Origin of the sequence: Rhodococcus sp. IEGM 27 (genome assembly GCF_033142305.1) — a bacterium.
Classification (GTDB): Bacteria; Actinomycetota; Actinomycetes; order Mycobacteriales; family Mycobacteriaceae; genus Rhodococcus_F; species Rhodococcus_F oxybenzonivorans.
The window spans coordinates 455425-501703 of sequence record NZ_JAWLSG010000006.1; the positions used below are offsets into that span (position 1 = coordinate 455425).

40 protein-coding genes and 2 pseudogenes (1 of these 42 cut by a window edge) are annotated in these 46279 nt (G+C 65.9%); 22 read left to right on the forward strand and 20 right to left on the reverse strand.

From position 1 onward, the window contains the following. Together R4P95_RS23020 and R4P95_RS23025 are read right to left on the reverse strand one after the other, a co-directional pair. A protein-coding gene (locus R4P95_RS23020; RefSeq protein ID WP_213575013.1) for a transketolase crosses the window boundary here: on the reverse strand, window positions 1-225 show its start. The gene continues 663 nt to the left of window position 1, outside the view; the window shows 225 of its 888 coding nt (coding positions 1-225); its start codon is at window positions 223-225; its stop codon lies beyond the left edge, outside the window. Further along, window positions 222-1622, reverse strand: a complete 1401-nt coding sequence (locus R4P95_RS23025; RefSeq protein ID WP_213575015.1) for an MFS transporter — start codon at window positions 1620-1622, stop codon at window positions 222-224. The genes R4P95_RS23020 and R4P95_RS23025 overlap by 4 nt, the downstream gene beginning before the upstream one ends. Before the next feature lie 241 nt (window positions 1623-1863). Between R4P95_RS23025 and R4P95_RS23030 the strand changes: the two genes are divergently transcribed. Continuing rightward, window positions 1864-2637, forward strand: coding sequence for an SDR family NAD(P)-dependent oxidoreductase (locus R4P95_RS23030; protein ID WP_213575017.1), 774 nt, complete (start codon window positions 1864-1866; stop codon window positions 2635-2637). Window positions 2638-2847: 210 nt separating this feature from the next. Here the strand turns inward: R4P95_RS23030 and R4P95_RS23035 are convergent, their stop codons facing one another. The 6 genes from R4P95_RS23035 to R4P95_RS23060 form a co-directional block, all read right to left on the reverse strand. Continuing rightward, on the reverse strand, window positions 2848-3228 hold the full coding sequence (locus tag R4P95_RS23035; RefSeq protein ID WP_213575019.1) for a nuclear transport factor 2 family protein: 381 nt from the start codon (window positions 3226-3228) through the stop codon (window positions 2848-2850). A gap of 97 nt (window positions 3229-3325) precedes the next feature. Further along, window positions 3326-3952: a malonic semialdehyde reductase gene (locus R4P95_RS23040; RefSeq protein WP_213575021.1), complete on the reverse strand. Its 627-nt coding sequence runs from the start codon at window positions 3950-3952 to the stop codon at window positions 3326-3328. Between the two features lie 124 nt (window positions 3953-4076). Then, complete coding sequence (locus tag R4P95_RS23045; RefSeq protein WP_317745392.1) at window positions 4077-5240, reverse strand: acyl-CoA dehydrogenase family protein; 1164 nt, start codon at window positions 5238-5240, stop codon at window positions 4077-4079. Between the two features lie 137 nt (window positions 5241-5377). Next, window positions 5378-6019: a 3,4-dihydroxy-2-butanone-4-phosphate synthase gene (locus R4P95_RS23050; protein ID WP_317745393.1), complete on the reverse strand. Its 642-nt coding sequence runs from the start codon at window positions 6017-6019 to the stop codon at window positions 5378-5380. 75 nt (window positions 6020-6094) lie between these two features. Next, window positions 6095-6592 carry a flavin reductase family protein gene (locus R4P95_RS23055; RefSeq protein WP_317745394.1) on the reverse strand — a complete coding sequence of 166 codons (498 nt, stop codon included), beginning with the start codon at window positions 6590-6592 and terminating at the stop codon, window positions 6095-6097. Between the two features lie 220 nt (window positions 6593-6812). Continuing rightward, window positions 6813-8099 carry a PucR family transcriptional regulator gene (locus R4P95_RS23060; RefSeq protein ID WP_213575029.1) on the reverse strand — a complete coding sequence of 429 codons (1287 nt, stop codon included), beginning with the start codon at window positions 8097-8099 and terminating at the stop codon, window positions 6813-6815. A 308-nt stretch (window positions 8100-8407) separates the two neighbouring features. Between R4P95_RS23060 and R4P95_RS23065 the strand changes: the two genes are divergently transcribed. The 4 genes from R4P95_RS23065 (at window position 8408) to R4P95_RS23080 (ending at window position 13777) form a co-directional block, all read left to right on the forward strand. Then, window positions 8408-8980, forward strand: coding sequence for a VOC family protein (locus R4P95_RS23065; protein WP_317745395.1), 573 nt, complete (start codon window positions 8408-8410; stop codon window positions 8978-8980). A gap of 58 nt (window positions 8981-9038) precedes the next feature. Beyond that, a complete protein-coding gene (locus R4P95_RS23070) occupies window positions 9039-9929 on the forward strand; it encodes a fumarylacetoacetate hydrolase family protein (RefSeq protein ID WP_213575033.1) in 891 nt (296 codons plus the stop codon). Further along, window positions 9922-11688 (forward strand): FAD-dependent monooxygenase, encoded by a 1767-nt coding sequence (locus R4P95_RS23075; RefSeq protein ID WP_317745396.1) that lies wholly within the window; start codon window positions 9922-9924, stop codon window positions 11686-11688. Before R4P95_RS23070 ends, R4P95_RS23075 begins: the two co-directional genes overlap by 8 nt. Before the next feature lie 88 nt (window positions 11689-11776). After that, window positions 11777-13777, forward strand: a complete 2001-nt coding sequence (locus R4P95_RS23080; protein ID WP_317745397.1) for an acetoacetate--CoA ligase — start codon at window positions 11777-11779, stop codon at window positions 13775-13777. A gap of 69 nt (window positions 13778-13846) precedes the next feature. Here the strand turns inward: R4P95_RS23080 and R4P95_RS23085 are convergent, their stop codons facing one another. After that, window positions 13847-14545: a GntR family transcriptional regulator gene (locus R4P95_RS23085; RefSeq protein WP_317745398.1), complete on the reverse strand. Its 699-nt coding sequence runs from the start codon at window positions 14543-14545 to the stop codon at window positions 13847-13849. Window positions 14546-14635: 90 nt separating this feature from the next. Beyond that, window positions 14636-15112, reverse strand: coding sequence for an Lrp/AsnC family transcriptional regulator (locus R4P95_RS23090; RefSeq protein WP_317745400.1), 477 nt, complete (start codon window positions 15110-15112; stop codon window positions 14636-14638). Between the two features lie 272 nt (window positions 15113-15384). Between R4P95_RS23090 and R4P95_RS23095 the strand changes: the two are divergent. From R4P95_RS23095 to R4P95_RS23105, 3 genes and pseudogenes are all read left to right on the forward strand, one after another. Then, a pseudogene (locus tag R4P95_RS23095) lies at window positions 15385-17737 on the forward strand (transketolase-like TK C-terminal-containing protein). Between the two features lie 43 nt (window positions 17738-17780). Beyond that, window positions 17781-18944 (forward strand): 2-oxo acid dehydrogenase subunit E2, encoded by a 1164-nt coding sequence (locus tag R4P95_RS23100; RefSeq protein ID WP_213575043.1) that lies wholly within the window; start codon window positions 17781-17783, stop codon window positions 18942-18944. A 29-nt stretch (window positions 18945-18973) separates the two neighbouring features. Beyond that, on the forward strand, window positions 18974-19228 hold the full coding sequence (locus R4P95_RS23105) for a DUF3263 domain-containing protein (protein WP_397517800.1): 255 nt from the start codon (window positions 18974-18976) through the stop codon (window positions 19226-19228). A 9-nt stretch (window positions 19229-19237) separates the two neighbouring features. Here R4P95_RS23105 and R4P95_RS23110 read toward each other — a convergent pair whose 3' ends face one another. Continuing rightward, a complete protein-coding gene (locus R4P95_RS23110; protein ID WP_213575046.1) occupies window positions 19238-19768 on the reverse strand; it encodes a YceI family protein in 531 nt (176 codons plus the stop codon). Window positions 19769-20259: 491 nt separating this feature from the next. Here R4P95_RS23110 and R4P95_RS23115 point away from each other — a divergent pair, with 491 nt between their 5' ends. Continuing rightward, window positions 20260-22122 carry an acetolactate synthase large subunit gene (locus R4P95_RS23115; RefSeq protein WP_317745401.1) on the forward strand — a complete coding sequence of 621 codons (1863 nt, stop codon included), beginning with the start codon at window positions 20260-20262 and terminating at the stop codon, window positions 22120-22122. Window positions 22123-22234: 112 nt separating this feature from the next. Here R4P95_RS23115 and R4P95_RS23120 read toward each other — a convergent pair whose 3' ends face one another. Next, a complete protein-coding gene (locus R4P95_RS23120; protein WP_213575050.1) occupies window positions 22235-22861 on the reverse strand; it encodes a TetR/AcrR family transcriptional regulator in 627 nt (208 codons plus the stop codon). A 118-nt stretch (window positions 22862-22979) separates the two neighbouring features. Here R4P95_RS23120 and R4P95_RS23125 point away from each other — a divergent pair, with 118 nt between their 5' ends. From R4P95_RS23125 to R4P95_RS23135, 3 genes are read left to right on the forward strand one after another with little or no spacing between them, the layout of a single operon-like run. Next, window positions 22980-24608, forward strand: coding sequence for an AMP-binding protein (locus R4P95_RS23125; RefSeq protein WP_213575052.1), 1629 nt, complete (start codon window positions 22980-22982; stop codon window positions 24606-24608). Further along, window positions 24605-25417: an enoyl-CoA hydratase/isomerase family protein gene (locus R4P95_RS23130; protein WP_317745402.1), complete on the forward strand. Its 813-nt coding sequence runs from the start codon at window positions 24605-24607 to the stop codon at window positions 25415-25417. The genes R4P95_RS23125 and R4P95_RS23130 overlap by 4 nt, the downstream gene beginning before the upstream one ends. Next, entirely contained in the window at window positions 25414-26172 is a 759-nt protein-coding gene (locus tag R4P95_RS23135) for an SDR family NAD(P)-dependent oxidoreductase (protein ID WP_213575055.1), read from the forward strand. Before R4P95_RS23130 ends, R4P95_RS23135 begins: the two co-directional genes overlap by 4 nt. A 135-nt stretch (window positions 26173-26307) precedes the next feature. On the opposite strand, the gene R4P95_RS23140 is transcribed toward R4P95_RS23135, so the two are convergent. Genes R4P95_RS23140 through gnd form a run of 4 tightly spaced genes read right to left on the reverse strand, consistent with a single transcriptional unit; the run spans window position 26308 to window position 30126 of the window. Then, complete coding sequence (locus R4P95_RS23140; protein WP_317745403.1) at window positions 26308-26589, reverse strand: WhiB family transcriptional regulator; 282 nt, start codon at window positions 26587-26589, stop codon at window positions 26308-26310. Further along, the gene (pgi, locus tag R4P95_RS23145; RefSeq protein WP_317745405.1) at window positions 26577-28232 is read right to left on the reverse strand and encodes a glucose-6-phosphate isomerase; all 1656 of its coding nucleotides are present in this window, start codon (window positions 28230-28232) and stop codon (window positions 26577-26579) included. The genes R4P95_RS23140 and pgi overlap by 13 nt, the downstream gene beginning before the upstream one ends. After that, window positions 28229-29233: a glucose-6-phosphate dehydrogenase (coenzyme-F420) gene (fgd, locus tag R4P95_RS23150; RefSeq protein WP_317745406.1), complete on the reverse strand. Its 1005-nt coding sequence runs from the start codon at window positions 29231-29233 to the stop codon at window positions 28229-28231. Before fgd ends, pgi begins: the two co-directional genes overlap by 4 nt. Next, window positions 29230-30126, reverse strand: a complete 897-nt coding sequence (gnd, locus tag R4P95_RS23155; RefSeq protein WP_317745407.1) for a phosphogluconate dehydrogenase (NAD(+)-dependent, decarboxylating) — start codon at window positions 30124-30126, stop codon at window positions 29230-29232. Before gnd ends, fgd begins: the two co-directional genes overlap by 4 nt. A gap of 189 nt (window positions 30127-30315) precedes the next feature. On the opposite strand from gnd, the gene R4P95_RS23160 reads away from it, so the two are divergent. After that, the gene (locus R4P95_RS23160) at window positions 30316-31083 is read left to right on the forward strand and encodes a DeoR/GlpR family DNA-binding transcription regulator (protein WP_213575063.1); all 768 of its coding nucleotides are present in this window, start codon (window positions 30316-30318) and stop codon (window positions 31081-31083) included. Between the two features lie 153 nt (window positions 31084-31236). Here R4P95_RS23160 and R4P95_RS23165 read toward each other — a convergent pair whose 3' ends face one another. Continuing rightward, window positions 31237-31905, reverse strand: coding sequence for a TetR/AcrR family transcriptional regulator (locus R4P95_RS23165; RefSeq protein WP_317745408.1), 669 nt, complete (start codon window positions 31903-31905; stop codon window positions 31237-31239). 124 nt (window positions 31906-32029) lie between these two features. Here R4P95_RS23165 and R4P95_RS23170 point away from each other — a divergent pair, with 124 nt between their 5' ends. From R4P95_RS23170 to R4P95_RS23185, 4 genes and pseudogenes are all read left to right on the forward strand, one after another. Beyond that, entirely contained in the window at window positions 32030-33163 is a 1134-nt protein-coding gene (locus tag R4P95_RS23170) for a VOC family protein (protein ID WP_317745409.1), read from the forward strand. Then, entirely contained in the window at window positions 33160-34101 is a 942-nt protein-coding gene (locus R4P95_RS23175; RefSeq protein WP_317745410.1) for a fumarylacetoacetate hydrolase family protein, read from the forward strand. Before R4P95_RS23170 ends, R4P95_RS23175 begins: the two co-directional genes overlap by 4 nt. After that, window positions 34098-34793 (forward strand): annotated as a pseudogene (locus tag R4P95_RS23180) (AMP-binding protein); the annotation flags it as partial. The gene R4P95_RS23175 and the pseudogene R4P95_RS23180, both read left to right, overlap by 4 nt. A 125-nt stretch (window positions 34794-34918) precedes the next feature. Beyond that, window positions 34919-36439 carry a bifunctional 3-(3-hydroxy-phenyl)propionate/3-hydroxycinnamic acid hydroxylase gene (locus R4P95_RS23185; RefSeq protein ID WP_317745411.1) on the forward strand — a complete coding sequence of 507 codons (1521 nt, stop codon included), beginning with the start codon at window positions 34919-34921 and terminating at the stop codon, window positions 36437-36439. Here R4P95_RS23185 and R4P95_RS23190 read toward each other — a convergent pair. Next, complete coding sequence (locus R4P95_RS23190; protein ID WP_317745412.1) at window positions 36403-38100, reverse strand: PHA/PHB synthase family protein; 1698 nt, start codon at window positions 38098-38100, stop codon at window positions 36403-36405. The genes R4P95_RS23185 and R4P95_RS23190 overlap by 37 nt on opposite strands. A gap of 609 nt (window positions 38101-38709) precedes the next feature. Here R4P95_RS23190 and R4P95_RS23195 point away from each other — a divergent pair. Continuing rightward, window positions 38710-40212 (forward strand): aldehyde dehydrogenase family protein, encoded by a 1503-nt coding sequence (locus R4P95_RS23195; RefSeq protein WP_109325652.1) that lies wholly within the window; start codon window positions 38710-38712, stop codon window positions 40210-40212. Between the two features lie 36 nt (window positions 40213-40248). Further along, window positions 40249-41463 carry a CoA transferase gene (locus tag R4P95_RS23200; protein ID WP_317745413.1) on the forward strand — a complete coding sequence of 405 codons (1215 nt, stop codon included), beginning with the start codon at window positions 40249-40251 and terminating at the stop codon, window positions 41461-41463. Between the two features lie 97 nt (window positions 41464-41560). On the opposite strand, the gene R4P95_RS23205 is transcribed toward R4P95_RS23200, so the two are convergent. Beyond that, entirely contained in the window at window positions 41561-42586 is a 1026-nt protein-coding gene (locus R4P95_RS23205; RefSeq protein ID WP_317745414.1) for a LysR family transcriptional regulator, read from the reverse strand. Then, window positions 42573-43115 carry a MarR family winged helix-turn-helix transcriptional regulator gene (locus tag R4P95_RS23210; RefSeq protein WP_317745416.1) on the reverse strand — a complete coding sequence of 181 codons (543 nt, stop codon included), beginning with the start codon at window positions 43113-43115 and terminating at the stop codon, window positions 42573-42575. The genes R4P95_RS23205 and R4P95_RS23210 overlap by 14 nt, the downstream gene beginning before the upstream one ends. Window positions 43116-43345: 230 nt before the next feature. Between R4P95_RS23210 and R4P95_RS23215 the strand changes: the two genes are divergently transcribed. The 3 genes from R4P95_RS23215 to mmsB form a co-directional block, all read left to right on the forward strand. Further along, window positions 43346-44509 (forward strand): isobutyryl-CoA dehydrogenase, encoded by a 1164-nt coding sequence (locus R4P95_RS23215; RefSeq protein ID WP_317745417.1) that lies wholly within the window; start codon window positions 43346-43348, stop codon window positions 44507-44509. Next, the gene (locus R4P95_RS23220) at window positions 44506-45624 is read left to right on the forward strand and encodes an enoyl-CoA hydratase/isomerase family protein (RefSeq protein WP_317745418.1); all 1119 of its coding nucleotides are present in this window, start codon (window positions 44506-44508) and stop codon (window positions 45622-45624) included. The genes R4P95_RS23215 and R4P95_RS23220 overlap by 4 nt, the downstream gene beginning before the upstream one ends. Beyond that, window positions 45621-46279 (forward strand): 3-hydroxyisobutyrate dehydrogenase (mmsB, locus tag R4P95_RS23225; RefSeq protein ID WP_317840480.1); only part of this gene is annotated, 659 nt, incomplete at its 3' end. The genes R4P95_RS23220 and mmsB, both read left to right, overlap by 4 nt.

The window sequence follows — 46279 nt, forward strand, 5'->3', positions numbered from 1 at the left end:
GCCTTCCCAGTGCGGGTCGTCGGCGCGGTAGCGGAGTTGATCGGCGTAGACGGTGGCGAAGATGTCGGCGGCCCCAAGCCCTTGCCCGACATACCCCTGGCCCTGCTCCTCACCCATGTCGATGATGTTGTGCCGCATCCTGTAGGCGAACTGCTCGATAGCGGCGATCCGCGATGCTTCACCGGTGGTGGCGTCGGCCGCGGCGGCGGCGGTTGTTGTGGTCACAGGAGTTCCTTTTCCTTGCGGATCGTGTTCGTCGTGCCGGTATTCGTGGTTGTGGTGGGTGCGCCGGCGCTTTTGGAATCGGCGCTCACCACCGCCTCGTCAGCGAGGCGTCGCTCGGTGGGTCCCCAGGTTTCCTTGGTGATCAGCGCTGCCCAGAGTCCGATCAGGGCGTACGTGCTGAACAGCAGCGCCGGCCCCCACCAGCCGAAGGAGACGAACAGCAACGTGGTGACGAAAGGCGTGAAGCCGGAGACCATCGCGGAGATCTGGTACGCGAGTGAGGCTCCCGACGATCGGCGGGCGGCGTCGAACAGTTCGGGGAACCAGGCACCCTGCGCCCCCGCCAGCGAGTTCTGGCAGACGGCGTAGGAGATCACGATGGTGGCGATGATGAGAATGAACACGCCCGTGTTGACCAGCAGGAACATCGGGACACCGAAGAGTGCCGCGAACGCGCAGGACCCGATGTAGAGGGGTCGGCGTCCGATGCGGTCGGTGAGTCGGGCCCACGCCATGGTGGCGAAGATGCCGATCGCGGACGCGATGCACAGGGCGACAAGTGTTTCGGATTTTCCGGCGAGACCCTCATTGTGCAGGTAGGAAATCATGTAGGTGATCGACACCGCGTAGCCCGCGGTCTCGGCAACACGGAGTGCGATGCCGCGCAGGATGTTGCGCCAGTCGTACTTGATGGAGTCGAGCACCGGCGACTTGACGATCTCGCCCTCGTTCTTCACGTCCTCGAAGACCGGCGACTCGGGAACCTTCGACCGAATGACCAACCCGACCATGACCAGGACAATGCTCGCGAGGAAGGGCACGCGCCACGCCCAGTCGCCGCCGAGGTGCACGCTGAACAGGAACACCAGATTCGCGAGTAGCAGCCCGACGGGGAAGCCGGCCTGCACGATGCCGGTGTATTTCCCCTTCGACTTCCATGGGGCGTGTTCGTAGCTCATCAAGATCGCACCGCCCCACTCGGCGCCGAAGGCGAGACCCTGGACGATACGAACCAGAACCAGCAGCACCGGCGCAATCAGCCCCACCTGCGAATAGGTCGGCAACAGTCCGATCGCGAAGGTGGCCAGACCCATCGCGATCAGCGAGGCCACCAGAACCGGTTTGCGGCCCAGCTTGTCTCCGAGGTGCCCGCCGAGTACCCCGCCGAGCGGGCGCGCAGCGAAACCGACACCCAGCGTCGCGAAGGCCGCGAGTGTGCCCGTGACCGGATCGGCACCGGGGAAGAAGGCCGTACCGAAGTACAACGCCGCGGCCGTGCCGAACCCGATGAAGTCGTAGGTCTCGATGACCGCCCCCACCGAGGAGCCGATTGCGACGCGCTTGGCGTCCTTCGTGCCGTGGACAGGACCTCGCATCCTGAGTGTTTCGGTACTCATGGGTGACTCCTCTTCGGGCTGCCGGTTTCTACGATTGCCGCCGATTTGTTGACTGTCAACATTGGCGTCTCAACAGTGTGATGCGAGCCACGTCCATATGTCAACCGTCACCCGATGACGGTTGACTGTTAACAGTTGATCTGACTACTGTGGTGGCAGTCACTTACCGCATCGTCGACCGGTTCCGCCTGTCCATCGCATCACCCGGGAACGGTCAGATTTCCAACAACGAGGAGCGATCATGTCGTCCATCCAGCGCACCGCCGTCGTCACCGGCGCCACTTCCGAGCGTGGCATCGGTCTCGCCACCGCCCGCCGCTACGCCGAAGGCGGCTGGGCGATCGTCGTTCTCGACCTCGACGGCGAGAAGTCCGCGAAGGTCGCCGCCGAGATCGGCAACGAGTTCGGTGTCCCGGCCTTCGGTCACGACATCGACGTCGCCGACGAGAACTCGGTCCAGCGGGCGCACGACGCCGTCGCCACCGAAGTTGCAGGCGGGAACCTCCCCGCCGTAGGTGCGCTCGCGAACATTGCGGGCATCACCTCACCGGTACCGTTCCTCGAGACCACCCTGGAACTGTGGAACAAGGTGATGGCGGTCAACGCCACCGGTACCTACCTCGTCACCCGCGCGTTCTTGCCGACCATGATCGACAACGGCTGGGGACGGGTCGTGAACATGTCGTCGGTCTCCGCCCAGCGCGGTGGCGGAGTTTTCGGTAAGGTGCCCTACTCCTCCGCGAAAGCCGCGATCCTCGGTTTCACCAAGTCCCTCGCACGCGAACTTGGCGACAGCGGAGTCACCGTCAACGCCGTCACCCCCGGCGCGGTCGACACCAGCATCCGCGTCGGCAGCACCGCCGAAACGGAAGCCGCACTGTGCCGCGACATTCCCCTCGGCCGGGTCGCCACCACCACCGAGGTCGCCGCGGTGATCACCTTCCTGTCCTCCGACGACGCCGCCTACCTCACCGGAACCACCGTCGACATCAATGGCGGCAGCCACCTGCACTGAGTTGGCGGGCGTGGCAACGGGGTATCGCTCGACGTCACACAGCAGATGGTCCGTGTTCTGCCGAACGATGCCCCCGTGCGGTGAACCCACTGCGGCCATTGGACCCAGATCGCTACCTGTCCGGTCTGTCCCGCAAGGGTCAAGCCGGCTCAACGCCCGGTGTCGCTTTCAGGATGCCGACCCACTAGGGGCCGGCAGGCACCGGACCCCCTATTTCGTGCTGCTCGAGACAACGGGGCTGGGGTCCATGAAGATCAGGTACTCGGTCACCTTGTTGTTCTCGACGCGGGTGCGCGTGACGGCCGGGAGCGTGAAGGATTCACCGTTCTGCAAGGTGTAGGTGACCTCCACCCGGAGCGCGGCGACGTTGCCTTCCGACCATTCTTCGATGATCTCGTGGCGCATCGACACCACAGAGGTCAGGTACTGCGCTACCCAGGCTTGGATCGCGCTCTTCCCGATGACGGGGGCGTTGTTTCCCATCCGGAATACGCAGTCGTCGGAGAAGAAGTCGAAGAACGCTGCGATGTCGGTGTCGGCGGCTTCGAGGAGTTTACGGGTGGTCTCGACCTCGGTCGTGGCTGTGGTCATCGAACTCTCTTTCTCTGGTGATGTGAAGGGATGGCCCCGCACTGTGTGGGGTCGATCTGGACTCGAGATGCCACGTTCGGAGAGCGGTCTATCGCCCTCAGGCCCAGTGCACGGTCTCTTCCGAATCGAGTCTGGGCAGACGCTCGATCCACGGATTCTCGCCGGGGTGCCCGATGTTGACGACCAGGATGGACCTCCAGGAGGTTCCGGACAAGAATTCGGTGTCTATTCCTGCCGGATCGAAGCCGGCCATCGGCCCGGCCGCCAAACCGGCGGCACGGATGGCGAGGATGAAGTACCCCGCCTGCAGGGCGGCGTTGAAGTTGCCGGTGCGCTCGCGCAGCGCGTCGTTGTCGGCGAAGTCGTCACGGATCTGTGGCCGGATGGGCAGCAGCCGGGGCAGGTGCTCGTGAAATTCGCTGTCTACCGCGAGAATTGCGGTGACGGGGGCTGACGCCGTCTTCTCACGGTTTCCCTCGTCGAGATGATCGAGCAGTCGGCGGCGCGCGGCGTCAGTGCGGATGAAGTACACGCGCATCGGCTGGGAGTTCGCTGCCGTAGGCGCCCAGCGGGTCATTTCCCAGATCCGTGCGAGTTCGTCGTCGCTGACCGGGGCCGGGGCGAAGTTGTTGACTGTTCGTGCGCCCGCGAACAGCAGGTCTCTGGCGGCGTCGTCGAGATGTTCGATCGTCGAATTGTTGTTCACCGGTGCTCTTTTCCTCATCCTTTGCAGGCGGTGGTGCGGGAACGCGGATCGGGTGCTGTGCGGTTGCTCGATTGCCCCTCCCGAGCCTCGACCGCGGTTCGAGCTGGCGACCGAGGATCGTGATGAGGTGGTAGCAATCCGGTCAGAGGAGCGGATCGGCGACAGGAAGGTCGAGGGTGAACCGACCAATGGTTTCCGAGGCCGTATCGATGTCGAGGAATGCGTGCACCGACAGCACGGACAGGTCACGGAAGAATCGCTGGATCGGTGCTGAGGTCCGGTACCCGTCCCCACCGATTCCGCGAACCATGTCGTGGAGGGCGTTGCGGGCCAGGTCCGCCAAATATGCTGCCTTGAGCTTCATTTCGGCACGATCGCGGGGGTCGGACTGCTCAGGTCGCTGCGCGGTGAGGCGCTCGAAGAAGGCGTCGAGGAGGGTTTCGGCGGCGTCCGCCGCGGCCAGCGCCCGGCCGAGGCGCATCTGGGCGGCCTGCTTGCCGGAGGCCTTCTCCTGGCTGATTGTTCCCTGCCGGTCCTTGGTGCGCTGGACGAACGCGTCCGCCGCACCGCGTAGCGCACCGACGACGACCGGGGTGACCTCGGCCATCGCGAACGGCAGGAAGGGCAGGTGGTACATGGGATTGGGGTGGATCAGCTGCCCGGGAGCGGCACCGGCGAGTGCGAGGGCGAACGGCCCGGTGCGGTACTCCGGGACGAACACGTCCTCGACGCTGATGTCATTGCTGCCGGTTCCGGACATGCCGGCGATGTACCAGGTGTCGAGGATCTTGACGTCCTCGCGGGGCACCAGGAACCACAACGGGGTCGGGGCGCTGCCCTCCTCGAACACCACACCGGCGAAGGTGAACCACTCCGCGTGCACCGAGCCGGAGTTCCATGCCGTCTGCCCGGAGATGCGGTAGCCGCCGTCGACCTTCTGCACCTGCCCGAGCGGGGCCGCGGTACCTGCGGTGAGGGTGTAGGGCTTGTCGGCGAACACCTCTCGTTGGGCCTGTTCGGTGAAGATGTTCACCCGCCAGGCTGCCCCGATGTAGAAGGAGGTGACCCACCCGGTCGACGGACAGACCGCGCTGATGGTGCGGACGATATCGGCGGCGACGTCGAGTCCGAGTTCGAGTCCGCCGTACTCCTTGGGGGTCAGCGTGGCCAGGATTCCCGAGTCGATGAGGTCGGTGATCGTCTCGTCGAGGGGAGCACGGTTCTCCTCGGTCTTCTGTGCGCGTTCGGCTAAGGCAGGTACCAGGGCGTGCACCCGGTCCATGAGTTCGGTGCGGGTGATGTCCATTGTTTCCTCCGATGTGTGGGGTGGTGTTTCTCAGCTACTGGGGCGATCGGCGTACCTTTGGCAATGCCGAAACCGCGCCTGAGGTGTGTCGATGCCGGCTTGGTCGGTGTGCGTGTCGCGCACGGCACGGCGGGACGTCAGCAAAAGGTGCCCTCGGGGTCCGGGCCGGCGACGAGAGTGAGCCCGTACCGGTCGGCAAGGATCTCGGCATCGTCTCGATCGCCGACGTCTGTCGGGTCGGCGATGCCGTCGAGGTCGGCGAACACCGCGCCCGAGTACTGAGTTGCCGCCGCGTCGGTGAGCACGAGGGCGACTGACGCGGTGGTCGCGCAGATCCGAAACTCTATGGGTGTCACGCGAACCGGGATCAGGTGCCCGGGCCTGGTGAGATCGCCTGGTTCCGTGGCCGGGTCGGCGAGGATGCGTGCCGTGCGCGCCCGGTCGGCGCCAGAGATCCCGGTGGTGATGCCGGCGGCGGCGTCGACGGTGACACATTGGCCGTGGCCGAGCGTGGAGCTGGCCCGAACCGTGGGGGTCGCTTCCGGCAGTACGAGACGGTCACAGGTCCGTTCGTGCAGCGCTACCTGCAGGAATCCTGTGGTGTGGCGGATCAGGAAGGCCATCTGCTCGGTGGTCGCGGCGCCGGCGCACCCGACGAGCACGACGCGGCGGTGATGGCTCAGGATGATCAGCTCGCCGGCGGCGAGGGCGCGACTACCGGCTGCGATTGCCGACCATGACCGATAGTGCGTGGTGCGGGGCGCTAACGAGGTCGTCATGGCATGCCTTCCTTTGCAGGTTATTTCGGTGGTGCTGTCGAAGTGCTCTGGCGGCGGCGTAATCGAGGCCGGTAGTTATGCGGATTCGAGCGCCGAGTGCGTGCCGAATACGCGGCGGTGATAGGTGAGCGGGTCGCTGTAGTTGTTCTCTGCCGCAACGACGTTGCCGAGCACGACCACATGGTCTCCGCCCTCGACGAACTGCTCGACGTGACAGGCGATCCAGCCGGCGGCGCCGGCGATTCGGGGAAGTTCGTGGTCGAGGTCCCACCGGACGCCATGGAACTTGCCTACTCCGCCCTTCCTCGCGAACTTCAGCGCGGTGCCGTGCTGGTCGCGGCCCAACACGTTCAAACCGAACTTCTTCGATGCCGTGATCAGTTCGAGCGTCTCCGATCCGCGGTCCAAGGAGACCAGGACCATTGGCGGTGTCATCGACAAGGAAGTGAAGGCGCTGACGGTGGTGCCGAAGGGTAGGCCACCGTCCATGGAGGTCACGACGGCGACCGGAGTGGCCACGTGTGCCATCACATTTTTGAACGCTTCCTGGACAGGACTCGAGGGGGTATGCATGGTAAATCTTCCTTCTGTCGACTGCGGCTCTCAGCGCAACGAACCGTGGAATACGAGCGGGACGGGACGGGTGCCGCTGGCCTTCGGGCTTTCACCACCCGCTGTGTTCTACACCACAAGTAGATCGCATAAGTTGCCCAGATCGCACTACTGCAGAGCCCAGCGTTGTCGCCGACTTTTGGTTTCTGGACCAGTCGGGTGGCGGGTTCGGCCTATCGACCTACGATCGCTCCCACTGAGCGATGGGGGTGTCTCGGAGCCACTCATAAATGCGGAGCGCGGCACGCAGGTCCGTGGTCGATTCACCGGGGGGCGTGCACAGGCTCAAGGCCTTCTGCACTCGATAGGTCACCGTGTTCTTGGAAATATGCTCTGCCGAAGCAACTTTGGCCAGACTGTGGTCCATGTCGAGATAGAGGCTCAAAGTCGACCGCAGGTCGGCCATCCGGGGGTCTTCACCGGCGAGCGGGCCGAGCAGGCGGGAGGCGAACTGCACCGCGGCTTCCGGGTCGGCGAGCAGGAGCACTTCCAGACCGATGTGCTCGTGAGCGGTGGTGGTGGGTGGATGGCCCGAACGGAGTCGAACCAGTCGCTCGACGGCCCGGGCCTCGAGGTGGCTTCGGCGGAATCCTTCCATCCCGGAGCCGAGTTGGCCGGCGACGACGAAGGTGTCACCGAAGTCGGGTAGGGAGGAGGTCAGGGCTCGGGTCGGATCCGGGGTGATCGCTCCCCACGCCCAGATCGCCTGGAGGCCGATGGGTATCACCAGTGTTGCTGTCGGCGTTCCCCAGTGCCGGAGCACCGGGTCGACGACGGCCCGCAGGTCGTGGCTCGAGTGCGGACCGCTCCACGCAATGATAGCCACGTGGTGCCCACCGAGTGGGTAGCCGAGGACCTGTTCGGCGTGGCCGAGTTCGATGGGGTCCGCAGCGATGATCTTGGTGGCGAGGTCGAGCCGGGCCGCCGACACCCCCGCTGCCCACGCGCTCTGCTCATCGAGGAAGGCCGCGGCGGCCACCCCGGTGAAGTCGTCGAGCACCTCGAAGAGGAGCAGGGAGATGCGACGAATCTCGGCGCCGCTCTCGGTCGGCACCACCAGCCGGGTGGCTCCGTCGAGAAGTGCGGCCGCCAAAACGGCATACCCGACGCGGATGGTCCGGAGCAGATCGTCGAGCTCCATACCCCGGCGGGCGAAGTCTCTGGCGATGTCCTCCACCTCGGCACTGGCCAGAGTGGGTTCCGACTCGCCGATTCCCGCGACTAGGGTCAGTGCCCGAAACGCGGTCGCCGTGGTGGCTCGCCGAATCGCGTCCAGGGGTGGCGCTCCGTCGCCCATTGCAGGGACTTTCCGAGAGATTTTTGCGGCAATGTCCTGGCCGACTTCGACGGCCCAGGTCACCGCGCCGTCGCCGAGGACGGCTCGAACGCGTTCGGCGTCCGGGCTGAGCCACTCGAGCTCCGATTGCGGGGCGCGTGTTCCCGCAAGTTGACCAGTCCAGTGCGGCACCCGACATCCTTTCTACCGCCTCAACGCTACAGCGAACACATCTCCCGAATTGGGCTGTGAACCAATTTCCCTCCAACTTCCTGTTGCCCAGCCACTAGCCATCCGCGACCGATTCTCGTGAAAATGGGAAGACCACAACGTGACGGGGACCACAGCAATGTGTCTCTGTGAGGGGTTCGCGGCAACGCGAGCTGTTGTCAAACATTGCCCGGTAGGAATCCACCATAGCTGTGGAACGGCATTTCGAATCCGGGTGTCACACATCCCTCGCGGTCACCCGACCGTGATTGGAATCGAAGGAGTCAACGATGACCGCCACCCCCAAGTTCGCGCACGTCGTCTTGCAGACGAGCCGGTTCGAGGAGATGCGCGACTGGTATTGCACCGTGCTGGATGCGCACGTGGTCTACGAAGGGCACGGACTGTGCTTCATCACCTTCGACGAGGAGCATCACCGGGTCGCGCTGCTCAGCGCCCCGGTTCAGCTCGAACCCCGCAATCCGGGTGCGGCGGGCATGCACCACACCGCATACACCTTCGACGCTCTCGAGGATCTTCTCGATCGGTACGACTCGTTGAAGGAGAAGGGCATCGAGCCGAAGGTGCCCATCCAGCACGGCGTCACGACGTCCCTGTACTACCAGGATCCGGACGGCAACTTCGTCGAGCTGCAGATCGACAACTTCACCACGCCCGACGAGGCGACGGCGTACATGAACGGCCCCGAGTACGGCAGCAACCCGGTCGGCGTGTCGTTCGTCCCGGAGCGGATGCGCGAAGCACTCGCCCAGGGCACTCCGGTTTCGGAGATCACCACCCACTCCTGGGCTCTGCAGACCAGCCCGGACCTGCCCGACCCGATGGCGGCACTGACCAGCTGAGCTGATCGCGCTCAGCCCGACCCAGCGGCACTCCACTCTCAACTAAGGACTTTTTCTCATGCGCGTGGCAAACCAAGCCGGCCGACTCCAGGTCGTGGCGGGCGGGATCGCCGTCGACGTCGAGACGGCCAGCGGGGGTCGTTTTTCCGCCGAACCCCAGCAGATTTTCGACCGGTGGGACGAGTTCACCTCATGGGCAACCACGGTGGACTTCACCGACGGAACACCGGTGGTCGAGTCCGAGCTGGGTGCTCCGGTTCCCCGGCCCGGCCAGATCTTCGCCATCGGCGTGAACTATGCCGATCACGTCGAGGAGTCCGGGCTGACGCTGCCCGACGCTCCGTTCGTGTTCACCAAGTTCCCCGCGTCGATCACCGGCCCCTATGACACCATCGAACACCCCGGCGGCTCAGTCGATTTCGAGGTCGAACTCGTGGTGGTCATCGGCAAGGAAGCCCGACACGTCCCCGTCTCCGAGGGCTGGAATTATGTTGCCGGGCTTACCCTCGGCCAGGACCTGTCCGAGCGGGACCTGCAGCTGTCCGGTCCCCCACCGCAGCAATTCGGCCTCGGCAAGTCGTTCGCCGGATTCGCCCCGATCGGACCGGTGCTGGTCACCCCCGACGAATTCGAGAACGCCGACGACATCGAGGTCAGCACGATCCTGTCGGGCGAGCTGATGCAGAACTCGCGCACCCGGCACCTGATCTTCCCGATCCCGGTCCTCGTGTCCTACCTGTCGTCGATTCTGCCGCTGCGCCCAGGCGACCTCATCTTCACCGGCACCCCGTCGGGTATCGGCTTCACCCGCGACCCGAAACGGCTCATCGGCGTCGACGACGAACTCGTCAGCCGGGCCGACACCATAGGCGAGATGCGCCACCACTTCACCGCCGCAACCCGTCCACACCCACTCACCACCGTTTCCAGGAGCACCAGCCATGTCTGACATCACCGTTCCCGTCCTCATCGTCGGCGGAGGCGGGTGTGGACTGACCACCTCGATCCTGCTGTCCGAGCACGGCATCGACCACCATCTCGTCGAGCGGCACACCAGCACCTCGCACCTGCCCAAGGCCCACTACCTCAACCAGCGCACCATGGAGGTGCTGCGCCAGGTCGGGGTCGCGGACTCGATCTACGAGGTCGGCACCCCACCGAAGAACATGGGCAAGACCCGGTGGGTCACCTCGCTCGGCGGCGACGGTGAACTGGACGGGCGCACCCTGTACACCCTCGAATCGTTCGGCGGTGGACGACTCGAGAGCGCCTACGCGGTCGACAGCCCGTGCCCGTCCACCAACTACCCGCAGATCCGGCTCGAACCCCTCTTGCGTGAGCACGCGGAGAAGCGGGCACCGGACTCGATTCACTTCGGCCGCGAACTCGTCTCGTTCGAGCAGGACGAGAACGGGGTCCACGCGGTCGTCTTGAACCGCGACACGCAGGAGACCTACACCGTCCACGCCCAGTACATGGTCGCCGCGGACGGCGGCAAAACCGTCGGCCCCGAACTCGGTGTCAAGATGGAGGGCCCCACCGGGATTCTCGACATGGTCAGCACCCACTTCACCGCCGACCTGTCGCAGTGGTGGGAGGACGACGTCCTGATCACCTGGCTGCTCAACCCCGAGGGCGCCGGGTCCTGGAACAGCGGTGCCATGGCCGCCATGGGCACTACGTGGGGCAAGCATTCCGAAGAATTCGTCCTGCACTTCACCTTCCGCCCCGACGATCCGGCCCGGTTCGACGAAGAAGCGATCGTTCCGCGGCTGCGCGAACTCCTCAAGCTGCCCGACCTCGAACTCGAGGTGCACAAGGTCAGCCACTGGATCCTCGAGGGCGTCCTCGCCGACAAGTACCAGGTCGGCCGGATCTTCCTCGCCGGTGATGCCGCCCACAGGCACCCGCCGACCACGGGTCTGGGCCTGAACACCGCCATCCAGGACGCCCACAACCTGGTCTGGAAGCTCGCCGCGGTGCTCGAGGGTGACGCCGCCCCTGCCCTGCTCGACACCTACGAGCCCGAACGCCGGCTCGTCGGCATGCGCAACGTCGACTGGGCCATGTTCACCTTCCTCAACCACATGGTCGTCGACGCCGGCCTCGGCCTGATCCCCGGTCAACCGCTCGAGGCCCAGATCCAGGTGTTCCGGGACTACTTCTCCGACACCCCGATGGGCGAAACCCGCCGCGCCCGTGCGGCCGAGGTGATCAACACCCAGCGCACCGAGTTCCAGGCCCACGACCTCGAAATCGGCTTCGCCTACCGCGACGGGGCCCTCGTCCCGGACGGCACCGAGGCACCGCCGCGCGACCCGATGGGGCACAACTACCACCCAACCACCCGCCCCGGGCACCGCCTCCCGCATGCGTGGCTCGAGCACGACGGCCGGCAGATCTCCACCCATGATCTCACCGGCAAGAACGCGCACTTCGTGCTCATCACCGCCGGCGACGGAGCCGCCTGGTCCGACGCCGCCCGGTTGGCCAAGGACAAGTTCGGGGTCCAGATCAAGGTCGCCCAGATTGGCGACGGTGCCGACTACACCGACCCCACCGGCCGCTGGGCCGAGCTCCGCCAGATCGACGACACCGGCGCGATCCTGGTCCGCCCGGACAACCACGTCGCCTGGCGCGCCGCCGGCGGCGCCGCCGACCCCGCCGACGAGCTCACCCGGGCCCTCGGCACCGTGCTTGCACGCTGACACCACCGCACGAAACCCTCCCGCCACGGGCAGTCCAGGGCAACGTCGTCTGCCCGTGGCGGGGGGAGCCGGAAAGGACGCACCAATAATGACCGCGCCAGGACGTGAAGTGTTGTGGACCCCGCCACCAGAGCGGGTCTTCGCCTCGAACATGAGCCGGTACCAACGATGGCTCGCGGCGGAGAAGAACGTCTCCACCACCGACTTCGACTCGCTGTGGTGTTGGTCGATCAGCGACCTCGGGAAGTTCTGGCTCTCGATCTGGGAGTACTTCGACGTGATCGCCTCGGCGCCGCCGCAGACGGCGCTCGCCGACCCCAAGATGCCCGGGGCGCGGTGGTTCCCCGGCACCCGGCTGAACTGGGCCGAAAACCTGCTTCGCCATACCGATCAGGCCGGGCCCGCAATCATCTCGGTCGACGAAACCGGGACCACCGGCGAACTCTCGCGGGCCGACCTGGTCGCACAGGTCGCCAACCTCGCCGCGCACTTCCGGAAGATCGGGGTGCGCCCTGGCGACCGGATCGCCGCGATGCTGCCGAACATCGCGCCCACCGTCGTCGCGGTGCTCGCCGCGGCCAGCGTCGGTGCGGTGTGGTCGTGTTGCGCACCGGATTTCGGTGCGAAAGGACTGGTCGACCGATTCGCGCAGATCGAGCCGACCGTGCTGATCGGGGTGGACGGCTACCAGTTCAACGGTAAACGCGTCGACCGCCGGGACGTCTTCGCCGCCCTGTTGGACCAGCTCCCGACCGTGCGGCACGCCATCATGGTCGACAATATCGGCCTGCCCTACGAGGGGGAGCACCGGCAGAGTATCGCCGACTACGCCGACCTCGTCGACGGGGACGCCCAACCCGAGTACGAGCAGGTGCCGTTCGATCACCCGCTGTGGATCCTGTACAGCTCCGGCACCACCGGCCTACCCAAGGGCATCGTGCACTCGCACGGCGGAATCCTCCTCGAAGCCCTCAAAGCCAACGCCCTGCACTACGACCTCGGCCCGGAAGATCGGGTATTCATCGCCGCCAGCACCGCCTGGGTGGTGTGGAACATGCTCGTCGACGCCATGGTCACCGGCGCGACAATCATCACCTACGACGGCAGCCCCACTTTCGGGCGGCCCGATCACCAATTCGAGATCTGCGCCCGGTACGGGGCCACCCGATTCGGCACCGGTGCCGCCTACCTGACGTTGTGTGAGAAGGCCGGCACCCAGCCCGGGACCGATTTCGACCTGTCGGGGTTGCGGTCGATCATGTCGACCGGTTCCCCGCTGCCGGACAGCACCTGGCGGTGGATCTACGACACGGTCAGCAGCGAAGTTCATCTGGGCTCGGACAGCGGCGGCACCGATGTGGCCACCGGCTTCATCGGAGCCAACCCGCTGAGCCCGGTGCGGACCGGCGAACTTCAGGGCCCCTATCTGGGGGTCGACGTGCAGGCATGGACCGAGACCGGTGAAGCGGTCGTCGGGGAGGTCGGGGAAATGGTAATCACCGCACCGATGCCGTCGATGCCGATCTACTTCTGGAACGACCCGGACGGGATCCGTTACCGCGACGCCTACTTCGAGGTATATCCCGGGGTCTGGCGGCACGGCGACTGGATCACCATCGAAGCCGACGGCGGCTGCGTAGTTCACGGTCGATCGGACTCGACGATCAACCGCGGCGGGGTCCGGATGGGATCGGCCGACATCTACCAGGCCGTCGAAGCGCTTCCCGAGATCGCCGAGGCCCTCGTGATCGGTGCCGAACTCCCCAACGGGGGCTACCACATGCCGCTGTTCGTGGTACTGCGCGACGGATACGACCTCGACGAGGCACTCGTGGAGAAAATTCGAACCACTATCCGCCGTGAGGCTTCACCTCGGCACGTCCCGGACGAAATCTTCGACGTGCCGGCGATTCCCACCACCCGCACAGGCAAGCGGCTCGAAATCCCCGTCAAGAAACTGATCCAGGGTGTCCCTGCGGAGACCGCGATCAACCGGGCCACCGTCACCGACACCGACGCCCTCGACTGGTACATCGACTACGCGGAGCGGTTTGCGCACCACCGCGCCGGAACCTCCACGCTCACCTGAGGGCTGGTCTCCGAGGCAGGTGCCTCGGCGGCCGCAGAACAGACGTGAACATGCCCGAGCCGGCAGTTTTCAGGGCGCGATCGGGTCGAGTGCGCGCAGCGCGATCTGTTCGTTGTCGTCGAGGTGCCGCCGTGTCGCTGCGGCGACCTTCCTCATATTGCGGGTGCGTACGACGGTGAGTATCTCCGAATGCGCATGTCCCCGCCGCTCGTGCTCGTCCGGATCCGCCTCACGGCCCGAGAATGCCAGCCGGACATACCGTTCGGCGGCGTGCCACAGGCCGTCGAGCACGCGCAGGTCCCATGCGGTGGCGGCGGGCCGGAGCAGCTCGTAGTGGAAGGAGTGGTGTGCCTGGTAGATGTCGTCGAGGTCGAGGCTCTCGTCGCCGAACACGGCCACGTAGCCGTCGAGGCGACGCAAGTCGGAATCGTCGAGCATTTTGCAGGCGCGCCCGGCGATTTCCGGTTCCAGCTGCCGTCGTAGCCGATAGATACCGTGCAGGTCGTCGTGCGAAAGCGGGGCGACCATCGCGCTTTTCCCGGGGCGGGTCACCACCAAACCCTGCGCTTCGAGCTCTTTGAGTGCTTCCCGGACCGGGATGAAACTCACCCCGAGCTGCCCGGAAATTTCCCGCAGCGAGAACGTCTGTCCCGGACGGAGTTCACCGGAGAGAATCGAGCGCCGGATTTCCTTGGCGACCTGTTCGGGAACGGAGGTCGGAGTCAGCGACCGCACCAGCGGTTGCGGGTTTCTCGTGCTCGTTGTCACGACCACCTCCGTCTCTTCAACATCGCGTCACCCTTCAATGGCATGTTATAACACCGGGTCCGCGCAGGTCCGGGCGTGGATCGACCGGTGTCAGTCGATGAGCTTTTCGACCAACGGCGCGATCCGGTAGTCGACCATCTCGCGCATGACCAAAGCGGTGGTGGTGCGTTTGACCCCCTTGATTCCGAGGATGTCCCCCGCCACCCGATACAAGTCGTCGGCGTCCCGGACGGCGACGTGGATGAGGAGATCCGCGACACCGCTGAGGCCGAGGACTTCGAGCACCTCGGGAATGCCGTCGAGCGCCGCCCCGACACGAGCCAGTTTGCGCTGGGTGACGTTGGTCAGGATGTACGCCTGCAGGGGGTAGCCGAGGATCGCCGGGTCGACGCGGCGCTCGAATGTGCGCAGCGCGTGCGAGTCGTCGAGCTTGCCCATCCGGGCCTGAACGGTGTTGCGTGAGAGTCCTATCCGGTCCGCCAGGGCGATAGTCGTGGCCCGCGGCGACTCGGCGAGCGCGAGCAGTAGCCGGGCATCGATCTGGTCCGCTTTGTGCGTGCTTGGCATTTTGCCAATTCCACCTTTCCTCGAGTGCCCCGCCGGTGTGCATTCTGCTCATTCTCGGCACCGACTATTGCGCAGGCGGCAAATACCTGATCCACTGTTATAACAGGTGGGCGGCGGTCAGACCAGACCAGCACCGCCGCATTTCCGAAACCGCATCCGACCGCACGCACCCGTCACCGGTCGAGCGGATTGCTCCTCGGCCACCCCGTCGGAGCTGTTCTTGTAGTTGCGCTCGTCCGCAGCGATTCGCACATGTGAGGAAAGAGAATCCGATGCACAACACCCTGCCCGTCGCCCCCGGGACCGCGACCCGCGTCGCAGAAGCCGGCGGTTCGGTGGACCTGGAGACACTCGAAGCGATCCAGCAGCGAGTGTTGTGGCTTTCCACCTCGATGATCCATCACGCCAACCGGATCCGGCCCAATCCCACCGGCCTGAAGGTCGGTGGTCACCAGGCGTCCTGTGCGTCGATGGTCTCGATCATGACCTCGCTGTGGTTCGAACAGCTCCAACCGGGTGACCGGGTGTCGGTCAAGCCGCATGCCTCCCCGGTGCTGCACGGCATCAACTACCTGCTCGGTGAACTCGACGAAAAATATCTGACCACCCTGCGCGAATTCGGCGGCCTGCAGTCCTATCCCAGCCGGTCCAAGGACCCCGACACCGTCGACTACTCGACCGGCTCGGTCGGTATCGGCGCCACCGCCCCGATCTGGGGGGGCCATGGCCCGCCGCTACGTGCAGACCACCACCGGCGGAGCAGGCACCGGGCGTCAGTACTCGCTGGTCGGAGACGCCGAACTCGACGAGGGCGCGGTGTGGGAAGCAATCCTCGATCCCGGCATCGCCGACCTGGGCGAGGTGGTGTGGATCGTCGATCTGAACCGGCAGTCCCTGGACCGGGTGATCCCGAACATCGCCGCGAACCGGTTGGAGAAGATGTTCGACGCCGCCGGGTGGCAGGTGATCACCGTCAAATTCGGCAAGCTGCTCGAAGAGTTGTTCACCCGCCCCGGTGGGCAGGCGCTGCGCACCCGGATCCTGGACATGCCCAACCCGGAGTACCAGCGGTTGCTGCGGTGCAGCGCCGACGAGGTTCGCACCCGACTGCCCGGCGACGGCCCCGGTAGCTCCGAGATCAGCGGCCTGATCGCCGGCCTCGACGACGCCACCCTGATTGCGGCGATCCGTAACCTCGGCGGTCACGACCTGTCCGCGCTGACGGCCGCGTACCGGCAGATCGACGACACCCGGCCCACGGTGATCATCGCCTACACCATCAAGGGCTACGGGCTGCCCACCCAGGGACACCCGCAGAACCACTCCTCGCTGCTGTCGGTCGAGGAATACGCCTCGCTCGCCGCCGATCTGGGCATGGACCCGGTCAATCCGTGGGGCCGGTTCGCCGCCGACTCCGCGGCGGGAAAGCGGTGCGCGAGCAACGCGGAGCGGCTGCGCCGGGACCCGGTCCCGAATGCGCCCGCGCTGACGATTCCCACCGACATCGGCCGCACCCCCAAGGGCACCGCCACCACCCAGGCCGCGCTCGGGCGGGTGCTGCTGGATCTGACCCGCGAAGCACCCGATGCCGCGAAACGGGTGGTCACCGTCAGCCCGGACGTGAGCTCGACGACCAACCTCGGCGGGTGGGTCAACAAGGTCGGCGTGTGGTCCGCGGCCGAGCGTCGCAACTGGTTCGACGACGACCGCGAGACCATCATGCACTGGAATGAGCGGCCCACCGGGCAGCACATGGAACTCGGCATCGCCGAAACCAACCTGGTCGGGCTGATGGGTGAACTCGGCGCCACCTGGAGCCGGTGGGGACAACCGCTGTTCCCCATCGGAGTGATGTACGACCCGTTCGTCGAACGCGCCCTCGAACCGTGGTCCTACGGCATCTACGCGGGCGGCCAGTCGATTCTGGTCGGTACCCCCTCCGGTGTCACGTTGGCCGCCGAAGGCGGTGCGCACCAGTCGATCAAAACCCCGTCGATCGGCCTCGAGCAGCCCGGGTGCATCAGCTACGAACCCGCGTTCGCGATCGACACCGAGTGGACCCTGCTGGCCAGCATCGGCCGGCTCGGCCGCCCCGACGGCACTTCCGCGTACCTGCGGCTGTCCACCCGCCCCGTCGATCAAACCCTGGCCGCGGTGCCCACCGACCCGGCGGCCCGCGAACGCCGCCGCCGGCAGGTGGTGGCCGGCGGGTATCCGCTGGTGCGCCGGGATGGTGCCCAGGTCACCATCGTCGCCATGGGCGCGATGATCACCGAAGCCCTCGCCGCCGCCGATCGCCTCGCCGAACAGGGCATCCCGGCCGACGTCGTCTGCGTCACCAGCCCCGGGTTGCTGTTCGAAGCGATCCAGGCACGGCAGGGTCGCGGGCCCGGTGACAGCTGGATCCTCGACCAGCTCTTCCCCGCCGATCGCGCGACCCCGATCGTCACCGTCCTCGACGGGCACCCGCACACCCTGGCATTCCTCGCCGGCATCAACCACGTGCGCAGCACCTGCCTCGGGGTCAGCAAGTTCGGGCAGGTCGGCTCCCTCGACGACGTCTACCGCTACCACGGCATCGACACCGACAGCATCGTCCGCGCCTCGCTCGACATCCTCCCCTGATCACCGAGACCCGCACGCCCACAGGCCAGGAGCACACCACACCATGACAACCGAACAACTCGAAGGCACCACGGTGCGGATGCCGGCGCTCGGGGAAAACGTCGACGAAGGCACCATCACCCGGTGGCTCAAACAACCCGGCGACCGCATCGAGGCCGAGGAACCACTGCTCGAGGTTGCCACCGACAAGGTCGACACCGAAATACCGTCCCCCGTCGGCGGAATTCTCCAGCGCATCCTCGCCGACGAGGATGACGTGGTGACAGTCGGCGCCGAGCTCGCTGTCATCACCGATTCGTCGGACGGTGCGGCCGCCGCACCGACAAACGCTTCGCCGGCTCCTCCTGTTCAGGCACCGCCTGCGGTTTCGGCACCCACCGCAGCTGCGGCGCCTCCGGTTTCGGCGCCGACCGTTCCCCCGACGCCGAAACCGGAACCCACCCCGGAACCCACGCTCGCACCCCCGGCGCAGCGGGAGCAGGCCGCTTCGGACGACTCCGTCACCGAGAAGCTGCCGCGGATTCGGCGCACCATCGCTCAGCGGATGGTCGAGTCGTTGCAGACCTCGGCCCAGCTCACCACCGTCCTCGAGGTCGACGTCACCGCGATCGCCCGGCTGCGGGCCGCCCACAAGGACGACTTCCTCGCTCGCACCGGACTAAAGCTCTCGTTCCTGCCGTTCTTCGCCAAAGCCGCGGTCGACGCGCTCACCGAGCACCGGGTCCTCAACGCCTCACTGAACGCCGACGTCACCGAGGTGACCTACTACGACCACTGCCACCTCGGTATGGCCGTCGACAGCGAAAAAGGGTTGATGGTGCCGGTCATCCGGGATGCGCAGAATCTCGGGATCGAGGGGCTCGCCCGGGCGATCGCGGACAAGGCCGAGAAGGTGCGCACCGGAAAGATCACCGCAGACGAATTATCCGGCGGCACGTTCACCCTCACCAACACCGGCAGCCGGGGTGCGCTCTTCGACACCCCGATCATCAACCAACCCCAGACCGGCATCCTCGGTGTCGGTGCAGTGGTCGAGCGGCTGATCCCGACAGGGCAGGACGGCGAGCTCCGCATCGACGTGCGGTCGATGGCCTACCTGTCCATCTCCTACGATCACCGCATCGTCGACGGCGCCGACGCCGCCCGATTCCTCACCACCGTCAAGAACCGGCTCGAAACCGGCTTCACAGCCGCCGATCTCGCCTGATCGGCACCGGCACACACGCCGAAGGAGCAATGATGACGCGAGACGATCAGGCCATGCTGGCGTTCGCCGCCAAATGGTCCCGATTCGGCGGAGGAGACGAATACATCCTCCCCGAGTTCGGCATCACCCCGCAGGTGTTCTACCAACGCCTTCTCACGATGGTGACGTCCACCCTGATCAACGACGTCGACTTCTCAACCCGGACATACTTGAGGGACTTCTGCTCCAGCAAACTCGCCCGCCCGGCTTCGGGCACTGCCGCGGTGACACGCGTGGCCGTGTAACCCGGTGGATTACTCGTTCCCGGTTGGCCGGGCGACGAGGGTGATCACCAGGTTCGCACGGCGTGACACCCCGGCCCACGGGCCCAGCATCGGATAGACGGTGCGATCCACCGTCGTCTCCGCAGTAATATGGAGTGTGTCGGCCACCTCGATCGCCCGAAGCTGCAACCGCACGGGAGCCGTGGTCCCCCGAACGGTCACCTCGCACGGAACGGACTGACTCGACAGGGCGGCACCATCGATCGCCACCCTAATCGTGGGGTGCTTATCCGTGTGGAGGTAGTGCGCGGACCGCAGGTGCCAATCACGGGGCCCCAATGCGGTATCGATGCGGTTGGCAGCAAGCAGACCGGTCCCGGTAATGCGGCCGCCGCTGACCGTGATCGAACCCTCCCGCACCGGGATACGGCCCCGCACCCACATCAACCCGAACGCTTTGGCCCGGAATGTCACCGCCGATCGCCCGGTATCGATGGCATACGTACCAGAGGGAATGGTTGTGGAGGCCGGGTCCGAGGACGCGGAATGGATGTCGGGCATAGGTGGACTCCTCGGAAAAGATGCTTTCGCCGAATGGCAGTTGAAATATTTGATAACAGTTGTCCTGAATGTGCAAGGTTTGATCGAAATCTTCGCTGCCCGGCCCGACGCCCACGCCGATCACGTTCGGAGGGCGGCCGTTTCGTCCGACAGCGTCGACGGTGGGCAGGATGACCACCGGATTCTGCTTCAGTATCAGCATCGGCGTGCAGATTGCTCACTCTCATGGGTGCTGGTTGCCGGATCTGCCGGTCGCTGCTTGACTGAGATCACGCAGGCACGAGAAAGACACGCCGTTTCTCGATCGCCTACCGGGAGAGCTCACGAGGCCGGAGACCCGGACAACGACACCGCCGCACGGTTTTCGACGCATCGTAAATGGCGGGTCCGACCCGTAACCGCAAACTGTGCGCACCATGTGCAGCACGGATCCGACTCGAGGACTTCTTGTGCACTCTTCTGTCTCCGCTCCGCAGCGAACCCTCCCGGCGATGTGCGACAGCGAGCCGCCCAGCCGGATTGCCGCAGCAGCCACTGCTCTCCCCGAACACCACCCGATCCGGGTGACCGGCGCCCAAGCGGTGGTGCGCTCACTCGAAGCGCTTGCCGTCGAGGTGGTCTTCGGTATCCCGGGTGGTGCGATCCTGCCGGTGTACGACCCGCTGATCGATTCCCAGCGGCTGCGTCACGTGCTGGTGCGACACGAGCAGGGCGCTGGACATGCGGCCACCGGCTACGCCCAAGCCACCGGCAAGGTCGGCGTGTGCATGGCAACGTCCGGCCCGGGCGCGACGAACCTGGTCACCCCGCTCGCCGACGCGCAGATGGACTCGGTGCCGATCGTGGCGATCACCGGGCAAGTCGGACGCGGCTTGATCGGCACCGATGCCTTCCAGGAAGCCGACATCTGCGGTATCACCATGCCGATCACCAAGCACAACTTCCTGGTCACCGACCCCAAAGACATCCCCCGCACCCTCGCGGAGGCGTTCCGCATCGCCGCCACCGGACGCCCCGGCGCGGTGCTCGTCGACATCCCCAAGGATGTCCTGCAGGCCACCACCACCTTTGCCTGGCCACCGGCGACCCACCTGCCCGGCTACCGGCCGGTCAGCAAACCACACGGCAAGCAGATCCGTGCGGCCGCCGACCTCATCGCCGCCGCGAAGGCGCCCGTCCTCTACGTCGGTGGGGGTGTGATCAAGGCCGAGGCGTCGGTCGAGCTGGCGCTGCTCGCGGAGCTGACCGGGATTCCCGTCGTGACGACGCTGATGGCCCGCGGAGCGTTTCCCGACAGCCACCGCCTGCACTACGGGATGCCCGGCATGCACGGCACCGTCGCCGCCGTCGCCGCGCTCCAGAAGAGCGACCTGCTGATCGCACTCGGTGCCCGGTTCGACGACCGCGTCACCGGCGAAGCGGACTCGTTCGCGCCCGGCGCCCAGGTCATCCACGCCGACATCGACCCCGCCGAGATCGGCAAGAACCGATTCGCCGACGTGCCGATCGTCGGTGACTGCAAGCAGACCATCACAGCACTGATCGACGCGATGCGTTCCCGCCGCAACCAAGGCCGACCAATCGACCTGACCGGCTGGCGCGACTACCTCGACGAGATTCGCCGGACCTACCCGGTCAGCTACGACCGCCCTCGCGACGGAGCCCTGTCACCGGAGTTCGTCATCGAAGCTCTCGGCAAGGCCGCCGGTCCCCATGCGATCTATTGCTCCGGCGTCGGCCAGCACCAGATGTGGGCCGCCCACTACATCAGCTACGAAAAGCCGCGCACCTGGCTGAATTCGGGCGGCCTCGGCACGATGGGTTATGCGGTGCCGGCGGCGCTGGGCGCGAAACTCGGTGCACCCGACCGTGAGGTGTGGGCGATCGACGGCGACGGCTGCTTCCAGATGACCAACCAGGAACTGGCCACCGCCGCGATCGAGGGCATCCCGATCAAGGTCGCCGTGATCAACAATGGAAACCTCGGCATGGTCAAACAACTGCAGGAAATTCACTACGGCGGCCGCTACTCGAACGTCGACCTGGCCACCCATTCGCGCCGCATCCCCGACTTCGTGCAGCTCTCCGAGGCACTCGGGTGTGTCGCACTGCGCTGCGAACGCGAGGAGGACGTCGACGCGGTGATCGCCCGAGCCCGGGCTATCAACGACCGCCCCGTCGTCATCGACTTCATCGTCGGTGACGACGCCCTTGTCTGGCCCATGATCGCCGCCGGCGCCAGCAACGACCAGATCATGGCCGCTCGAGGAATCCGGCCGCTGTTCGACGACACCGAAGAAGCCACCGAGACCGCCACCATCCACGGACTGCTCGAGGGGATCGACGGCCACTAGAAGCCGCGACCTACTTCCTAGCGTTACGCGAAACACGACCCACTCGGTTTCGGACGTGGCGCCGCATCCGGGCTGAAAATCCGGAGTTTGCGGATTCCGCCGGTGAACGCCCTCAGTCGGTGCGCAGCAAGCCGTGGAGCAGGAGGTCGCCGAGCTCTCCGAAGGCATCGGCGGCGGACAGTCCGGTGCGCTCGAGGAGCACACCGGACTGGACGGCGTCAATCGCCAATGCCACCAACTGGGCGGCGAATGCGGCGTCGGTGGCGCGGAAGTGCCCGGCTTCGACGCCCTCGTCGATCAATTCGTGCACCCTCTGCGCGGCCTGCGCGGTATTGCGACCGTAGATCTCCGCCGTCGGTGCGTACGAAACCATGTCTTCGTAAAACGCCCGCGAGTTGCGGCGCATCGCCGAGGCGACACCACCGAGATACGTCGTAATCCGCTTACGAGGATCGGACTCGTCGGCAACGGCGGCTTCGATCTCGTCCGCGGCGGCGCCGAAGAAGTGTTTCGTGGCGGCGATGACAAGTTGCTCTTTTGTCGACGCCACGCTGTAGAGGGTGGCCTTGGAGCACCGCAGACGCTGCGTCAGGTCGTCGACGGTGACCGACGTGAACCCCTCCGTCAGGAAGATCTCCTCGATCCGCGCGAGCAGTTCATCCCTGCGGGCGGTGTCGACGCGCCGACGCCGCGGGGTATTCATCGTCGCGCGGTTCGGCGTCGCTCCTGCACGGGCCATGCGGTCGAGTGTTCCACAATCCCGGGCCCCTCGAATCCACAGGGCTTCCCTTCCCGACACACGTTGGGTACATTGATAGGTACTCAATTACCCAATAGATTACCCGCTAGGAGTTGTCGTGGCTGCCGATATCGACGCGCGAGTACGCGAGATCCTGTCGTCCTACGCCGGTGACGGCACGAACGTGGCGTGGCTACTGTGCGATCGGCACCCACCCGAATCCCTGGCACTCACGGTCGTGAACGAGGATCTGTCCACCACACGACTGACCTATGCAGACCTCACCGAGTCGTCACGCCGGTTCGCGCAGGTGCTCACCGATCACGGGATCGGCCGGGGCGATCGCGTGGCGACCCTGATGGGCAAGAGCACCGACCTGGTCACCGTGCTTCTCGGCATCTGGCGGGTCGGGGCCGTCTACGTTCCACTGTTCACGGCGTTCGCCGAGGACGCCGTGACCTCGCGCTTGGCCAATTCGGAGACCAAGCTCGTCGTCGTCGACGCACAGTACCGGTCCAAGATCTCCTCCGACGGCGCATGGGACATTCTCGTCTCGGGTGACGGTGCGGACACGCTGACAGCACTGCTGGTGTCCACTCCTGCCGACGCCCGGCCGTCCGCTTCGGTCGGTGGAGACGGCCCCTTGGTGCACATGTTCACCTCGGGCACCACCGGCACCCCCAAAGGCGTCATCCATCCCGTCCGCTATATCGCCGGATGGCACAGCTACCTCGAATTCGCACTCGGCGTCCGCGGCGACAGCGTGTTCTGGTGCGCGGCGGACCCGGGTTGGGCGTACGGGCTCTACACCGCGATCATCGCACCGTTGGCCGCCGGCGTTCCGACAATCCTGACCCGCGGCGGTTTCTCCGCCGCCTCCACGTGGTCGGTGCTCTCTCAACTGGAGGTCACCGATTACGCGGCAGCGCCGACCGTGTACCGGGGCCTGCGCGCCGAAACACTGACTCGTCCGGACACACTCGCGTTGCGCCGCCTCTCGAGCGCGGGTGAACCGCTCACCCCCGAGGTCAACCTCTGGGCCGAGAAGGAACTCGGCCTGCTCGTCCACGACCACTACGGACAGACCGAACTCGGGATGCCCGCCGGTTTCCCGCATCACCCCGACGTCGCAGTGCCGGTGGTGTCCGGAGCGATGGGGGTCGCGCTGCCCGGGTGGACGCTGAAGTTGCTCGAGAACGACCGCGACGAGCCCGCACCCGCCGGCACGGTCGGGCGGCTCGCGGTGGTGGTCGCCGACAGCCCGCTGATGACGTTCACCGAGTACGCGGGTGGACGCGGCGACGCGGGCCGATTCACCACCGACAAGAACTACTTCCTCACCGGCGACACCGCCAGCATCGACGCCGACGGAATCCTGCACTTCTCCTCCCGCGACGACGACGTCATCATCATGGCCGGTTACCGAATCGGCCCCTTCGACGTCGAATCCGTACTGGCGCAGCACCCTGCAGTGCGTGAGTGCGCCGTGGTCGCCGCACCCGACGAGGTGCGCGGCGAAGTGATCGAGGCCTACGTCATCACTGCACCGGACCACGACCAGGACCCCGGCGACGCGCTCGCCCACGAACTGCAGCAGTGGGTGAAAACCAAGTACGCCGCCCACGCCTACCCGCGCCGGGTGCATTTCGTCGACACCCTCCCCAAGACCCCGAGCGGCAAGATCCAGCGCGCGCAGCTCCGCCAGCAGCGCCGCGCCGAACTGTCCCGACAGGAAGCACACTCATGACCGATGCCCGGACACCGCTGGTCGTGACCCAGCACGGTGCGACACGCATGTTCACCCTCAACCGCCCCGACCGACGAAACGCCTTGAACGACATCCTGGTCGAGGCACTGGGCGCCGCGCTGTCCGACGCCGAGGCCGACCGCGACACCCGAGCCGTCGTCCTGCGCGGCGCCGGCAAAAGTTTCTGCGCCGGTGCCGACCTCCAGTATTTTCTGGACCTGCACTCCCGTGGGCACGCCCCTACCGGGTTCCTTCGGGGCGTCTCAGCCCTCGCCACTCGACTCGAGGCCAGCCGGTTGCCTGTCGTCGCGGCGATCCACGGGCACGCCGTCGCCGGTGGACTCGAACTCGCGCTCGCCTGCGACGTCGTCATCTCCACCCCCACCGCCCTCATCGGTGACGGACACGTCCGCAACAACCTGCTTCCCGCCGGCGGTGCCAGCGTGCGCCTGCCCCGCAAGGTCGGCGACGCCATGGCCCGCTGGCTCGCCCTCACCGGCGCCCTGCTCCCGGCAACCGAACTGCAGCGCACCGGATGGCTACACGAGGTCGTCGACCACGAACACCTCCACACCGCAGCCCTGACCGCCGCCACCGAACTCGCCGAACACGCCGGCCCCGCCCAACACGCCTACAAATCGCTGCTCTCCGACCTCACCGGCCTCGACGAAAAAGACGGCCTCGCTCATGAACTCGACGCCTTCGACACCCACTGGCAGACCAGCGACGTCCCCACCGCCCTGAACGACTTCCTGCACGGCAGGACCACCAACCCCAACACCCACCCCGCCCCGACAGGAACACGATGAACCGCTACACCGATCAGGTCGTCCTCGTCACCGGCGCCGGCCAAGGACTCGGCGCCGCGATGGCCCACCGGTTCGCCGCCGAAGGCGCCACCGTCGCGATCGCCGAGATCAACGACACCGCCGGCCAGGCCTTGGCCGCCGAGCTGACCGACCGCTACGGCCGCCCCGCCACCAGCCACCCCGTCGACGTCGCCTCCGCCGAGCAGGTGCAGGACTGGGTCGACACGATCGCCGACACCCACGGACGCATCGACGCCCTGGTCAACAACGCCGGCATCATCCGCGACAACCGGATCGAGAAGATCACCGTCGAGGACTGGCACGCCGTCATCGACGTCTCCCTCACCGGGTCCTTTCTCTGCGCCCAGGCCGTCCTGCCGCACATGCGCGCCCGCACCTACGGACGGATCGTGTCCTTCAGCTCGATGAGCTGGCGCGGGAACTTCGGACAGGCCAACTATGTTGCCGCCAAGGCCGGCATCGTCGGCCTCACCCGCACCATCGCCCTCGAAGCCGCCCGCGACGGCATCACCGCCAACGCCATCGCCCCCGGACTCATCGAAACCCCGATGCTCGCCTCCATGAACGGACCCGCCCGCGACAAACTCGTCTCCAAAGTCCCCCAAAAGCGCACCGGCGACCCCACCGACATCGCCGAAGCCGCCGCCTACCTCTGCTCCCCCGCCGCCGGCTACGTCAGCGGCATCGTCCTCGACGTCGACGGCGGCCTCGGCATCGGATCCTCCATCCGGTAGCTCCGATCGAAAGCTCCCCAGCGCCTCGGCTGGGTGGGCGCCACCCTCAGTCCATCAGCCGGAATCCCGCCTCTATTCCCTCGCGCCACTGACTGAGTTCGACCTCATAATCACCGACGCCCGCACCCCGCGCAGTCAGCGAACTGACCTTCGCAGCTTCTTGCGCTCGTCCTCGGTGTAGCCACCCCAAATGCCATGGCGTTCGTAAGACCCGAGTGCATATTCGAGGCACCGGTCCCGCACGGGGCACCGCCGGCAGACCTGTTTGGCCGCACGTACTCGACGCGCACGGGGTTCGCCTCGTTCGTTGTCGGGGTGGAAGAACACCGCGGGGTCGGTGTCCCGGCAGGCCGCGGACAGCTGCCAGTCCCACTCCTCGGCGATGGGGACGGGCAGCCGCACCGTCAGGGCAGGCATCTGCGTTCCTTCCTCGCTCGCCGGTAGACGCGGATCAGACTGGCAGTGGAGCTGTCCCCGACCTCCGGTGCTCCGCCCTGGTCCCACAAGGCGGGACCCAGTTCCAGCGCCGACGTCTTACCGAGCTCGACTCCCCATTGGTCGAACGAGTCGATTCCCCAGACGACGCCTTGAACGAATACCTGGTGTTCATACAGGGCGATCAACTGTCCGAGAGTCGATGGGGTGAGCTTCGTGCCCAAAATTGTTGTCGAGGGCCTGTTTCCGGGCATCACCTTGTGTGCGACGAGCTCGGCGGGCGTCCCGTCTTCGGTGATCTCGGCGTCGGTCCTGCCGAACGCGAGGACTTTCGATTGTGCGAGGAGGTTCGCAGTCAGCACATCGTGCATGGAGCCGATGCCGTCGATTGTGGGTAGATCCTCCACCGGCTCCGTGAATCCCACGAAGTCGACGGGGATCAGATGTGTGCCCTGGTGCAGAAGCTGATGGAACGCATGTTGCCCGTTCGTGCCTGGTTCTCCCCAGAAAACCTCGCCGGTGAAGGTGCCGACCGGAGTACCGTCCGCCCGCACCGATTTGCCATTCGATTCCATGGTCAGTTGTTGCAAATACGCCGGAAACCTGGCCAGGTCGTTCGCGTACGGCAGCACGGCCCGCGAGTCGGCACCGAAGAAGCTCGAGTACCACACACCGAGCATGCCGAGGATGACGGGCGCATTCGATTCCAAAGGTGCAGTGCGGAAGTGCTCGTCGATCGCCCGCATCCCGCCGAGGAACTCGGTGAACCGCTCTCGTCCGATCGCGATCATGACCGAAAGCCCGACGGCGGACCCGACCGAGTACCGTCCGCCCACCCATTCCCAGAAGCCGAACATGTTGTCGGCGGTGATACCGAAAGCCGTGACCCGTGCAGTGTCGGTAGACACCGCGACGAAATGGCGGGGCACCGCATCCTCCCCCAGTGCGCCGGTGATCCAGCGCCGGGCAGCGGATGCGTTCGTCATCGTCTCCAGCGTGGAGAAGGTCTTGGAGACAACGACGAACAGTGTGGTGCGCGGGTCCAGGTCGGTCAGATTCGACAACAGATCCGTGGGATCGATATTGGAGACGAACCGTAGCTCGGGCCCGTCGACGTAGTGGCGCAAGGCGCGATAGGCCATGGCCGGACCGAGGTCGGATCCACCGATCCCGATGTTCACCACCGTACGAATGCGCTCGCCGGTGGCCCCGCGCCACACGCCGGACCGGACACGATCGGTGAACTCACCCATCCGCCCCAGCACCGCGTGCACGTCCTCGATCACGTTCTGTCCGTCGACGATCAGCTCGCGCTCGGGGCTCGCGCGCAGAGCAGTGTGCAGAACAGCCCGGTCCTCGGAGGTGTTGATGTGTTCGCCGGTGAACATCGCCTCACGGTGGCGTTCCACGCCGGCGGCCCGGGCGAGGTCGAGTAACAGGCCGACCGTCTCGCGCGTGACACGATGCTTGCTGTAATCGATGTAGAGATCACCGGCCATGACATTCAGGTCTTCGCCCCGACGAGGGTCGGCGTCGAACAGTTCCCGAAGGTGCGTGGCCGCGACTTCCCAGTGGTGATCGGACAATTTCTGCCACAGCGGCGTAGCGGTGACGTTGTGTGTCATGCGAGTCCTCGCAGCCGGGGGGCAAGGTCGCGCTCGAACAACTCCAGGAACCGCTTCTGGTCGTGTCCGGGCGCGTGGAACACCAGATGATTCAATCCGGCGTCGAGATACGGCTTGATCTGCGCCACCGCCTCATCCGGATCCGACGCCACGATCCACCGCTTCGCGACCTGCTCGATCGGCAACGCATCCGCCGCCTTCTCCATCTCGATCGGATCATCGATCGAATGCTTCTGCTCCGCCGTCAACGACAACGGCGCCCAGAACCGGGTGTTCTCCAGCGCCAACTCCGGATCGGTGTCATAGGAAATCTTGATCTCGATCATCTTGTCGATCTCCGCGACATCACGCTCCGCCTTCGCCGCCCCCTCCGCGACCGCCGGCAGCAACTTCTCCGTATACAACTCCATCCCCTTACCCGACGTACAAATGAACCCGTCCCCACTGCGGCCGGCATACCGGGCCACCACCGGACCACCCGCCGCGATATACACCGGAATCCCGTCCTCGGGCACGTCGTAAATCGACGCCCCCTTCGTGGAGAAATACTCGCCCTCGAAATCGACCCGATCCCCGAGCCACAGCTCCCGCATCAACCGCACCGACTCCCGCAACCGCGCGAACCGCTCCTTGAACTCCGGCCACTGCCCGGCAAAACCCGTCGCGATCTCATTGAGCGCCTCACCGGTACCCACCCCCAGCATCACCCGACCCGGATACAGACACCCCATCGTCGCGAACGCCTGCGCCACCACCGCCGGGTTGTACCGAAACGTCGGCGTCATCACCGACGTCCCCAACTGCAACCGCTCCGTCCGCTCCCCCACCGCCGTCATCCACGCAATCGAGAACGGCGCATGCCCACCCTCGTGCCGCCACGGCTGGAAATGATCCGACACCGTCGCCGAATCCATCCCGTGCGCCTCCGCCAGCACACCCAGCTCCACCAACTCCCGCGGACCGAACTGCTCCGCCGACGCCTTGTATCCCAGCTTTATCACGACTGCACCGCCTCCATGCTCCGAACCTGATGTCCACCGAATTGTTGCCGCAGAGCCGAAACCGCCTTCATAGCAGGTGAATCCGGCTGGCGGGAGGAGAAACGCGCGAACAGGGCGGCCGAGATGGCCGGGACCGGGACGGCGTGGGAGATGGCCTCTTCGACCGTCCAGCGCCCCTCGCCGGAATCTTCCGTGTATCCGGATATCGAGCTCAATCCCGGGTCCTGCCGAAGCGCAGCGACGAGAAGGTCGAGTAGCCAGGAGCGCACCACGGTGCCCTGCCGCCACGCACCCATCACAGCGTCGGGGGCAGTGATTCGGGGTTCGGCGGCCAGGAGTTCGTATCCCTCGGCGTACGCCTGCATCAATCCATACTCGATACCGTTGTGCACCATCTTGGCGTAATGGCCGGCGCCGACCGGCCCCGCATGCACGAAACTGTCCTCCCGCTTCCCTTCGGGCCTGAGTGCATCGAAGATCGGCATGGCGCGTGCAACATCGGCGTCGTCCCCGCCCACCATCAGCCCGTAGCCCTCGTCCAGGCCCCATACTCCGCCCGATACGCCGCAGTCCAGATAACCGATTCCGCGCTCACCGAGCACAGCGGAGTGGAACTCACCGTCCGAGAAGCGCGAGTTTCCGCCCTCGATCACGAGATCTCCGGGCCCGAGCAGCTCGCTCAGCTCGGCGATCACGGAGCGGGTCGGCTCACCGGCCGGAACCATCACCCACACCACTCTGGGGCCACTGAGGCGAGTGACCAATTCGGCCACCGAGTCGACGTCACGCACGGTGGGATCGAAATCGAAGCCGACGACCTCGTGCCCCGCGGCGCGAACACGCTCGCGCATGTTTCCGCCCATCCGCCCTAGACCTATCAAACCCAACTGCATCGGGAACTCCTTGACGTTTACTCGACCGCCGACCCCAAGCCGCAGACCCACGGATGCACGATATCGCGCACGATTTGCTTGCAATCATGCCGTTTGCGCGTTCGGACTGTCAATAACCGCGCATAAGGAGGTAGGATCCGGGTAGACCTGATCCGTGTGTGCATCGAGCCGAGTTTCAAGGAGTGTTTCTTGTCCGCAACCACACGACGTGGCGAAATACTCCAACGCCTTCACGTCGACGGCTATGTAGAGGCGAAGGTTCTCTCACGCGAGCTCGGTGTGGACGCGTCGACGATTCGGCGTGACCTCGACACGTTGGTTCGTTCCGGTCAAGCCGAACGAACTCACGGCGGGGCGCGGCCCGTCACAGGCGCATCCTCCGAAATCCCCTACGCGGTAAAGAAAACCGAGCGGCGACCCGAGAAGATCGCGATCGCACGTCGCGCAGCGCAGCATGTGGCCGATGGCGACACGATCATCCTCGACAGCGGGTCGACCACCTACCAGGTTGCTCTGGAGCTTCGTCACAAAGCTGATCTGACGATCATCACCAACGACCTTCGCATCGGCAAGTACGTAGCCACCATCCCCGCCGTCCGCCTGCTGGTCACCGGGGGCGAGCTACTCGGATCCGTCTTTACCCTTGTGGGCGAACGCGCCGTCGACTTCCTCTCCGACTACTCGGCCGACTGGGCCTTCCTCGGAGCAGACGCCATCGACCCGACTGCAGGTATCACCAATACCAACACGCTCGAAGTACCGCTCAAACGAGCGATCATCTCGGCCGCGGCGCGCACCATCGTCCTCGCGGACAGTTCGAAGTTCGGACACCGTGCTCTCGCCAAAGTCGCAGCGATAGACGAAGTCGAAACGATTCTCACCGACTCCGGACTTCCGAGTGATCAGGCCGAACAGTACGGCGGTAAAGTCGCCCGAGCGATGATGGCCGACGACTGAGGGTTGCGGGTCCTGGCGCTGACGGCATAGTCACCGCTGCGGAAACTTGGTCCGGTATCCCTGATCCGCAAGCCATCGGCGTGCACGTCCGCGGCGGCGTTCGTCCGAGAGCAGCTGGTATCGCTGGAACCAAAGAACGGTGTGCGGCTGATGTCAGGCTGCGGATCCGCCTGCGACGCTGTCGAGGTCGGGGAGCGGACGGCGGCTGACTCCGCGAGCGTCGTCCGGGGTCAACCCGAAGGTGCGCAGCAGGTCTTCGGCGAGTGCGTCGGTGGCCTCGGCGGCGTCACGGTCCGGGCGAGCGTGCAGTATCTGGCCGAGCCCGATGAGCGCTCCGGCGGTCAGTACCAGCGCCAGTTCCGGGTCACGGACGGTGAAGCGTCCGGTCGCGGTGGCTGCCTCGATGTCGCGAAGGGCACGGGGGGCGAGTCCGCGGTCGGCGGTGATCAGGTCGGGTGCGTTGTTGAGCAGCACGCGGCTGAGGTCGGGCTCCTTGCGAAAGAGGCGGCCGGTGAGCCGAAAAGCCTGCGCGAACGTCTCGGCGGGGTCCTCGAGGTCGCCGGTGAGGTGATCGAGGAGTTGGCCGTGCGCTTCCAGTGCGGCGTCCACCGCTGCCCGGTAGAGCTGTTCCTTGCTGTCGAAGTGGTTGTAGAACGAGCCCATTCCGACGTCGGCGGCCTGAGTGATTTCGAGTACGGGAGCACTGAGATTTCCCTCGGCGATGAAGGATTGCGCCGCACGAATGAGAGCCGCCCGCGTGCGTGCTTTTCGTCGTTCCAGTCGACTCGCTGGTGCGTCGTCGGTGGTCAAGGGCCGTGTCACCGCCTCTGTTGTGTGTAGACCCGCCCACGATAACACCGACGCTCAGAAATGATGATTTCGTCAGGAGCCTTGACCGACGAACCACTCATGAGTGACGATATCGTCATTCACTTGAGGAGAGCTCATGAATAAACACTTCGACGCTCACGCCGATCTGCACAGCGAACAGGGCGCACGGCGCGGTGAACACCCCGGCCGGGCGCCGAACCCGACCGTCAAGGTGCACGATCTCGCGTGGCTGGAATTCACGAAACCCGACCTCGACCGGGCCGAAATGTTCGCTCACGCCTTCGGATTCACCACCGCCTCACGGACCCGAGATGAACTGCAGCTACGGGGAACCGACGCCGGAACGCCGTGCGTGATCATCAAGAAGGGCCCCCGTTCCCGATTCCTGGGAGCGGCGTACCTCGCCGCCGATGACGCGGACGTGCTGCATCTGGCCGAGGCCACCAGCCGTCGTGTCGACCGACTGCCCGAGAGCCTGGGCGGCATCGTCGTCGAGTTGTCCGACCCGAATGGGAGTTCGGTGCGCGTGGTCTCCGGCGTGCGCCGGTTACCCGCACTGCCCGCGCAGACTCCGGTCACCCTCAACGTCGGACGCACGGCGGAACGGACTAACGCGACGCAGCGCCCACCACGGGAGCCGGCGTCGGTGCAGCGGTTGGGTCACGTGGTGCTACAGAGCACCACATACCTCGAGACACTGAATTGGTATCTGCAGCACCTGGGAATGATCGTGAGCGATTTCCAGTACTACCCCGGCCAACGGCAGCGGGGGCCGGTGATGAGTTTCATCCGCTGCGACCGTGGCAGCACCCCCGCCGACCATCACACCTTGGCTCTCACCCTCGGCCCGTCCAATCGCTACGTGCACTCGGCGTACCAGGTCTGCGACCTCGACACCTTGGCCGCAGGCGGCGAATACCTGCGGGAGCGGGGTTACCGCCGCTCGTGGGGGATCGGCCGTCACATCCAGGGCAGCCAGATTTTCGATTACTGGCGCGACCCGGACGGTTTCCTGGTCGAGCATTTCAGTGACGGTGACATGTTCGACGCTGCCCTCGAACCTGGCTGGGCGCCGATGAGCGCCTCCGGTCTGGCGCAGTGGGGCCCGCCGGCGACCAGTGATTTTCTCGGTACTGCCCCTGGCCGGGAGTCCCTGCGCGAATTGCGCGCGACGATCTCTTCGCTTCGCGGAGACAACGAGTTCGACCTCCAACGCCTTCGTGGCCTGTTGAAAGTAGCTTCTACATGAGCATTTCCGTCCTCCGCACCCACGACGGCTGGTGGGTGCAGACCCCACGCGGCGCCGCCCCGGTCGACTCCGCTGCCACCACGACGGCCGCACTTCTCGCCGATCGGGCGGCGATCGAGGCCGCTGCCACGGCCACGCACACGATCCCGATTGACACCTTGGAGCTACTCTCCCCGGTCACAGCCCCGTGCCGAGTGGTGGCGCAGATGACGAATTACGTCTCGCACGTGAAGGATTCGGGGATGAACCCGAATACCGTCCCGCTGACGTTCTTCCGAAAGGCGTCCGGTTCGATCAGTGGCCCGTTCGCGGACGTGCTCAAACCCGACCATGTCCGGTTTCTCGACTACGAGGTCGAGGCGGGACTGGTGTTCGGCCGACCCGTTCCGGTGGGTACCTCGATCGACGAGCACAACATTGCAGACTTCGTCGCCGGTCTCGTCATCACGAACGACGTGTCCGCCAGGGACGTGCAGCTCCCGAAAACGCAGTTCTACGAGGCGAAGTCGTATCCCACCTTCACCCCGGTGGGCCCGGTTTTGGTGCTTCTGGAGGAGGGCGACTTCAAGCGATTCGAAGATCTGCGACTGCAACTGCGCGTCAACGGCGAGGTCCGGCAGAACATGACGGTCGGACGGGACATGATCTACCGGCCTGTACAGGCGCTGCAGGCCCTGACCAAGTTCCAGCGACTCGATGCCGGAGACCTGCTGCTCACCGGTACTCCCGGGGGCACCGCTCTGAAGGCGCCGTCCAAGCCGGTCGAGATCATCGGCTCGCTGCTGCCGCCTGCGGTCAAGTGGAAGTCCTTCTTCAAGGCGCAGGCGAAGAACCCCCACTACCTGCAGGACGGCGATGTCATGGAGCTGTCGATCGCCACGGACGACAATGTCCTGGACCTGGGGATCCAGCGGACCGTGGTCAGGTTCGCCCGGTGACCGCTACCGCACTATGGCCGACGTACGACCATCCCGACGATCTCCCCGCAATAGAAGCCGTCCCGCTCGACTCCCGAGGACTACCCACGTCCACCTACCACCTGCTGGTCCGCGCGGCCGACCTGTGGCCCGACCGCACCGCGCTGACCGTCCTCCCCGACGCGGCGCGCTGGCGTGAACCGGTGCGGCGCACCTACTCACAATTGATCGCCGACGTGCACAGAGCCGCTACTGCCCTACACGCGGCCGGTATTCGTCGGAACGACGCCGTGGCGTTGATGTCGCCGCACCGCGACGAGCTGGTTACTGCCACCCTCACCGCGCAGGTCGCCGGTATCGCTGCCCCGATCAACCCGAGCCTGTCCGGTGAGCACATTGCCGAACTGCTGCGTCGTTCCGGTGCGCGGATCTTTGCGGCTCTGCCGCTGCTCCACGTCAACGCGCTGATCGTCACGCTGCTCGCACCGATGCTGCGGGGGCAGAACGTGGTGTGGGCCGGGCCGCTCGGCTACCGCGACGCCGCCCTGTACGGCGAGCTCTGGCGGATCATCGAGCACTACCGACTCGCCGCGATGAGCGCGGTCCCCACCGTCTACGCCGTGCGCGCGAAATGCCCGGTCGACGCCGACATCTCCAGCCTGCGCGCCTTCCTCGTCGGGGCATCCATGCTGCCCGCCGCTGCTCCGAATTCGGTCACCGTGCTCGACGCGATTGTCGAGGACGGTTCGGTCGTCGTCACCGTCGCCGCGGCCGCTGGTGCCGCCGGCCGACCCGCGCTCGATCGCTACCCACTGATCTGGCGACTGGAGACAACGGCATGATCGAGGAGCGGTACCCGGTCGTCATCGTCGGCGCCGGACCCACGGGAATCACCGCCGCCACCCTGCTGGGGGAGTACGGCGTCGACGTCCTGGTGCTGGACCGGTGGAATGGCGTCTATCCACAGCCGCGGGCGGTACACCTCGACGATGAGGTCTACCGCATCGTCGCCCGGGTCGGGCTGGCCGAGGAGTTTGCCCGCATCTCCCGCCCGGCGCAGGGTTTACGGCTCGTCGACCGCGAGACGAGAACGCTGGCCGAGTTTCGTCGCGACCCGGCATGCAGCGTGCACGGCTTCCCGCAGGCCAACATGTTCGACCAACCGGAATTCGAACAGCTGCTGCGTACCGGGCTGGCCCGGTACGACACCGTGCGCTTGCGCGAAAACAGTGCCATCACCGCGGTCGTGCACGAACGTGACTCTGCGCGAGTGACATTCACCGACCGTCTCACCGGCGAACGTCACTTCGTTCGAGCCGGGTACGTCCTCGGCTGCGACGGCGCGAACAGCGTGGTCCGGTCGTCGATCGGCTCGCGCATGCAGGATCTCGGATTCGAGCAGCGCTGGCTTGTCGTCGACATCGCCACCGACGCCGACCTGCACCAGTGGGAAGGTGTTCATCAGGTGTGCGATCCGGTCCGCGCCGCGACGTACATGCGGATCGGTGGCAACCGCTACCGGTGGGAGTTCCGGCTCCGGCCCGGGGAAAGCGCAGCGGACTTCCAGGACCTGGGCCCACTGCGGCCCCTGATCGCTCCCTGGACCCGGCCAGTCCCTGACACCGACCTCGAACTGGTCCGGGTCACCGACTACACCTTCAAGGCGCAGGTCGCCGACCGGTGGCGTGACCGCCGCGTCTTCCTGCTCGGCGACGCAGCGCACCTGACGCCCCCGTTCGTCGGACAGGGGATGGGGGCCGGACTTCGCGACGCCGCGAACTTGGCCTGGAAGCTTACCGGCGTCCTCGACGGCACCCTTCCTGACAGCTGCCTGAACACCTACGAGCAGGAACGGAAGCCTCACGCCCACCACATGATCCGACTCGCGACTACGATCGGCTGGGCAATGACCGAGGGCGGTCGCGTCGGTAACGTGGTGCGACGGCGCCTCGCTCCCTTGGCCGGACGGATACCGGGAGTAGATGCGAAGATCACCGACAGCACCACCCCAGCGCTGCGCCGCTCCGAATTCGTCCACCGGACCGGGCCCACGCGTGGACTGGCCGGAACCCTGTGCCCGAACCCAGTTCTCGACGGTAAGGGCCGTCGACTCGACGACAGCACGCCCGCACAGTTCCTGCTCGTCACCACGATCGAGCCGTCCGCCGGCCAGCGTTACGAGATCGAACGTCGCGGCGCCGTCGTCGTGCCCGCCCCGCCCGGCTCCGACCTGGGTCGCTGGCTCGCCGACGGGCACGCGACCGCGGCGATCGTGCGACCCGACCGCACCGTCATGCAGACCGGGCGATCTCTGGCCGCCCTTTACACGGGAATACCGGCTTTCAGGTCGCGCACGTAGAGACCGGGTGCGTCGCCGAGGACGGTGTGCTCGTCGCTGCCCAGGCGTGTACTCGCGGCGATGCGCTCGCCGGCCCGTTCCGAGACCCAATCGGCCCAGGATTCCCACCAGCTGCCGGTCTTCTTCGTCGCCGCGTCGAGCCATGCCTCGGGATCGGGTCCTGGCTCTCCGTCTTCCCAGTAGTGGGACTTCGGGTTGCCGGGCGGGTTGACGAGGCTGGCGATGTGCCCGGAGAAGCTGAGCACGAATTTGGTGTCGCCCGACAACAGTTGGGTTGTGCGGTAACAGTTTTTCCAGGACGTGAGGTGGTCGGCAATCGCGCCGGAGACGAAGGTGGGGACGGTGATCCTGCCGAGGTCGACGGGCGTGCCGAGCGCCGTCATCGCTCCCGGCGTCGCAAGGGTGTTGTTCTCGAAGATGTCGAGGAACTGGACGTGCAGCGCCCCGGGCAGGTTGGTGCCGTCGGCGTTCCAGGCGAGGATGTCGAAGGCCGGTGGCGTCCGTCCCATGAGGTAGTTGTTGACCACGTAGTTGAAGACGAGGTCGTTCGGGCGCATCCACGTGAAGGCGCTGCCCATGTCGCGTGCCGAGATGATGCCGTTCCGCCGGGATCGGCCCTTCACCAGCTGCAGCAGTCTCGGTCCCGAGAATGCCGCGAGCCCCGCCGGGTCTGCGAAGTCGAGCATTGTCACGGCGTACGACATGCTGTGCACGCGGGTGTCCCCTGTGGCGGCAAGGTGGTTGAGCAGGGCGGTGGTGATGAGGCCGCCGGCGCAGAAACCGATCACGTTGACGTCATCGCTGCCGGTAATCTCCCGGACCTCGTCGATCGCGTCCGACACCCGCTGCGCATACGTGTCGAGGTCCCAGTCACCCTGTTCTGCCTGCGGATTACGCCACGCCAGCATGAACGTCTGCAGTCCGCGGGACACGGCGTGCTCGACGAAGCTGCGACCGGGGCGCAGGTCGAGGAAGTAGTAGCGGCCGATCGGCGGCGGCACCACGAGCACGGGGCGCTCGTACACGGTCTCCGTGGTCGGCGTGTACTGCAGCACCTCGGCGACCTCGTCGCGGGCGACGACGGCACCCGGCGTCACGGCGAGATCGACGCCCAGCGTGAAGGCGTCGGGATCGACCATCCGCGGCATCCCACCGTTGTGGCGCAGGTCGGACACATAGTTGCGGGCGCCACGAACCAGGCTCATCCCACCGGTGTCGAACGCCTCTTTCACGGCCGCCGGGTTGGTGAGCAAGTAGTTCGTCGGTGCGAGCGCGCTGGTGAGGACGGTCGATACGAACGCCGCTTCCCGCGCGTGGCGGTCATCGACCCGTCGACCCAAGTCGTCGACGACACTTTCGACCGCGTCGACGGAAGCAAGGTAGGTCTGTTGCACACGGCGGTAGATCGGATTGTTCGTCCAGGCCTGATCCGTGAACCGCCGATCGCCCGCGGCCGGCCCTACATCCGAGCGGCCCACGGTGATCTTCGTCAGCTCGCGCCCGAGGCGGAGCGACTCCTCGATGACCACTCGGCCCTGCCCGACGACTCCCGTCACTGCGTTCAGCGCGTTCCGTGCGCCGATCCCGCCCGCACGGTCCTCCCCCTCGGGGGTGGCGTCGGGTATCACGAGTGCGATCTTCGGCTCCGCTGTCTTGGTCAACGGTTCTCCTTCGTCTGTACCTGGACACCAGCACCCCGTGGCGGGGATAAGTCCCAGTGTGGACCGCAGCATAAACACCTTTAATGGTTACTCGCGCGTAATCCAGAATTTCGAGCAAGATCATTTTCGACACAGTTGGTACTTGTGTCGAATTCACGTACTCGAGGCGAGCTGGTGACCGAAAAATGTTCGGCGGCGGGCCTTTTCGCGTCGTAATTCATTAATATATGAAACCGCCAGGTACGGGTAAGTATTCGGCGGCGGGTGTTACTGCGCGCTCGGCAAAAATGCATTCCGGAAGAAACGCCCCATCACCGATAGAAACCGAGGTGCGGTTTCCGGCACCCGTTCCGATGCTTGCGACGCTCAGCCCGCTCTCGGACACCGGACGGGGCACCTGCGGATGTGTGGGGGGCCGCGCGCAGTGGTGGCGCATTTTTGCGCACCCGGGTAGCGGATCTGGTGATTGACCGGCGCGGACTCGCACCGCATCGTGGATGTATCACCCAGCGCCATCGGAGTTTCGACGGCGATTCATTGACTTACGTCCTGCCCGACGCATGAGCCGTGCCCATGCTGCCCGAGCACGATACAGCTAGGAGACGCCCTATGACTTCCACCCAGACCTCCCTCGCGGACCTTCAGATTCCCGAAGCCCGCGACTACCCGATGTTCGTCGACGGGGCGTGGGTGGAAGCTCTCGACGGTCAGTGGAGTGAGGTAACCACTCCTATTCTGCGGAAGCACGTGATCGGCCGTGTCCCGACCTCGAGCGCCGAGGACGTCGACAAGGCCGTCCGTGCTGCCCACAAGGCCTTCCCGCGTTGGAAGTCTCAGCACTTCACCGCCCGCGCCCGGATTCTGTCGAAGATCGCCGACGCCATCGACGCCCGGGCCGAGGAGCTCGCGCGGCTGACCGCCCTCGACACCGGAAACGCGCTGCGCACCCAGGCCCGTCCCGAAGTGCAGACCCTCGCGAATCTGTTCCGCTACTTCGCCGGTGTCGCCGGCGAGATCAAGGGCACGGTTCTGCCCGCCGGGGATGACCAGCTTCAGTACTCCCGCCAGGAGCCGCTCGGCGTCATCGGTTGCATCCTGCCCTGGAACTCCCCGTTGATGATCGCCGGATTCAAGATCCCCGCTGCCCTCGTCGCGGGCAACACCGTCGTGGTCAAGGCCGCCGAAGCAGCCCCGCTGAGCGTGCTGCTCCTCGCCGAGATCTGCGCCGAGCATCTGCCGGCCGGTGTCCTCAACGTCATCACCGGAAAGGGCTCGGTGGCCGGCGAGGCGCTGGTCCAGCACCCGGACGTCGACAAGGTTTCCTTCACCGGCTCCACCGAGGTCGGGCGACGCGTCGCCCGTGAAGCCGGTGGCCGCCTCGCACACGTCTCCCTCGAACTGGGCGGTAAGAATCCGTCGATCGTCTTCCCCGACGTCGATATCAACGACGACTTCATCAACCAGCTGCTGCTCTCGACCCGCGTACACAGGCAGGGCCAGAGCTGCACCGCCGGCTCCCGACTGTTCCTGCACCAGGACATCTACGACAACGTCCTCGACCGGCTCGTCACCACCCTGGCCGGGCTGAAGGTCGGCAACCCGTTGGACGAGGCCACGGACATGGGCGCCATCATCAACGAGGCCCAGTTCGCGTCGGTCTGCGGTTTCCTCGACGACGGCCTCAGCTCGAACAAGGTCTCGACGGTCCTCGACGGCTCCCCCGACAAGGTCGGCAAATCCGAGGGCTACTACATGGGCCCGACCGTGTTCTCCGGAGCCGACAACTCCTGGCGCCTGTCCCGGGAGGAGATCTTCGGTCCCGCCCTCGTCGCCATCCCGTGGACCGATCACGCCGACGTCGTCGCGATGGCCAACGACTCGCACTACGGGCTCGCCGCCTACGTCTGGACACACAATCTCGATTTGGCGCTGTCCACTGCCCACGCGCTGGAAACCGGGTGGGTGCAGGTCAACCAGGGTGGCGGCCAGATGGTGGGCCAGTCCTACGGCGGCTACAAGCAGAGTGGCCTGGGCCGCGAAGTGTCGCTCGAAGGCATGATCGCCGGTTTCACCCAGACCAAGCAGGTCAACGTGCGCCTGCGCACACTCTGACCCCTCGCTTCCTTACTCTGGACTGAACGGAATTCCATGACTGTCGGACCACTGAACGACATCCTCGTGCTCGACCTTTCCCGTGCGCTTGCCGGCCCGATCGCCGCCATGATGCTCGGCGATCTCGGGGCCCGGGTGATCAAGGTCGAAGCCCCCGGCACCGGCGACGACTCCCGCACCTGGGGACCGCCGTTCGTCGGGCCGCAAGACGACCCGCAGTCGTCGTACTTCATGTCGGCGAACCGGAACAAGGAATCGATCGTCCTCGACCTCAAGAGCGAGGACGGGCGCGAGGCGCTGCGCAGGCTGATCCGGCGAGCGGACGTGCTGATCGAGAACCTCCGGCCCGGAGCGTTCGACCGCCTCGGCTTTCCGACCGACGTGCTCGAGGAGCTCAATCCACGGCTGATCACCTTGTCGATCACCGGATTCGGCCACGACGGCCCGGAAGGATCCCGCGCCGGCTACGACCAGATCGCCCAGGGCGAGGCCGGCCTGATGTCCGTGACCGGTACCCCGGACGGCGAGCCCACCCGAATCGGGGTGCCGATCGCGGACGTGCTCGCCGGCGTGCACGGAACCGCGGGGGTGTCAGCGGCGCTGGCATCCCGGGAAAAGACCGGCAAGGGCATGGTGGTGCGCACGTCGCTGCTGGCCGCGGCGGTCAGTGCCCACACCTTCCAGGGCACCAAGTGGACGGTCGGCGGACAGGTCGCCCAACGGTCCGGCAACCACCACCCCCAGATCGCACCGTACGGCAGCTTCCGGTGCGGCGACGGATACGTGCAGATCGCGGTCGGCAGCGAGGCGATCTGGGCAAAATTCGCCCCCGTCGCCGGGCTGTCGGCGGATGACCCCCGGTTCACCGTCAACCGGGACCGGGTCGCCAACCGCGACACGCTCATCGCCGCTATCGAAGCGGACTTCACCAACCGCACCAGGGCCGAAGTTCTCGCCGCCCTCGAAACAGCCGGTGTGCCTGCGGGATCGATCCGCACCATCGACGAGGTCTACGAATGGGAACAAACCCGTAGTCAGGGACTCCTCCTCGAGGTCGACCACCCAGTGGTCGGGCCGGTGCAATTGCCGGGTCCCTCGCTGCGCATGGAAACCGCGGACGGACAGTCATTGGTCCGTACTCAGCACGCTCCCCCTCCGGTTCTCGGTCAGCACACCGAGCAGATCCTCGACTGGATCGGCAGTGGCAATCTGGTCGACCAGTTCGACTCAGAGATCACCACGCGGGCGTAACAAATGCGGTAGTCGGTGGGCGGCGTTGCAGGAGACAGTGTCCTGCAACGTCGTCCATACGGCGCCCGCCATGGCGCCGATCACGAGGGGGCGCGCGTCACTGCGAGGTGTCGGGGCCTGCGGGCTTTGGGTGTCGCGGTTCCGGGAGCAATTCGTTTCGGCGGCTGAGGATCTCTTCTTGGAGTACGCGTCGAACTGCTTGCACGGCCGGATTTGTCAGGCTTGCCCTGCGCGCCGCAATGGAGAAGGAGAGGCGGACATCGACCAGGTCGGCCATCACCCGGCGAAGGTCCGGATGCTGGTCGGCCATGAAAGCGGGAAGCAATCCGATGCCGCCGCCGGCGCGCGTTGCCGAAACGTGCGCAAAGATGTTGGTGGACATGAATTTAGCGGTCACTCCGGGCAGGTGCCGCTCGAGGTCGAGGTCTCCCACTTGCAAGAGGGAGTCGACGAAGAAGATCAGCGGATGGGCTGTCAACTCGTCCATGGTGGCGGGTTCACCGTGATCACGTAGATATTGTTCGCTGGCGTACAGGCCTAGCGAGTATTGGCAGATACGTTCCGAGACAAGTCGACTGCTGATCGGGGTTCCGACAGCGACGGCAATATCGAATCCCGCCGGTTGCAGATTCAGTTGCCTTGTTGCGGTGATGAGTTCCACAACGAGATTGGGGTGGTTCATGCGAAGTTTAGCCAGGGCCGGCGCGACGAACATCGGTCCGAACCCGTCCGGTGCGGTGACGCGAATGGTTCCGCGGAGCGTATTTTCACTGATACCGGCGACCACATCCGCGGTCTCCTGGACTGCTTCCTCGATGAGCCGGGCCTTTTCGGCGACGGACCGCCCGACGTCGGTCAATTCCCAGCCGTCCGCGCTGCGCTGCAGCAGACGAACTCCCAGAGCCTTCTCCAGTGCATTCACGCGCCGCGAGACAGTGGTGTGGTCGACACCCAGGTCCTTTGCCGCCGATCGACGGCGCCCGCTCCGTGCGACCGCGAGCAGATACCGAAGGTCATCGGATCGAATACCTCTCGCATCGATCGTGACCGGCGGGGCGGCCTCGGCATTGCCCGTCTCGGATGCCTGCTCGTACCGACCGTCGTGGGCGTCAGCGCTGGTCATCGTGGCCGTTCCCCCGAACGCACTCGGCAGTGCGAGCCGACGGCGCGGTGCCTTGCCGCGCCTGTGTATCCGAAGTTGCGACAAGCAGCGTGTGTAGGTCGATGCTCAGACGACGCAGCACTTCAGGATCCACGGCGGAGACATCGTCGACGACCCGTGCGGCCGACACCGCCGCAGCCCGCCCACGATCGGTGATGGTCACGAGAGTCTCGCGTCGGTCGACGGGATTGGTCGAACGGGTGACCAACCCGGTGCGCTCCAAGCCGTCGATCAGGGACGTGATCGTGGTGGGATGCCGGTCCAGGGTCCGGCACAGAAGCGCCGTGGACATGACTCCGTTCGGTGCCGCTTCGACCAAGGACAGGACCTCGTACCGAGGAAAGGACAGCTTGAACGGGCTGAGGGTGGCATCAAGCTTGCGAACGATCAGTTTCTGCGTCTGCAGGACCGCCGCGATCAGTGCCGTCCCCGAAAATTCCGCTGCGTCAGAACAGGATCGCTCTGTTGCTGCCGGTTCCGTAGCGGTCACGAAAGGTCTCCTTTTTTCACCGATGCTCGAGTCGACGAACTGCACGCCTGTGGCCGGCAATCGACCCAGATGAGACCAATTGCCCTGGCACTCCGACCTCCGGGACGACTTCTCATCCCACACCCGGAGGATCCGGCTTTTCGCCGCCCTTGCCGGACGAGGACTAGCAATGTTCGTGGATGTCCAACTATAGTACTTCCAACTTCTCCGATCTGAAAGGGTCGAATCGTATGTTTACCTTGACCGATGACGAGCGGGCGATCAGTGAGACGGCCCGTGACTTCGCGGCCGAGCATCTGGCGCCGTATGCCGTGGAGTGGGATCAGACCAAGCATTTCCCGGTGGATGTGCTGCGGAAGGCGGCGTCGTTGGGGATGGGCGGGATCTACATCCGGGAGGATGTGGGTGGCTCGGAGCTGACCCGGGTCGACGCCGCCCGGATCTTCGAGCAGCTCGCGAGGGGGTGCCCGTCGATCGCCGCCTACATCTCGATTCACAACATGGTCACGTGGATGATCGACCGGTTCGGCACCGAGGAGCAGCGCCGCGCGTTCGTGCCGGGGTTGTGTGCGATGGATCAGTTGGGTAGTTACTGCCTGACCGAGCCGGGTGCCGGTTCGGATGCGGCGGCGTTGAGCACCCGGGCGGTCCGCGACGGCGACGACTACGTCCTGAACGGGGTCAAGCAGTTCATCTCCGGGGCCGGCACGTCCGACGTCTACGTCGTGATGGCCCGCACCGGGGAGGGCGGGCCGAAGGGGATTTCCGCGTTCATCGTTCCGAAGGAGTCGGCGGGGCTCTCGTTCGGGCCGAACGAGGTGAAGATGGGCTGGAACGCCCAACCGACCCGGCAGGTGATCTTCGAGGACGTGCGGGTGCCGGCGGCGAACCTCCTGGGCAGCGAGGGCGGTGGGTTCCGGATCGCGATGGCCGGTTTGAACGGGGGCCGGCTCAATATCGCGGCGTGCTCGGTCGGCGGCGCGCAGGCCGCGCTGGAGAAGGCGGTCGCGTATCTCGCGGACCGGAAGGCGTTCGGTGCGCCGCTGCTCGACTCGCAGGCGTTGCAGTTCCAGCTCGCCGACATGCGCACCGAACTCGAGGCGGCCCGCACCCTGTTGTGGCGGGCCGCGGCCGCGTTGGAGGAGGGGGCACCGGAGGTGGTGGAGTTGTGTGCGATGGCGAAGCGGTTCGCCACCGACACCGGTTTCGAGGTCGCCAACAAGGCGCTGCAACTGCACGGCGGTTACGGGTATCTGGCCGAGTACGGCATCGAGAAGATCGTCCGGGATCTGCGGGTGCACCAGATCCTCGAGGGCAGCAACGAGATCATGCGGGTCGTCATCGCCCGCAGCGTCGTCGCGGGCGCCGGACACGGAAAACAAGGAGCGGCATGAGCGAGACAACCACCACGACCCCCGAGGTCCTGATCAGCACCAGCGATGGTGTGGGCCGGCTTGTGCTGAATCGGCCGAAGGCGATCAACGCCCTCAACCACTCGATGGTGCGGCAGATCGCGGCGGCGTTGGCCGCGTGGTCCGACGATGATCGGGTGCGGGCGGTGGTGATCACCGGGGCCGGTGAGCGGGGGTTGTGCGCGGGTGGCGACATCGTGTCGATCTACCACGACGCCCAAGAGGGCGGTACCGGGTCGCGGGAGTTCTGGCGGGATGAGTACATCCTGAACGCGGCCATCGCGAACTACCCCAAGCCGTATGTGGCGATCATGGACGGGATCGTGATGGGCGGCGGCGTCGGGGTGTCCGCGCACGGCAGCGTCCGGGTCGTCACCGAGCGGTCGATGATCGGGATGCCCGAGACCGGGATCGGGTTCGTCCCCGACGTCGGCGGCACCTACCTACTCGCCCGCACCCCCGGGGAGTTGGGCACCCACATCGCGTTGACCACCGCCCGGCTCAGTGCCGGCGATGCGATCGCGTGCGGATTCGCCGACCACTACATCCCCTCGGCGAAGATCGACAGCTTTATCGAGGCACTCACACAGACCTCGATCGACGACGCCCTCGCCCGGTTCACCGAACCCGCCCCTGTGTCCGAACTGTTGGCGCAGCAGGGGTGGATCGACGCCGCCTACTCGGCCGGCAGTGTTCCCGAGATCGTTGCCCGCCTCCGCGGCAGTGGGGTGCCGGAGGCTCAGAAGGCGGCCGAGCAGATCCTGTCGAAGTCGCCGACCGCGTGCGCGGTCACCCTGCAATCGTTGCGCCGGGCCCGGGCGGCGGGCAGCCTCGAGGAAGTCCTGAACGAGGAATTCCGGGTGTCCGTCGCCTGCCTGAGCTCCCCTGATCTGGTCGAGGGCATCCGGGCGCAGGTGGTGGACAAGGACCGCAACCCGCAGTGGTCGCCCGCCACCCTCGCCGAGGTGACCGACGAGCAGGTCGACGCGTTCTTCGCCCCGCTCGGGGACCTCGAACTCGGCCTCACCCCACCCACCGCAGCCGTCCCGGCAGCGGCTTCGACCAGCGACACGCGTCCAGGAGGGACTGCATCATGAGCACGATCGGATTTCTGGGACTCGGCCACATGGGTGGTCCGATGGCGGCCAACCTCGTCAAGGCCGGGCACACGGTGGTCGGCTTCGACCTCGCCCCCGCCGCCCTCGAGCAGGCCACCAAAGACGGTGTCACCGTCGCCGAGTCGGCCGTCGACGCCGTCCGCGAGGCGGAGGTGGTGATCACGATGCTGCCGAACGGCAAACTCGTCCTCGGCCTGTACAAGGAAATTTTGCCGGCCGCGAAGCCGGGCACCCTGTTCATCGACTCGTCCACGATCGACGTCGCGGACGCCCGGGCGGCGCACGAGGAGGCCGTCACCGCCGGGCACCGTTCGGTCGACGCACCCGTCTCCGGCGGGGTCATGGGCGCGGCCGCGGGCACCCTCGCGTTCATGGTCGGCGGCAGCGACGAGGACTTCGAGGCCGCGAAGCCGCTACTCGAGGTGATGGGCAAGAAGGTCGTCCACTGCGGGAACCCGGGCAACGGGCAGGCCGCGAAGATCTGCAACAACATGATTTTGGGGGTGTCGATGATCGCGGTCAGCGAGGCGTTCGTCCTCGGCGAGAAGCTGGGGCTGAGTCACCAGGCCCTGTTCGACGTCGCGTCCAACGCGTCGGGGCAGTGCTGGGCGCTGACCACCAACTGCCCAGTGCC

Bases quoted from the DNA above. Each gene is read 5' to 3' on its own strand.
- R4P95_RS23025 (WP_213575015.1), bottom strand. From the start codon at position 1,622: ATGAGTACCGAAACACTCAGGATGCGAGGTCCTGTCCACGGCACGAAG.
- R4P95_RS23030 (WP_213575017.1), top strand. From the start codon at position 1,864: ATGTCGTCCATCCAGCGCACCGCCGTCGTCACCGGCGCCACTTCCGAG.
- R4P95_RS23035 (WP_213575019.1), bottom strand. From the start codon at position 3,228: ATGACCACAGCCACGACCGAGGTCGAGACCACCCGTAAACTCCTCGAA.
- R4P95_RS23040 (WP_213575021.1), bottom strand. From the start codon at position 3,952: ATGAGGAAAAGAGCACCGGTGAACAACAATTCGACGATCGAACATCTC.
- R4P95_RS23045 (WP_317745392.1), bottom strand. From the start codon at position 5,240: ATGGACATCACCCGCACCGAACTCATGGACCGGGTGCACGCCCTGGTA.
- R4P95_RS23050 (WP_317745393.1), bottom strand. From the start codon at position 6,019: ATGACGACCTCGTTAGCGCCCCGCACCACGCACTATCGGTCATGGTCG.
- R4P95_RS23055 (WP_317745394.1), bottom strand. From the start codon at position 6,592: ATGCATACCCCCTCGAGTCCTGTCCAGGAAGCGTTCAAAAATGTGATG.
- R4P95_RS23065 (WP_317745395.1), top strand. From the start codon at position 8,408: ATGACCGCCACCCCCAAGTTCGCGCACGTCGTCTTGCAGACGAGCCGG.
- R4P95_RS23070 (WP_213575033.1), top strand. From the start codon at position 9,039: ATGCGCGTGGCAAACCAAGCCGGCCGACTCCAGGTCGTGGCGGGCGGG.
- R4P95_RS23075 (WP_317745396.1), top strand. From the start codon at position 9,922: ATGTCTGACATCACCGTTCCCGTCCTCATCGTCGGCGGAGGCGGGTGT.
- R4P95_RS23080 (WP_317745397.1), top strand. From the start codon at position 11,777: ATGACCGCGCCAGGACGTGAAGTGTTGTGGACCCCGCCACCAGAGCGG.
- R4P95_RS23090 (WP_317745400.1), bottom strand. From the start codon at position 15,112: ATGCCAAGCACGCACAAAGCGGACCAGATCGATGCCCGGCTACTGCTC.
- R4P95_RS23100 (WP_213575043.1), top strand. From the start codon at position 17,781: ATGACAACCGAACAACTCGAAGGCACCACGGTGCGGATGCCGGCGCTC.
- R4P95_RS23105 (WP_397517800.1), top strand. From the start codon at position 18,974: ATGATGACGCGAGACGATCAGGCCATGCTGGCGTTCGCCGCCAAATGG.
- R4P95_RS23110 (WP_213575046.1), bottom strand. From the start codon at position 19,768: ATGCCCGACATCCATTCCGCGTCCTCGGACCCGGCCTCCACAACCATT.
- R4P95_RS23115 (WP_317745401.1), top strand. From the start codon at position 20,260: ATGTGCGACAGCGAGCCGCCCAGCCGGATTGCCGCAGCAGCCACTGCT.
- R4P95_RS23120 (WP_213575050.1), bottom strand. From the start codon at position 22,861: ATGGCCCGTGCAGGAGCGACGCCGAACCGCGCGACGATGAATACCCCG.
- R4P95_RS23130 (WP_317745402.1), top strand. From the start codon at position 24,605: ATGACCGATGCCCGGACACCGCTGGTCGTGACCCAGCACGGTGCGACA.
- R4P95_RS23135 (WP_213575055.1), top strand. From the start codon at position 25,414: ATGAACCGCTACACCGATCAGGTCGTCCTCGTCACCGGCGCCGGCCAA.
- R4P95_RS23140 (WP_317745403.1), bottom strand. From the start codon at position 26,589: ATGCCTGCCCTGACGGTGCGGCTGCCCGTCCCCATCGCCGAGGAGTGG.
- pgi (WP_317745405.1), bottom strand. From the start codon at position 28,232: ATGACACACAACGTCACCGCTACGCCGCTGTGGCAGAAATTGTCCGAT.
- gnd (WP_317745407.1), bottom strand. From the start codon at position 30,126: ATGCAGTTGGGTTTGATAGGTCTAGGGCGGATGGGCGGAAACATGCGC.
- R4P95_RS23170 (WP_317745409.1), top strand. From the start codon at position 32,030: ATGAATAAACACTTCGACGCTCACGCCGATCTGCACAGCGAACAGGGC.
- R4P95_RS23175 (WP_317745410.1), top strand. From the start codon at position 33,160: ATGAGCATTTCCGTCCTCCGCACCCACGACGGCTGGTGGGTGCAGACC.
- R4P95_RS23185 (WP_317745411.1), top strand. From the start codon at position 34,919: ATGATCGAGGAGCGGTACCCGGTCGTCATCGTCGGCGCCGGACCCACG.
- R4P95_RS23195 (WP_109325652.1), top strand. From the start codon at position 38,710: ATGACTTCCACCCAGACCTCCCTCGCGGACCTTCAGATTCCCGAAGCC.
- R4P95_RS23200 (WP_317745413.1), top strand. From the start codon at position 40,249: ATGACTGTCGGACCACTGAACGACATCCTCGTGCTCGACCTTTCCCGT.
- R4P95_RS23205 (WP_317745414.1), bottom strand. From the start codon at position 42,586: ATGACCAGCGCTGACGCCCACGACGGTCGGTACGAGCAGGCATCCGAG.
- R4P95_RS23215 (WP_317745417.1), top strand. From the start codon at position 43,346: ATGTTTACCTTGACCGATGACGAGCGGGCGATCAGTGAGACGGCCCGT.
- R4P95_RS23220 (WP_317745418.1), top strand. From the start codon at position 44,506: ATGAGCGAGACAACCACCACGACCCCCGAGGTCCTGATCAGCACCAGC.